44 protein-coding genes and 2 pseudogenes are annotated in these 46,596 nt (G+C 43.1%); 19 read left to right on the top strand and 27 right to left on the bottom strand.

The features are described from left to right. Positions 1 to 87 precede the first annotated feature (87 nt). The 6 genes and pseudogenes from H6G32_RS21040 to H6G32_RS21065 all read right to left on the bottom strand — a co-directional run. Positions 88 to 1,611: pseudogene (locus tag H6G32_RS21040) on the bottom strand (CHASE2 domain-containing protein); the annotation flags it as partial. 77 nt (positions 1,612 to 1,688) lie between these two features. Then, complete coding sequence (locus H6G32_RS21045; RefSeq protein WP_190461779.1) at positions 1,689 to 2,708, bottom strand: DUF1822 family protein; 1,020 nt, start codon at positions 2,706 to 2,708, stop codon at positions 1,689 to 1,691. A gap of 183 nt (positions 2,709 to 2,891) precedes the next feature. After that, a complete protein-coding gene (locus H6G32_RS21050) occupies positions 2,892 to 5,564 on the bottom strand; it encodes a CHAT domain-containing protein (RefSeq protein WP_190461781.1) in 2,673 nt (890 codons plus the stop codon). Positions 5,565 to 5,691: 127 nt separating this feature from the next. Continuing rightward, the gene (locus tag H6G32_RS21055; protein ID WP_190461783.1) at positions 5,692 to 6,333 is read right to left on the bottom strand and encodes a sigma-70 family RNA polymerase sigma factor; all 642 of its coding nucleotides are present in this window, start codon (positions 6,331 to 6,333) and stop codon (positions 5,692 to 5,694) included. 188 nt (positions 6,334 to 6,521) lie between these two features. Then, positions 6,522 to 7,898, bottom strand: coding sequence for a DUF2330 domain-containing protein (locus H6G32_RS21060; protein WP_190461785.1), 1,377 nt, complete (start codon positions 7,896 to 7,898; stop codon positions 6,522 to 6,524). A gap of 25 nt (positions 7,899 to 7,923) precedes the next feature. Next, positions 7,924 to 8,754 (bottom strand): RnfABCDGE type electron transport complex subunit D, encoded by an 831-nt coding sequence (locus tag H6G32_RS21065; protein ID WP_190461787.1) that lies wholly within the window; start codon positions 8,752 to 8,754, stop codon positions 7,924 to 7,926. Between the two features lie 198 nt (positions 8,755 to 8,952). On the opposite strand from H6G32_RS21065, the gene H6G32_RS21070 reads away from it, so the two are divergent. After that, the gene (locus tag H6G32_RS21070) at positions 8,953 to 9,636 is read left to right on the top strand and encodes a polysaccharide deacetylase family protein (RefSeq protein WP_190461789.1); all 684 of its coding nucleotides are present in this window, start codon (positions 8,953 to 8,955) and stop codon (positions 9,634 to 9,636) included. Here H6G32_RS21070 and mltA read toward each other — a convergent pair. Together mltA and H6G32_RS21080 are read right to left on the bottom strand one after the other, a co-directional pair. Further along, positions 9,623 to 10,894 (bottom strand): murein transglycosylase A, encoded by a 1,272-nt coding sequence (gene mltA, locus H6G32_RS21075; protein ID WP_190461791.1) that lies wholly within the window; start codon positions 10,892 to 10,894, stop codon positions 9,623 to 9,625. The two genes, H6G32_RS21070 and mltA, sit on opposite strands and share 14 nt — an antisense overlap. A 123-nt stretch (positions 10,895 to 11,017) precedes the next feature. Next, on the bottom strand, positions 11,018 to 12,331 hold the full coding sequence (locus H6G32_RS21080; RefSeq protein ID WP_375539813.1) for a proton extrusion protein PcxA: 1,314 nt from the start codon (positions 12,329 to 12,331) through the stop codon (positions 11,018 to 11,020). Positions 12,332 to 12,418: 87 nt separating this feature from the next. Here H6G32_RS21080 and H6G32_RS21085 point away from each other — a divergent pair, with 87 nt between their 5' ends. From H6G32_RS21085 to msrA, 4 genes are all read left to right on the top strand, one after another. Continuing rightward, positions 12,419 to 14,626, top strand: a complete 2,208-nt coding sequence (locus H6G32_RS21085; RefSeq protein WP_190461795.1) for a recombinase family protein — start codon at positions 12,419 to 12,421, stop codon at positions 14,624 to 14,626. A gap of 547 nt (positions 14,627 to 15,173) precedes the next feature. Then, positions 15,174 to 16,028: a cyanoexosortase A gene (crtA, locus tag H6G32_RS21090; protein ID WP_199328197.1), complete on the top strand. Its 855-nt coding sequence runs from the start codon at positions 15,174 to 15,176 to the stop codon at positions 16,026 to 16,028. Positions 16,029 to 16,199: 171 nt separating this feature from the next. Further along, complete coding sequence (locus tag H6G32_RS21095; protein ID WP_199328198.1) at positions 16,200 to 16,481, top strand: heavy metal-binding domain-containing protein; 282 nt, start codon at positions 16,200 to 16,202, stop codon at positions 16,479 to 16,481. Positions 16,482 to 16,587: 106 nt separating this feature from the next. After that, positions 16,588 to 17,256 (top strand): peptide-methionine (S)-S-oxide reductase MsrA, encoded by a 669-nt coding sequence (msrA, locus tag H6G32_RS21100; protein WP_190461799.1) that lies wholly within the window; start codon positions 16,588 to 16,590, stop codon positions 17,254 to 17,256. A gap of 53 nt (positions 17,257 to 17,309) precedes the next feature. Here msrA and H6G32_RS21105 read toward each other — a convergent pair whose 3' ends face one another. From H6G32_RS21105 to H6G32_RS21120, 4 genes are all read right to left on the bottom strand, one after another. Continuing rightward, positions 17,310 to 18,503: a serine/threonine protein kinase gene (locus tag H6G32_RS21105; RefSeq protein WP_190461801.1), complete on the bottom strand. Its 1,194-nt coding sequence runs from the start codon at positions 18,501 to 18,503 to the stop codon at positions 17,310 to 17,312. Positions 18,504 to 19,116: 613 nt separating this feature from the next. Further along, positions 19,117 to 20,121 (bottom strand): glycosyltransferase, encoded by a 1,005-nt coding sequence (locus H6G32_RS21110; protein ID WP_190461803.1) that lies wholly within the window; start codon positions 20,119 to 20,121, stop codon positions 19,117 to 19,119. 11 nt (positions 20,122 to 20,132) lie between these two features. Beyond that, entirely contained in the window at positions 20,133 to 20,786 is a 654-nt protein-coding gene (locus H6G32_RS21115) for a DUF6391 domain-containing protein (protein ID WP_190461804.1), read from the bottom strand. 384 nt (positions 20,787 to 21,170) lie between these two features. After that, complete coding sequence (locus tag H6G32_RS21120; protein ID WP_190461806.1) at positions 21,171 to 21,434, bottom strand: helix-turn-helix domain-containing protein; 264 nt, start codon at positions 21,432 to 21,434, stop codon at positions 21,171 to 21,173. 350 nt (positions 21,435 to 21,784) lie between these two features. Here H6G32_RS21120 and H6G32_RS21125 point away from each other — a divergent pair, with 350 nt between their 5' ends. Next, on the top strand, positions 21,785 to 22,762 hold the full coding sequence (locus H6G32_RS21125) for a carbohydrate kinase family protein (RefSeq protein ID WP_190461808.1): 978 nt from the start codon (positions 21,785 to 21,787) through the stop codon (positions 22,760 to 22,762). Here the strand turns inward: H6G32_RS21125 and H6G32_RS21130 are convergent. The 3 genes from H6G32_RS21130 to sfsA all read right to left on the bottom strand — a co-directional run bounded on the left by H6G32_RS21130 (position 22,759) and on the right by sfsA (position 24,925). Continuing rightward, a complete protein-coding gene (locus tag H6G32_RS21130) occupies positions 22,759 to 23,523 on the bottom strand; it encodes an HIRAN domain-containing protein (protein ID WP_190461810.1) in 765 nt (254 codons plus the stop codon). The genes H6G32_RS21125 and H6G32_RS21130 overlap by 4 nt on opposite strands. A 165-nt stretch (positions 23,524 to 23,688) precedes the next feature. Then, positions 23,689 to 24,171, bottom strand: a complete 483-nt coding sequence (locus tag H6G32_RS21135) for a gluconokinase (protein ID WP_190461813.1) — start codon at positions 24,169 to 24,171, stop codon at positions 23,689 to 23,691. Between the two features lie 28 nt (positions 24,172 to 24,199). Next, a complete protein-coding gene (gene sfsA, locus H6G32_RS21140) occupies positions 24,200 to 24,925 on the bottom strand; it encodes a DNA/RNA nuclease SfsA (RefSeq protein WP_190461814.1) in 726 nt (241 codons plus the stop codon). Positions 24,926 to 25,027: 102 nt separating this feature from the next. Here sfsA and H6G32_RS21145 point away from each other — a divergent pair, with 102 nt between their 5' ends. The 7 genes from H6G32_RS21145 (at position 25,028) to H6G32_RS21175 (ending at position 32,252) form a co-directional block, all read left to right on the top strand. After that, on the top strand, positions 25,028 to 26,164 hold the full coding sequence (locus H6G32_RS21145) for a sensor domain-containing diguanylate cyclase (RefSeq protein ID WP_190461817.1): 1,137 nt from the start codon (positions 25,028 to 25,030) through the stop codon (positions 26,162 to 26,164). Between the two features lie 156 nt (positions 26,165 to 26,320). After that, a complete protein-coding gene (locus H6G32_RS21150) occupies positions 26,321 to 26,989 on the top strand; it encodes a 2OG-Fe dioxygenase family protein (protein WP_190461819.1) in 669 nt (222 codons plus the stop codon). A 132-nt stretch (positions 26,990 to 27,121) separates the two neighbouring features. After that, entirely contained in the window at positions 27,122 to 28,387 is a 1,266-nt protein-coding gene (locus H6G32_RS21155; protein WP_190461821.1) for a tetratricopeptide repeat protein, read from the top strand. 69 nt (positions 28,388 to 28,456) lie between these two features. After that, positions 28,457 to 29,350 (top strand): serine/threonine protein kinase, encoded by an 894-nt coding sequence (locus H6G32_RS21160; RefSeq protein ID WP_255502593.1) that lies wholly within the window; start codon positions 28,457 to 28,459, stop codon positions 29,348 to 29,350. 372 nt (positions 29,351 to 29,722) lie between these two features. Next, complete coding sequence (locus H6G32_RS21165) at positions 29,723 to 31,390, top strand: serine/threonine protein kinase (protein WP_190461823.1); 1,668 nt, start codon at positions 29,723 to 29,725, stop codon at positions 31,388 to 31,390. A gap of 200 nt (positions 31,391 to 31,590) precedes the next feature. Next, positions 31,591 to 31,851: a DUF2281 domain-containing protein gene (locus H6G32_RS21170; RefSeq protein WP_190461826.1), complete on the top strand. Its 261-nt coding sequence runs from the start codon at positions 31,591 to 31,593 to the stop codon at positions 31,849 to 31,851. Continuing rightward, positions 31,848 to 32,252, top strand: coding sequence for a type II toxin-antitoxin system VapC family toxin (locus H6G32_RS21175; protein WP_190461827.1), 405 nt, complete (start codon positions 31,848 to 31,850; stop codon positions 32,250 to 32,252). The genes H6G32_RS21170 and H6G32_RS21175 overlap by 4 nt, the downstream gene beginning before the upstream one ends. An 8-nt stretch (positions 32,253 to 32,260) precedes the next feature. On the opposite strand, the gene mutS is transcribed toward H6G32_RS21175, so the two are convergent. The 8 genes from mutS to H6G32_RS21210 form a co-directional block, all read right to left on the bottom strand. Beyond that, entirely contained in the window at positions 32,261 to 34,879 is a 2,619-nt protein-coding gene (mutS, locus tag H6G32_RS21180; RefSeq protein WP_190461830.1) for a DNA mismatch repair protein MutS, read from the bottom strand. Positions 34,880 to 34,885: 6 nt separating this feature from the next. Further along, a complete protein-coding gene (locus H6G32_RS27160; protein ID WP_255502592.1) occupies positions 34,886 to 35,011 on the bottom strand; it encodes a hypothetical protein in 126 nt (41 codons plus the stop codon). A 40-nt stretch (positions 35,012 to 35,051) separates the two neighbouring features. Next, positions 35,052 to 35,576 (bottom strand): hypothetical protein, encoded by a 525-nt coding sequence (locus tag H6G32_RS21185; protein WP_190461831.1) that lies wholly within the window; start codon positions 35,574 to 35,576, stop codon positions 35,052 to 35,054. An 8-nt stretch (positions 35,577 to 35,584) separates the two neighbouring features. Next, positions 35,585 to 36,832, bottom strand: a complete 1,248-nt coding sequence (locus tag H6G32_RS21190) for an AAA family ATPase (RefSeq protein ID WP_190461833.1) — start codon at positions 36,830 to 36,832, stop codon at positions 35,585 to 35,587. Between the two features lie 108 nt (positions 36,833 to 36,940). Then, positions 36,941 to 37,111, bottom strand: a complete 171-nt coding sequence (locus H6G32_RS21195; RefSeq protein WP_242046670.1) for an AAA family ATPase — start codon at positions 37,109 to 37,111, stop codon at positions 36,941 to 36,943. An 87-nt stretch (positions 37,112 to 37,198) separates the two neighbouring features. Next, positions 37,199 to 38,242, bottom strand: coding sequence for an AI-2E family transporter (locus H6G32_RS21200; protein ID WP_375539814.1), 1,044 nt, complete (start codon positions 38,240 to 38,242; stop codon positions 37,199 to 37,201). A 258-nt stretch (positions 38,243 to 38,500) separates the two neighbouring features. Beyond that, a complete protein-coding gene (locus H6G32_RS21205; protein ID WP_190461838.1) occupies positions 38,501 to 38,938 on the bottom strand; it encodes an NUDIX hydrolase in 438 nt (145 codons plus the stop codon). Further along, positions 38,938 to 39,417 carry a hypothetical protein gene (locus tag H6G32_RS21210; protein ID WP_190461840.1) on the bottom strand — a complete coding sequence of 160 codons (480 nt, stop codon included), beginning with the start codon at positions 39,415 to 39,417 and terminating at the stop codon, positions 38,938 to 38,940. Before H6G32_RS21210 ends, H6G32_RS21205 begins: the two co-directional genes overlap by 1 nt. A 220-nt stretch (positions 39,418 to 39,637) precedes the next feature. On the opposite strand from H6G32_RS21210, the gene folD reads away from it, so the two are divergent. The 5 genes from folD to H6G32_RS21235 all read left to right on the top strand — a co-directional run bounded on the left by folD (position 39,638) and on the right by H6G32_RS21235 (position 42,985). Further along, positions 39,638 to 40,516 carry a bifunctional methylenetetrahydrofolate dehydrogenase/methenyltetrahydrofolate cyclohydrolase FolD gene (gene folD / locus H6G32_RS21215; RefSeq protein ID WP_190461841.1) on the top strand — a complete coding sequence of 293 codons (879 nt, stop codon included), beginning with the start codon at positions 39,638 to 39,640 and terminating at the stop codon, positions 40,514 to 40,516. Between the two features lie 129 nt (positions 40,517 to 40,645). Continuing rightward, positions 40,646 to 41,575, top strand: coding sequence for a geranylgeranyl diphosphate synthase CrtE (gene crtE / locus H6G32_RS21220; protein WP_190461844.1), 930 nt, complete (start codon positions 40,646 to 40,648; stop codon positions 41,573 to 41,575). Positions 41,576 to 41,665: 90 nt separating this feature from the next. Next, positions 41,666 to 42,121: a divergent PAP2 family protein gene (locus H6G32_RS21225; protein WP_190461846.1), complete on the top strand. Its 456-nt coding sequence runs from the start codon at positions 41,666 to 41,668 to the stop codon at positions 42,119 to 42,121. A gap of 286 nt (positions 42,122 to 42,407) precedes the next feature. Further along, positions 42,408 to 42,641 (top strand): hypothetical protein, encoded by a 234-nt coding sequence (locus H6G32_RS21230; RefSeq protein ID WP_190461848.1) that lies wholly within the window; start codon positions 42,408 to 42,410, stop codon positions 42,639 to 42,641. Beyond that, the gene (locus H6G32_RS21235; protein ID WP_190461850.1) at positions 42,638 to 42,985 is read left to right on the top strand and encodes a type II toxin-antitoxin system PemK/MazF family toxin; all 348 of its coding nucleotides are present in this window, start codon (positions 42,638 to 42,640) and stop codon (positions 42,983 to 42,985) included. Before H6G32_RS21230 ends, H6G32_RS21235 begins: the two co-directional genes overlap by 4 nt. A 45-nt stretch (positions 42,986 to 43,030) precedes the next feature. Here the strand turns inward: H6G32_RS21235 and H6G32_RS21240 are convergent, their stop codons facing one another. The 4 genes from H6G32_RS21240 to H6G32_RS21255 form a co-directional block, all read right to left on the bottom strand. After that, positions 43,031 to 43,693, bottom strand: coding sequence for a hypothetical protein (locus H6G32_RS21240; RefSeq protein WP_190461852.1), 663 nt, complete (start codon positions 43,691 to 43,693; stop codon positions 43,031 to 43,033). A gap of 148 nt (positions 43,694 to 43,841) precedes the next feature. Further along, the gene (locus tag H6G32_RS21245; protein WP_190461854.1) at positions 43,842 to 44,171 is read right to left on the bottom strand and encodes an MgPME-cyclase complex family protein; all 330 of its coding nucleotides are present in this window, start codon (positions 44,169 to 44,171) and stop codon (positions 43,842 to 43,844) included. A 66-nt stretch (positions 44,172 to 44,237) separates the two neighbouring features. Continuing rightward, positions 44,238 to 44,957, bottom strand: coding sequence for a SnoaL-like polyketide cyclase (locus tag H6G32_RS21250; RefSeq protein WP_190461856.1), 720 nt, complete (start codon positions 44,955 to 44,957; stop codon positions 44,238 to 44,240). A 113-nt stretch (positions 44,958 to 45,070) separates the two neighbouring features. Continuing rightward, positions 45,071 to 45,796 (bottom strand): pyridoxine 5'-phosphate synthase, encoded by a 726-nt coding sequence (locus H6G32_RS21255; protein WP_190461858.1) that lies wholly within the window; start codon positions 45,794 to 45,796, stop codon positions 45,071 to 45,073. Between the two features lie 145 nt (positions 45,797 to 45,941). Here H6G32_RS21255 and H6G32_RS21260 point away from each other — a divergent pair. Beyond that, a pseudogene (locus H6G32_RS21260) lies at positions 45,942 to 46,442 on the top strand (Uma2 family endonuclease); the annotation flags it as partial. Positions 46,443 to 46,596: the final 154 nt, after the last annotated feature.

The raw sequence follows: 46,596 nt of genomic DNA on the forward strand, positions 1-46,596 counted from the left end.
TCAGAAAAGCAATCCCTAATGCTTTTGCAGATGGGATACAGGGGATTGTAGTTTCCCCAGTAAAGGTAACACTTTCAAAGTAAAAGATATTTGTCTATATTTTTTACAACTATCACTTCCCTTACACACACCGATCAAGTTCTTAGTCCCCTGGAGACGAGAAATTAAATCTGGCTGTTCTGCGGAAAAGTCACGGTAGATATCCAAGCCAATTGCTCTGGGTTGGTACTCTTCAAATCTGGCTAGGAGTTTATTGAGAGATTTGTCAGACAGGGAAGTTCCTTTCAAATACTCGCCATTTTGTCGTTGATTTGCCAAGTCTTGATCGTCAATTGTCACCACCAGCAAGCGCTGATCCATCCCCTCATCAGGGCGCGATCGCATCATTTGGTCAAAGGCTTTTAGTTCTCCACTTTGTAGCAGTCCCAAAAACCTCACCCCACAGATTAAGGCAGTCATCAACAGATTAGATAGCAAAGCTGCCTTAATGGGGTAGATGCGGGGCACTAGTCGACTAAGTGGTATTACGGTTGTACACCTTAGCTCCTCCCAAGTGAGTGGTATCTGCGCCGGATTTTGGCAAATCACTGGCAGCCAAGTAGCACAAGGAAATTTATCTTCAATCCCTTGCAACCTTTCCCGCCCTTGCCGCACCGCTTGATATAAACTTTCTCCACTAGCAAAACCTTGGAGAAAATACTTTAAGAACTCCTGGGCCACTTTATCTGGCACCGGTTCACGCATGACAATAATCTGAGGGATTTGTAAGTCACCTAGTTCTCGCGCCAACCCCAACCCATCACAAGAATTGAATATTGCTAGCTGCAAGCCACGTTCAATGGCTTTTCTGAGGGCATACTTTAACTCGCTGATTGTCAGGCTATCGGTTTTATTCAGGTATATCCGCCCAATTTCCCCATTTTCCTGACTGGAACTATGTCCGGCGAAGAACAGAATATCCCAATTTTTTGCCCAGAGGTGCTCTGTCAATTCTTGGCGCTTTGGTTCTACCACAAACTTGACATCTGCGTGATTACACTGCTGTAGTAAAGCTTGGTCAGCCTCGGTGTCAATCCCCTGACTATCACCCACAATTGCTAGAATATTTACCAATGGGTTGGGAGTACGTGGCTTGGGAATGCGATCGTAGCTTGGCGAAGACAAAGCCAGTTCAGCTTTGGGGTAACGTTCCAGCAAGTCCCAGAGATGCCAAGGTAATCGTTGCAATTGGCTATTTTCTGTTTGTACTATCACCCTGACTTCTTCTGAGGGCGATAATCGTTCCAGCCATTTCTCCTTTAGGGGACGAAACGCCTCTGCTTGGAGCCAGTGGTTGATCTGTGCCCGTAAAATACCAGCAGTGTGCTCACAATTTTGTGTCGTGGACACATTCGTTACCTGGTCATTGTCAGCATGTAGGCGATAACGGTTGCCCAACTGTCGATAACTAGACTGCCAATGGCTATAGTACAAAGGCATTTCCGGTGATGGAGGTAGCTTCCCCGATATTTCTGTTGAGGGATGCTCGCGTTCTTCGCCAATCTGGAGAGTAACTGTAAACCCCTGCTCAAAACTACCCTCTCCGAATTTCAGAACCACTAACTTACCCATGACTCAGCTATTGCGTCTTCAATTTGTTAGGACTGATAATTACCCATTACTGACAGAGTTATGCAAATCTACTGGCTTTAAATCATGAAATGTTCTATCACACTATGATCGTTTAATGAAATTGTCACGCTAAATTGCTCTTTGGCTTCCCCTGTCAACTTCAACTGTATATAATCATCGGATTCTCTGGCAACAACTGTCCGAACCACAGAGCCTGATCCGTCTAGAACAGTAAATTTTAATCCCTGTGGCAGGTGTATTTGATTACCTGTAGGCCACAAATTGAGGAGAATACCAGTTTGTTGGTTAACTTCGGGACTGATTTCTACCTTTAAGATAACAGGCTGATTATAGCTTTTGAGTCCCCAATCAATCAATTTTGCCCTGTTGGGGGTATTTTTTTCAACAGTCGCGCGCCAGCGAAAGGCATAGGCTGGGATGATATCCGGCATATCCCACAAGGATTCAACAGTTTGCCAGCCCTGGTCAAATATACCAGCAAACCACTGGCTTAGATTCACCAATTGCTTCTGTTGTGTCGATTGTTTGTTTAAAGCAGCACAAGGTTGCAGTTGATTTAAATGTAGTTTTTCCGTAGCAACACTAGGCACAAAACTCAGTTGCTCTATGTGCTCGATTAAGGCTTCGAGGGGTTGCAGTTGACTTAAAGGTAGTTCTTCAGTGGCAACATTAGGAACAAAACCCATTAGTCTTGCCTCTTGGCACGATTCGTCAATTTGTACTACCACATAACCCACCCGTTCTTCCCATGTCTCTGGGGGAATGGAGCATATAGGCTGATTTACAAGCATAGGACGACACTCCAGGCGTCCAACGGAGGGTAACTCCAAGTCAGCCACATTTGCACAGAAGCGCATAAAGCGGTTCCAACTGTCACTGACTTCGAGATTAGTAGGAATGTCCATCATTTGCATATAGTCATTCACCACCCATACAGCCAGTGTATTGAGCCTGACTTGCTCTGCTTTTTCAGAATTAGGCTGTTGGTTAGCAAACTCCTGAGCAGTTTTGATAGCTCTTTGGGTAATTGGCAAGGTTAAAGCAAAATCTTCTAGCTGATGGGTGGTGTTATTCATAGTTCAATTCCGATCCGAGTCATCTATGCTGCTATATAAATATCGCTCGCATTAACTAAATTTATGCCAAAAATTGACATTTTCCCCAGGGCAAAAAAGCTGGAGGGTGGGGATTCATTAAAGTTATCCAAAATTGTTTGTTCTCAACCCCAGGGAGTAAGCCCATTCCTAGAAGGGATGGGTTTAAAGCCAATTGCCAATTAGTACATAGGCAGCCCAAAAGCCTGGTTTGTTATAGTTGGGATGTTTGAGCAGTTTGATTTGGGCAAGACGGAGAGCTTCGGCTTTGGTCATATTGCTGCCTTTGAGTTGTCGATAGAATTCACCTACAAACAAGGCTGTCGATTCATCATCAATTTGCCATAGGGATGCTACAGTACTGTGGGCCCCCGCTCTGATTGCTGCCCCTGCTAGACCAAGGGCAGCACGGTTATCTCCGGCGGCTGTTTGACAGGCACTCAAGACTAATAATTCTATTCTGGTTTGATTTTGACTGCCTAAAAGAAGCTCGAAATCTTTGACTTTGATTGGACGGTCGGCGGTTAAAATAAAAGTGTTCTCAGCACGGGAACTAAATTCACCGTGGGTTGCTAAATGCACGACGTTGAATTGAGTAGCATTAATTTGCCTCTCTAGTGCCCCACGAGTGAATTTTTCATCCACTAAACTGGTTGTGGAAACTCCTGATTGGGCAATGAGTTTGAGTTCAGATTTGATGGCAGGCAAGGGGGCAAACTTGGGAAACTCTGGTGGGGGCTGAGTTAACCCAGCGGTTAGGGCGTTTAGCAGTTGTGGTACTAGTGGTTTAGGATTGAGGAGTTGCAATCCCATGCTGAGGGCGATCGCATATTTTTCAACTAAGAATTTTTTGCCATCATAGAGGGATGCCATTGGTAAATTGCGTAATGGCCCATCTAGCACAAACACCAGAGTTTTCACCCCCCTGGCTTGCAATTCTAAGTCGATGGGTTGGAGCAGCCAGTTATAAACTTTTTGTGACTGGATTTTAATGTCATTAAGGGCAGAGGGGCTAACAAGATTTTTTCGCAGTTGTAACAGGATTTTTTCTACATCTGCTTGGGAAATTTTGGTAATGTAATTCCGCAGGGGTTTGTGGGGAATTTTGACAATTACCTGAATCTCTTGAGGAAGAATAATTGGATAAAGGATTGCAGCAGTGGGATTATCTTTGTCTACCAATTGATCGAGGGCTACCTTCTGACCTTGTAGGCAAGCTTCCCGGAAAAAATTGTCTAATTCTGCCAATTGTAGGGCTTCAATCCGCTCTCTTGCTTTCTCTAAGATGATTTCGTCCTGTTTTCCTTCTAGGGATTGCAACAGTAACTCTACGGACTCTCGATATACTGGTTCTACTGTATCCCGGAAGTTAAATTGCACCTCTGGATTAACTGCTACCAGGTCACTGCGGAGAGATTGGAGGGTTTCCACCGCTACATCATAGGCGGCGATCGCACCCGTGAAGTCTTTTTGCGCCCGCAGCAATCTACCTAACTGCCACTCTAAGCGATAGGCAATCTCTGGTGCATTGCTGAACTGAGCCAGGGTTAATCCTTGCCGGGTGAGATTTTGGGCGTATGTAATCTGTCCAGTTTTCTCGTACAAGCCCCCCAGACTTTCCAGAGTATAAGCCTCTGCCTGCTTGTCACCCAAACTCTGGGCTTGCTGGTTGGCTCTGGCAAGTAATAAGGCTAAGTCTTTAGTAGTCAATACTGAGTGAGAACCTTTATTTCCCATTTTCGACTCAGCAGCGATCGCTTTCATCACACTTTCGGCAAAGTTGATGTGAGCATAAATAGTGCTACGGCTGGGGGGGAGTTGATCGAGTTGGGAACGAATTAAGGGAAATAAAGTTTGAGCATCTACCAATTGTTGAGTCTGAATCAGTAGGCTGAGGTGATTTAGTTGTGCTTGAACCTTTGTTAATCGTGAAGGAGATACTGCGACTGCTTGTTGATAGTATTTGATTGCCTGATCTGTTTGTTGTAAAGTCCGGGTGTGGTTTCCTAAGCTGAAAAGACTGGCTCCAATATCTACCGGGGATGACAAGCGTTGAGCAATTGCTAGACTTTCCTCTAATGCCTTAATGGACTCTTCTGGCTTGCCCACTAACAAGAGCATATCACCGAGAGCTCGGCACCCTATGGCCTTTTCTAGAGAATCTGGTTGAGATTGTAATGTCTGATTTACAAGTTTTAGTTTTTCTAGAGCCCGATTGTAAAATCCCTGCGATCGCCAGGCCTGAGCTTGATTGATCTGAACTCGCACCACACCGCTTTTATTTTTTGCTTGTTTATAAATCTCTTCTGTCTGCTTCCAAGTTGCTAAAGCTACTTCTGGCTGTCCCATTGTCAGTTGCAGACGACCTTGGATATCGAGTGATTGGGCCAATACTGGCAAATTTTGGCTTTTATCCTGTCCTTTGAGCAACTTTAAGCTATTTTCAATTGCTTGCTTTGCCTCAGTCCACGCACCGAGTTGCTGGTAAGCCAAGGAAAGATTGCTCAGACTGGTAGCAAGTCTGAGGATATCGCCCTGCTGTTGATATTCCTCAACTGCCTGCTTTAACACTTGTACTGCTTGAGCAAACCTTCCAGATTGATATAACACTTTACCCTGTTGCAGTAAAGAGGCAGGAGCAGACTCTGGAATGGAGGAATTAATATTGTTGATTGCCAGTTGGTATGAGGTATTGATTCTAGGAACGCTTGCTAGTACGGGTGAACTAAGGATGCACAGCAAAGCCGTTATAAAGTATAAAAACAAACGTATTGCTTTTTGCCTTTTAACTTTGACAAAATTGGAGACAGAAAGCCTAGTTACTGTATTTATGAGCATGGCAAGAAGTACCTGACCAGGAGATTTTACCCAATTGGGGACTGGGGACTCTTTACTGGGTAAGAGTTTGACTAATGACCAATGACCTGTTTGACCAATGACTAATGACCTGTTTGACCAATAATCTTCATAAATAGCCCTCAGCTTCAGCAAATTTACGCAAGCGTGGGAGACATTGGCGCTGATAAAAACTGCTTAATGTGGGAATTGGCAGATTGAATTCCGCAGACAATTCTTTCCAGCTAACTTCCGGGGGTAGACGCTTCAAAATTAACACCTGACAATTTACGTCAGGATGCCCTTTAATATAAGTAGCGCGCAGTTCTCCATCCGGGTCTGTGCTTGCCCAAATTTCCAAGTTTTCCAGTATGGGAGGTGCTTGGGGAGGAGCCACTAAATTGTCTTCAGGGTGAATGATGTCATTTTTATCACCTTGACGGATTTTGATAGAGACTGTTGTGGCCTGTTCATGGTGCTGGGCAATGTAAAAGTCTTGCAATCTACGTTTGAGATAAGCATTCAGCCAGGTAATGATAGTGCCATAAGCGGGGTCATAGGTTTGACCTGTCAGACCGTCACAAACATTGCGGCAAAAATACAACCAAGTTTGTTGGACGGCGTCTTGATAATAGGGAGTACTTTCCCTCCAGAGCCTATTGGCAGTCAAGCGAATAATTTGCGTGAGCAGCTTTTGACGCTGAGGGCTTCCTGGTGGGTATCCACAGGCTTGGGTAACTAAACAGCGTAGCTGTTCATCGAATTCAAGCATAACAATCTTGGCGAAAAAGGCAAGAATATCTTAAGTATTACGGATAAAAATGTTCTAGAGAATTTTCCTTGATGATTACTTTGTTTATTTTAGAAATTTTTTCCATGAGAAAATTTTTATACATCTATGGGGAAAGCACAACGATGAGTGGAGACTTGCTCCGGGTATAAATGTGCTTCCCCACCTATCTACAGTCCCAGCCAAGAGATCAGGTTTTCCCACCAGGAATTAGCCTGATAAGGAGTGGTTAACTTCATTTTTTGGCGAATGTCTTGAATTTTCCAGTTGGTTAACTTGGCCAGGGTTTGGGCCTCTTGTTCAAAGCGTTGGGGCAAAGACCGCTTGTATTCTCTGCCTGCTTGACACTTAAGTGTGCCTGTAAACGGATGTTGTAAGATGTAACGTCCTTGGAAAGATTCGCGGTTGGCTGTTTCTTGGAACATCGGGTCTTCAGGGAATTTGTCACGGGTATAGCGGACGTGTAGACGGGTGATGAAGACATTGCTTGTTGGCAAGGGACGAGGAAAGCCAGGAGGTGCTGAACTATCCCATGTAGGATTATTATCCTGCCAAAATACACCGGCTTGTTTGAGTTCCTCTGGAGTCAGGGGTTCGGCAGAACAGGGATCGCAACTACTCATATCCCAGGCATATTCGACAAAACCAACTTTCCGGTCTTCTTTAACGTAGGAGTTTTGGAACAGGGATTTATAAAATTCGCCAAATTCATTTTTGACAAATATGGGAATATTGGCGTTGGAGGGAATTTTGACTGTTCGGTAGTTGGTGATTTCTGAGAATCCCTTGGGGGATAAAATGTAGACAATCAGGTCTTGCTCAGTGGTGGCGTTAATCATCCCCAAACGAATGGGCAGCATGAACTTGGGTGATTTGTAGGAAATTTGCAGTGGACGCAAGAGTTGATAGCCGGATGCCTCGAATTTATCTAAGTTGACTTTGGCAACAAAGAATTTCATTGAGGAACGAATGTAGGGTTTCAGTAACTGTTTCGCTCCTTTGGGAATTTTGTAGCCATTGCGGTTGAGCCAAGTTTCTAGTCCACCAGATTCTTTGGCGCTGAGAATCAAAATATCGTATTCACCAACGTTGAAACGGGCCTCAATTGTGACGCCTAAACTGCGATCGCCTCTCTGCTTGGTCTCAGATAAACGGCTTGCTCCTAAGTTAGGTGCTGCTGAGGGCATTACATTTTCGTAAGCTGTGGCACAGGGGTCAGAGTCGAAATATTCTACCAATCGGGGGGCGCTAAAAGCATCCAGACGCTCGATAATCTTGGGTTCGGCAACACGAACTTGCTCTTTTTGCAACACTGTTGGCACTGGTATGACGATCGCAAAATCTTTGGCTGGGCCTTGAAAGTCGTTGGCCATGGTGAGCACGGTGCGATCGCCTGATCGCGCCATCACCACCTGAGAAGTCTTGTTATATAGCTTGGCATCGGCTTTGGCCACATAAAATCCACAAAATGCCCAAGCTGCGGGGGCAAAGCACAGAACTGCTACAAATACCACCAGTAATGAGGCTAAAAATCGAAAATGTTTCATTTTTTTATTTTTCGATGATATTGAGTTAAGACTCAGGAGTTATCAAAACTTCTCCCATTACCTGATTACTTTCTTCCTTTATCCAAGAAAATCGTGGACTTAGCCAGAGAGTATCTAGGAGAATGGTTAAGGGAGCTAGGGCAAACAGCGCCCAGAAAACTGCGGTAGAGAGAAAAAAATAATTCCGCAAAATAAAAGTCAATATGGCGATAGATACTGCCCAAGTGATCCGCCCAATTCGGGCATTGGGAATTGACCGGGGATCAGTCACCATAAATAGGGCAAATAGCAGCAAAGACCCACTCATCAAGCGATGCCAGTATACATCCCAAGTCCACCCTAGCCAGAGATTACGCACCGCTTCCAGCAAGGAGTAAGCGCCTAAAAAAGCTGCTGTGGTGTCCCAACGACCAACCCGTTGCAAAATCAGTCCGCCAGTTCCAGCAAATAGCAGCCCATACCACCATTGTTCACCCCACTGTCCTGGGGAAACCCAAGCATCGTTTGTGAGTACTAAGGCGGAAATGATGCCAAAATTGGCAGGATTAAAGAAATGCTTTTCACCAACTTGGAAAATAAATTTGCTGGCGATCGCCATTACTGCGGCTATTGCCATTGTCGTCCAGTGGTCTGCCCGCAATAATAAGCTGAGTCCCAGAGAGGTAATTAAGGGACTGCGAATATTGAGCTTTGGTTCTTTGGTGACTAATGACAATAGCCATTGGGTGATTAGACAAGTGGCGATCGCCACCCCAATCAATTCTGGTCTCAGTGTCCAGTCTCTTGTACCAATCCCCAAAACCAAAAACAAACTGAGAAAAAGAATTTGATAGTCTCGTATATCTTTAAGCAACACTACCCCTTAAGTCGGGGATTCCCCCTAGACGTCTCATCAATTTAAATGAGTGGGAGTTCAAATCATGTTGCTGTTACAAATTTTGTTACAAACTGAGAGTTTGGCTAATCAAAAACTGTCTTAAAATTGGTTATCCTATCCTTAAGTCTGCTGTCTACACTCATGGCAGCAGGATTAAAAGCTAGGCCCAGATAAAAGATGCAACTAGCACCCCTGTTCCCGATTATTTACCGTCTTCTCCAACCGAGTTTTCCTAACTGCCTTTGGGGTGGGGATGGGAATAAAAAAGCGATCGCTTTAACCTTTGATGATGGCCCCCATCCGCAATACACACCGCAGGTTTTGGCAGTTTTAGACCGTTACCAGATTCCCGCTAGTTTCTTTTGGTTGGGTGCTTGTGTCAACCGTTCTCCAGAAATTGCTGCCTCTGTTTGCGATCGCGGACACTGGATTGGCTTGCATGGTTATGATCATCGTTCTTTTCCCATGCTTTCCCCCACTGACCTAAAAGACAGTTTAGAAAAAACCCAAGCCGCTATTTATCACGCTTGCAACATCCAACCTGAACAAGTGCGCGATGTTCGACCCCCCAATGGTTTATTCACTCCCGCTACTTTAAAATTATTGCTTCAGTGGAATTACAGAGCAGTAATGTGGAGCGTTGTACCGGAAGATTGGGTGCGTCCAGGGGTGACAACTGTAGTCCAGCGAGTACTTCAGCAGGTGAAAAACGGCTCCTTAATTGTCTTGCATGATGGTGTTTGCGGTGGAGAGGATGTTGCCGCTACTATCGAAATACTCATTCCTCAACTATTGCGACAAGGCTATCATTTTGTGACGGTTGATGCTTTGTGGACACAAATTCCAATTAATTTGGTTTGAGTAGTAGATAAAATAATTGCCCGTTACTAACTGTTACCCCTGCGCGATCGCCTGCTAATGTGCCAGTACCTAAAAAGTAATCTACTCTACCTGCACCTTTAATTGCACCCCCCGCATCTTGGTCAAGAACAAAACGGCTAATGGTGCGATGTTCTATTTTATTGGCATTATTGGCAAAGGGAATAGCAGCGCGAATTAAGGCTAAAGCACCAGGAGGCATGAGGGATTTATCTGTAGCAATTGAACGTTCTGCTGTTAAGGGTACGTTGATTGAACCTGTTGCTGGTGTACCGTGGTTTTCTTGAAAAAATACAAAACTGCGATCGCGGGGGATATAAATATTTAAGTCTTGAGGATGTTTGTGGAAATAGTCGAGAATCATGGGCATAGTCACACCTGTTGAGGGTAATTTGCCATCATTTATCAGTTCTCGACCAATGCTTTTATAATCATAAGCGATATTACCCGCATAACCGATGGTTGTTTGAGTGCCATCAGTTAGCTGAAGTCGCGCTGAACCTTGAATTTGCGCTTGATATGGTTCTAGGCGATCGCGAAACCAAAACAATTCTAGCCCCCGCAGTTTACCTTTTGCACCTTGCAAACCATCTGCACCTTCTAACTCTAAACGCGGGGGATGAGGCTTAGTCCAGGAATTTAAATCAGGGGGTAATCGATAAACAGGATAACGATACTCTGCTGTAGGAGTCCGACTTGCAGCATACATCGGTTCATAGTAAGCGGTAAATAAAACAGTTCCTTGACTATCCTTACCAACTGACTGATAAAAGACAAATTCTTTTTCTATCGCTGCGTGAAGTGCTGCTGAGGAATTAGTTGTGAGTAGTAGTTCGCGAAATCTTTGTAAACTTTTGAAAACGCGATCGCGAGTAATTCCCACCACGGGATACCTTTGATAAACAGCCACAGCGCCAGATGTTTGCAAGTATCCCAAACTGCGATCTATAGCCGTCAACAATGCCTTTTTGTCGGCAATTTGACTATTTTCACCCTCATAAATTACCTGATCCAAACAAGAGGGATCATCTTGACAACAAGTAACTGATGCTCTTTGTAAAAGTACTGGACGTAAAGATGTTTTTTGCTGTTGTGTGGTAAAGTCAACTGGTAAATTCCACTTCTTTAGCTGACATTCTGGCAGACTGAGTTGCGGTTTTCCCATTGGTTGAATCCGCACCAGAAAAATCAACAAAACTATCGGTAGGCTGATAGTGATGGCAATGAATATCTTTTTCATCCAAAAAATCAAAATTTTCAATCAATTTTAAATTCAACAATTAAAACCTTCTCCCCAACTACCAATGACCAATGACCAATGACCAATGACCAATGACCAATGACCAATGACCAATGACCCATTCTATTCATTCATATTACGGTAAGTAGCGACTGCTGAAGGCGATATCCGATTCAAGTAACGGAAAATCCAGTATTTAAAAATTGTATCTAAAATCACGGGAAATGTCGCAATAAACAAGAAGATAAAATCTCTATTTGCTGGTAATCCCCAATGATGCGATATCCCTTCAAGAACTACTTCCCAGCCATGAGGGGAGTGAAAACCAACAAAGACATCAGTAAACAAAATGATAATAAATGCTTTGGCACTATCACTCAAACCATAAACAATATGATCAAAGAAATCTTTTAGCACCACAATAGAAGAATTGCTAATTAGCAAAAGCCAGATGAACGCCCCAACAGAAAAAATATCTGCAAACACATTTTTAATAGCATTGGCGCTTTCTTTGCTAAATTCTTCAGCCACCTCCCGCGCTTTCTCTTTCATCTTGGTTTCTGCTTCTTCATTAGAAAGAGGTGGTGCATTGCTAATGAGGTTTTCAAACTTGATTCTCTCTTCAAACCTTTGCAGTTGTTCAAGTGCTTCTTCTTCCATCTCAAAATTGAGAAATACTTGCACTGTCTCTGAACTTCTCAAACGATCAACTAGCGGACCTACCACCAAAAATTTTGATAGCTGATGAGTTAGCAGTGGTACTATAATTAGTAGGAGAATAAATCTGATAGATATAATTGTTCTTTTTTGGTTCTGACGAAAACTTTTAACAACATCTTGCTCAGAGTTGGGATCTAATTCTACTTGTAGACGATTGATGGTACTTAAAATCGAACGGGGTAATATACCAGTTGTATCAGCTTTTCTCTGTGGTTTTTTATCAAGATTTTGAGCGGGTAAGTTGGGGGATATTGGTTGAGCAATTGCTGAATCAATGGATGTAGTAGAAGCTTGATTAACTAAACTTGAAGAAGTTGTTTCCAGATTAAAGGTAGTATATTTTGATATAACTTGATCAATGAATTTTAGCTTTTCTAAAATTGAGGAACGACTGGGATATTCGATATCTGCTTTATCAGCAGCTTTTTGATGACTTTCATCTGAAAACCAACGACTAGCTTTAAACTCTGTCAGCCGCATTCTGGCATTTTTTATCAGTTTTTTGAGGTCTGACTCAAAATAATCCATCACACTACTGCTATAGATAGCAGATTCACAGTCTATTGGATTACCGTTAAAATGCTTATTTTCGATTTCCTTAATTTTTAATGCCGCTTGGTAAGCTTCATCTAAAGCACGTTCTGGTGTCCTTAAATACCATCGGTAAGCAGCCAGTAAGAATGGGTAAATTTTTTGGCTAAATACAGAGTTTTTCATCGTAAACAATCATCCAGCATTTTTTGGTGATTCTTAAACTTAAGTTAGCGCACGAGGTATACTAACAAATCTACAAGGAGACTGTTTGTGGTTTCTCATTCTGTTTGGATTATTGGCACTAGTCGCACTGGTAAGACCACTTGCTTGGTAGAGCAGTTTTGTCGCTGGGTGCAAGGTGATAGCCAAGATATCGAATCATTTTATACTAAAAATCAAGGGCAAAAGAAAACAGATAGCACTCCAAAACCTTTGTATCTTCGACAAACAGAACCAGGAGTTTTAGTCTTAGCGGCTAATGATGATAATCGCCGAGAATTCAGTGATGCGATTGTTACAAAAACTGTAGGTAAATATCCAATTCGTGCCAAAACACCACTAGGTTTTTTTCAGGATGAGGTGATTTTATTTTGGCCGTTGCTGATTCAGTCATTGCAGCTAAAAGGACAATTTCCGGTAAGATTACGCCCAGAAACTGAGCAGGAATTGGCGACAAAACTCTGGCGTTCTCAGTTAGACGAAGAAACTTTGCGTCGTGCGGGAGTGAATGAGTACCGCTTGGTGCGTCGCATCTTGGACTTATGGCAATTAGCGGCTTACAGTGGTACACCATCTGAAGATATTGCCCAGATTTTGCAAAGTGGCTTACAGGAGAATGCCATAAATTTAGAACCAGAATTTTTGGTGTCTTTGTTGCTAGATTGGCGTAACTGGTGTTTAGAGAGGGGGTTACTGACTTATGGAATGATTACCGAACTCTACAGCCAGCACTTATTAACTAATTGCCAATATCAGCAGCGTCTAGTGCAACGTTATCAGGCGGTGCTAGCGGATGATGTTGATGATTATCCTGCTATAGCCTATCACTTGTTTAAGTTTTTGTTAGATCAAGGTGCTGTAGGAGCGTTTAGTTATAATCCCGATGGTGCAGTACGTTTGGGATTGGGAGCAGATCCCAATTATTTGCAAGGGTTAGCAGGGCTTTGTCAGGTAGAAAATTTAACTGGGCCGCCGCTAGATAGTTTGGCTGTTCAACTTGTAACACCAATACTTGAATTAATTATACAACCGATAGAAATATTGAGTTTGCCAGAGTCTGTGCAGTTAATTCAAACTACCTCTCGCGCTCAATTATTGCGGGATACAGCAGAGGTAATCATTAATGCCATCAAGTCTGGGCAAGCAGAGCCGGAGGAAGTAGCGATTATTGCCCCTGGGTTAGATGCGATCGCACGTTATACCCTCATAGAAATCCTGACCAAGCAAAATATTCAGGTAGAACCGCTTAATGACCAACGTCCCCTAATTAGTGTACCCGTAGTTCGCGCTTTACTCACCTTGATCTCCCTAGTTTATCCTGGCTTGGGGCGGTTAGTAGATCGGGATGCTGTAGCTGAGATGTTAGTTGTCTTGAGTCGGAGACAACAACCACCAGAAAACTCCTCAGAACTGAAAACGAGGCAACCAGCATGGACTACAGATATTGATCCTGTACGCGCTGGGTTAATTGCCGATTACTGCTTTGTACCCCATCCCGATCACCCTAACTTGTTACCAGTCAAAGCCTTTGAGCGCTGGGATAGGATCGGCTATGCTGCCACCACAGCCTATCATCGGATATTGCAGTGGTTAGAAAAACAGCGATTTACTGAAAGCAACCCTACAGAAACGCGCCTCCCCAGCCCGATTTACCTGTTATACCTGGCAATTGTGCACTTTCTGTGTAGCGAACGTCATCCTGCCTACGACCAACTGGCAGTACTGCGGGAATTACTAGAAACCGCCCAACACTACTGGGAAATTGATACCAGACTCAGACAAATTGATCTAGTAGAGACAACAGATCATGCCACCATTGCCGAATTTATTCAACTGCTGCGGCGTGGTACTATCACCGCTAACCCTTATCCCCTGCGTTCCATCGGCCCAGCCTCTAAGGCTGTCACCTTAGCCACAATCTTTCAATATCGCTCTAGTAGACGATTTCACCGTTGGCATTTCTGGCTTGATGCTGGTTCACCTCTGTGGGCAAAAGGTGGTGCGGCTACTCTGTTTGGTGCCAACTTGTTTCTGCAAGAAAGGCTAGGAGAGCCTTGGACAGCAGAAGATGAAGCATTAGCCGAACAACAACGATTGCGGAGGATTTTAGCCGATTTACTTGCCCGTGTATCCCAGAAAGTTTATTTGTGTCACAGCGATTTAGCCGTGAATGGACAAGAACAACTAGGGCCGCTTTTACCCTTGGTAAGTGCCTGTGTTGCAGATATTCCGGTGGCTAGTGTTAGTAGCTGTAAGTAAGTATGCCAAAAGGAATCAAACTATATTAAGTAAAGTAACAAATGTTGAAATTAGCTCCTAGGGAGGGCTAAAGCCCTCCCTATCTCCTGTACTCGCCCTAGGCGGTAAGCGCAGCTATGCCCCCTTCTCTTGACAAAGTAGGGCACAGAGCCGCTTACTACAAACCTTTAATTATTTACATTGCTCTACTTAGGCTGAAAATTTGCGTTTTTGTTTTTTTACCAAAAATTTACATAAGATTAATTTTTTTGGTCTGTATTAATTACATTATCTAAGTATAATAATGAAAGTTTTCAGCAGTTTACATTTGAAGAAACTACATTGTACAGAGGTTGCACAAACAGCCTCTAGATATGTTTAAATTTTCCCACTATAGTTCCTTCTACTTAAATGTGCTGTAACTTAAAACATCTGAGAATCAAGGCAAACATTGGGTAAGTTATGTATGTAACTAATACTTAATGACGAGTTAATTGTACCAAAGCTCTTTTTAACTAAGTAGATATCTCTGCGGCTCACTTCTAGATGCTTTTTGAGCAAAATCAACATGAATAACCTCAGCTCACTGAAATTCTTCAAACATGAGCCGTTCTGGCTTTTGAGCATTGCTGCTGCCTTAGAGGCAATTTGCATCACTTTAGTTTGGCGTGCTGATGATTCTGGTCATTTGGCGATGAATATTCTGTTTTTGTGCGCCACAGGTAGCCTGCTGTGGGACAAACGCCATAAACTGACTTTTGAGACGGGAGTCTTGCCCAGCATTGTGGGTATAGTACTGATTGGTTGGGTGCTATGGCAAAGTGCTACTTTGAATGTGGATCATACTCTTCGTCTACTATCATTCACTTCTGCCCTTGGCGTCAGCTTGCTGGCTTCTGGTTTTAAAGGATTAAAGCAATATTGGGAGGAACTGATAATCCTGTTTTTCCTGGGCGTACCAAGTGTAGTGGCTAAACTCTTGTTTGATCTTTCGCCCTTGACTGCCAGATTTTCAGGTTTGATTTTGTGGTATTTGGGTTTTGATGTTTCCGTGACTGGCATCAGCGTCCATCTGCCAAAAGGAAGCATCAAGGTTGTTTATGAATGTTCTGGCATCGATATTATTACTTATATCTTGGGAATAGCCGTAATTGCCCTGGTGATGTTTCCTATTGCCCGCAGCAAGCGACTTCTGGTGGCGATTTTCGGCATTATCCTGGGATTTTTTATCAATGCGGTTCGAGTTGCCATGTTGGCACTAATGGCAGGAGCAAATCATGCTGCCTTTGATGACTGGCATGGGGGAAAGGCTTCCTATTCATTTGCTCTCATAGCTATCCTAATTTTTGGGGCTGTTTATATGTTTCTGCTATGGCAAGAAGAACAGCAAGCCAAGAATATTCAGAAGCCTGAAGAAGTTTAGGTGCCATCTGTGTTGAGTTGACTGAAGAGGCAGGGGACAGGGAGCTTTCTAGCAGGGGGAGAGTTTTCAGATTTTTGCACAGAAGCAGAAATCATAACTAATCAGCCGGACATGATATTAAGATATCCCTGGTTGGGGCAGTGGTTTAGAACTCTTGGTAAAAATACTGAAATGACCAACTTCACCGAAGGGCTTTATGATGCCCGTGAACTGTCAATGGAACGGATGCAGGTTGAAGCTGCCCAACTCCAAGCCGAAGGAATCATTGGTGCAAATATTCATGAGCATCAATACTCTTGGAGTTCTCATGTAATTGAGTTCTTTGCTTTGGGAACAGCAGTTACACCCACCCGCACAGATCACCATATACCTACGCCGCACTTAACCCTCTCTTTGAATGACCCACCACCGGTAATCAATACAGTGTTGGCTCCTCCAAGTGCAGACCACTAAAAAAGCATCAAACCCATGGCAGAGCAGGGGACATTGCATCATGGCCAAACTCTTTAAAATATATAAGTAAGGCAAAATCTCACATGACAAATCAGAGTTAGAATCAATGGCGTTATTTGGATTTGGTAAAAAGCTGGCTATCCCTACTCCTGAGCAAGCTTTGCCAGGAAGAGCAGAGTCTATATCTGTACCTGCTAAACACTATGTCAATGGCAATCGGCTGAAATCTCCTTTTCCCGATGGATTGGAAACAGCCATGTTTGGACTAGGCTGTTTTTGGGGTGCAGAACGCAAATTCTGGCAACTTGACGGAGTTTACACCACAGCAGTGGGTTACGCCGCAGGCACTACGCCTAATCCCACCTATGAAGAGGTGTGTACTGGCATGACTGGTCACAATGAAGTAGTATTGGTGGTATTTGACCCAAAAGTAATTAGTTATTCCCAACTACTGAAAGTTTTTTGGGAAAGCCATAACCCCACCCAAGGGATGCGCCAAGGTAATGATACTGGCACTCAATATCGTTCAGGAATTTACGTCTATTCTCCAAGTCAAAAGCAGCTGGCAGAAGCATCGCGGCAAGCTTATCAGCCAGCCCTCAGCAGTGCTGGTTATGGGCAAATTAGCACAGAAATCTTGGATGCTCCTGAGTTCTACTATGCAGAAGCCTACCATCAGCAGTACTTGGCCAAAAACCCTAGAGGTTATTGTGGCTTAGGAGGTACTAATGTAGCTTGTCCTGTAGGAATCAATGAAGCCCAAGTGACTGGCTAAATGCTAACTACCGTACCTTTATGGGTGCGGTGGTTAGCTTTGGCTGAAATTTTTCACAGTAAGGATTTCAGTGCGATGAATGCCCCAACCCACAAGATAATGCTCAGAGGTGCGCCAATGAGAACACCGGCGATTGCCCAACCTCTTTGATGGGCTTTGAATTGTTCAATACTATTCCACCGTCTACTTTTCCAAGCCCATTCATTACCTTTTGCTCCCAAGGCGATGGACATTACCCAGCCAACCTGGGGTACAAAAGAAAACAATCCAATCCAGACTTGATTAGTCCACACCCACAACCAAGGTAGGAGAAAGGCTCCCCAGTTCCAGCCGAGAATTTCTTCAGGGACTGTTTCTGTTTGATTATTGATACCGCAGCCAGAATTATTGATTATTTCTTTTGGCAATAAAGGCCGATTCTGGCTTGAGGATTTGACAGCTAGACCAGATTTGAGAGCTTCTATTGCTTGGCGGGAACTAGCAAATCGTTGTTCTGGTGCGGGTTCTATTAACTTTTGCAGCCAGCTAACAAAACTGGGACTGAGGTTAACTCGGTCAGCAAATTGCAGCCGCAAATCCTGCTGGGGTAAATCAGCTGGAGGTGTGCCAGTTAATAAATGTATTAAACTTGCTCCCAAGGCATAGAGGTCTGATGCCGCAATCGCCCGACCGCCAAATTGTTCCATTGGGGCATAACCATAAGTACCCACAACGGTAAAAGTAACGCCTTCTTTGGCAGCTTTATCTTGAACTGCACCGAAATCAACTAAATAAATCTGATTATCTTCACCCCAGATTAAATTACTCGGTTTAATATCCCGATGCAATACGCCAGGGTTTAATTCATGCAGATATATGAGAATTTTTAAGACCTCAAAGGCAATTTTCCGAGTTTGCTTTTCGCTAAATCTTTTACCACTAACAAGTTTTTCCTTGAGAGACTCGCCAGGGATATATTCTTGGACTAAGCCAAACCAGAGATTGCGGTCATCGATACAAAAATAATCGATATATCGGGGAATGCGGGGATGATTTAGCTGTTTGAGAATTTGCGCTTCTCGCTCAAAGAGTTTCAGGTCATCCCATTGTACAGTACCGCCAAAGGCTAGGAGTTTAACCACAACTAGCGCCTTTTTCTCATCAGAGGCTCGTAAGTCCAATGCTTGCCAAGTTTGACGAATTCCATTGTTGCCGAGTTGGCGCTGAATTTGATAACGGTCTTGTAAAATTTGTTCTGTTTGCAGCATCTGACACCTGCTGGCAATTTACTCTAGACTTATTCCCCTACTATTTAAAGATAGTGGTATTTTTTGAAAATGGCAGGTGAGTTAGTCCTAGGCTGACAATTTTCTAGACAAAGCTATACATATATTGACAAAAGTCAATATATTTTATAGCGATTAAGAGTTACGTGAGGTACAGATAATATTTTGAAACGCAAAGGGACGCAAAGTAAAGCGCAGAGGTACGCAGAGATTTGTACCTCAGCAGACTAGGAAATGCTATAGTTGAAAAAATCAAATACTTGATGATTCTGTCTCCTAGCTACAAGCCCCATCCCCTTGTCGGTGGGGCATTTGACCTTTTTTGAATTCAAAATTCAAAATAGAGCCTACGGCTCCCGTAAGGGATACAAAATTCTGTTAGGAAGAAGAATTAAGATTTTGAATTGATTAATTTTGGGTACAAGCCCCCGCCATAATCTTTGATTATGGCGGTCTTCAATTAGTGGGAGCTTGAAGGAGCCACTAATTGTCTTTAATTTTCAATTGATAATTTTGAATTGAATTGACGTATTTTCTGTCCAGCTGATAAGTAAAATGCCGAAAACCCCGAAGTGAATCCTTCAAAACTTTTTAGTTACTGCATTCCCTGAAAATATTTCTTTTTCAGTTTACCAAGTATCCTTTGTGTGAATAATTTGGCTGCCCGCCTTCTTGTAAAATTCTTGATATTAGATGAATGCTGGTTTTGATGATCAAAAAAATCATTTAATTCAGCTAAAATAACTGTGAACCGTTGAATAATATTTTCGGTTCGATGCTCTGCTAAAAGCTGATCAGATAAAGCTAAGGATGTTGACGATTCCAGGGTTTTGAGAATACGCTGAACATCATATTCTTGAGAATATCCAGCAATTTTATAACAATTAAATCCCGGATCTAAATAATCAGCAAGTCCACCATTGACACTAGAAAAGACTTGACAGCCACAGGCGAGGGCTTCCATCGGTTGCAAGCCAAATCCTTCGCTCACTCCCTGTTGTGCCCAGTATTCAGCGGAGTCATAGAGGTAAATTTTAGCCCGATTGAATAGTCCAGGTAAATCCTTAACATAAGCATCAACAACAAAGACTTTACACCGTTGCTGCAATGCTGGAATCAATTGTTTGATTAAATATTCTGAAGATTTACGCGACTGAACTAAAACATCAATATCTCGCTGAAGATGCAAATTTACAAATTCATCAGCGATTTGATTGGGTAAATAATAAATTAAAGAATTAGGTGATTTTTGCCCCCAATATCCCATGGTACTGCGGCTGACAGTGATGATAGGAATACTTGCTGGTAAATTGAATTTGTAACCCGCACTGTGGGCATGGTAAACGACATTGTATTGCTTGAGTTTAGGGGCGAGTTGGGCTATGTCAAATCCCCAGCTAATGATAAAAATGGCATCATCTAAATTTTTCTCCTTGAGCAGGTCATCAATGAAAAGTTGCCCTTTTTCCCGCTGACGGTAAGTTACAACATCAGCACTACAGACTTGCTGGGCAAAAGTAACTGTTTTTAACTCTACCCAAAGACCACCACAGGCAAATTTGCCATCTGTCCCAGGTACTAAGAAATAAAGCTTTCTCATTTTTTCTCTAATTAATCTTGCCAGCCTACCTGAACTAAATGCCCTTGTCTTCCCCAAACATCCCGTGCGATCGCAATATTTTCAATTGCTAGATTAAAGGGGATGGCGGTTGTCAGGTAACGCTGTGCCATAAAACCTACATCAGGTGCAATTTCCGCTGCTGTCGTCGCTGCTAACCCTAAACCTATAAGTTGTTCAATTGGTCGGAATGGTAGCAACAAATGCACACTCACCGCTAGTCCAGCGGTTAACAGCATTGCTACTGATAAATTTGTGCCGCAACGGGGATGTACGGCTAAATCCCATTCTCCACTGATCAAGCGTTGTCGGGCAAGGGTTACTGCACGTCGCAAATCGCTAATATTTACCTCACCATAGAGGTAAAATCCCTTTTCGGTAGATAAACCGCCTAATCGCTCATTATCAACTTGAACTTTAGTCGGTTCCCCTGTGGGAGAATAAACGCTTTTGGATTCGCTGAGTACCCAAACTGTAGCGTGTTCTAGAGCATGAACCTGCCGCACCATGAGAATTTCTTTCAGCCCAGGAATAAATGATAGCTGTTTGAGTAAATCAGCATCTTGGGTGGGATGCGGTGCTGTCAAGTCAAAGCTAAAAAAATCAAAGGGAGACGAGTTACCTTGAAAAGAAGCAGAAGTATTCATCGGAACACTGCTCTCCAAGCCGAGGGAGCAATATAGATTTCTTTTAAATGTAGCGCTTGCACCCCTTGATTGTTGCTAATTTTTGTTGTTGATTAGCCGTGTTAATCATCTGGGGCGGTGTTGATCAAGTTGCTTACTGAATCAGCCACACCGTTTCAACCGTTCTTAAATACTACTGCCATCCTGAAACGGTGGTGACTGAATGACCAGAATTTTGAGTAGCAGATGCACCTCCTGCTACTCAACAAGCGCTGAAAGGGTAATAGAGTCTGAGGTGGTAGAGGTTCACACTGAAATAAAGGAGTGAGGAGGAAAACAATCGGTAAACCTCAAAATTTACTTGGAGCATCCCAGAGTGGCGATCGCACTCTACTGGCAAATAGTTTAATCGTTCTCGCTAGGCAAAATACAACAATTCACATCATTCAAACAGACTTTTCCCCACTGCAAAGCCCAGCGGACTAGTGCTACTCGGTTTTCCGTTTGGGTCTTGGTGAGAACGTTGCTAATATGGTTATCAACTGTACGTTTACTAATTTCCAGTTTTCCTGCAATCTCTTGGTTAGTTAAGCCAGCGGCCACTAAGTCGATAATTTGCAGTTCTCTGTCTGACAGACTAACAGGGGTCTGAGACTCACTAGTAGCCATGACTTATCCGTTTCTCCCTTGGTATATGTACTCAATCGCTCATTCTAATTCTAGAAGATTCTTTTAAAGGTAGGAGTTTTAATTGTTAGTAGTAATTCGATTATCAATATTTTCTTTGGATTTGGGCTTGGCAGTAATTCAAGTTCTAGATATATAAGTAACAAATATTACAATTATCTCAAAAAATATTTTGACTACGGAGGTAAAAAAGTAGGCTAAAAATCAGATACATCCTTTATAAGTAGCAAAAATTGCTATTTTATTCTGTCAATGACTGGCGACAGATGAGTAAAGATTGTTGTAGATTTTATACTGGAACGCCTAATCCCAAATCGAAAATCTAAAATGAGATGAGCAATCCCCGTGTTTTGTGCCTTGGTGAAATTTTGTTCGATTGTTTAGCTGATCAATTGGGGCTAGAGATGGAAGCCGTAAAATCCTGGACTCCCTACCCAGGGGGGGCACCAGCTAACGTAGCCTGTGCTTTGGTAAAACTGGGAACCCCGGCGGGTTTTATTGGATGTGTTGGTGAGGATGAACCAGGAAATACACTGGTTAAACTATTACAAGAAGTCGGTGTAGAGACAACAGGGGTGCAACGCCATACCACAGCACCAACGCGGCAAGTTTATGTGGTGCGGGATATGCTAGGCGATCGCACTTTTGCCGGCTTTGGCAAGTATGATACCGCTGAGTTTGCCGATACCCGCCTACAAGCCAAGCAATTACCACCATCGCTGTTTGAAGAAGCGGATTTCTTGATTTTGGGTACTTTGGAATTAGCCTATCCTGAAAGTAAGCAGGCAATTCACCGCGCCCTGGATTTGGCTGAACAATATGACCTGAAAATAGTCCTGGATGTCAACTGGCGTCCTGTATTTTGGCAAGATGCCGACATGGCACGGCAAAAAATTCAGGAATTATTAAAGCGAGTGGATTTCCTCAAACTTACCAAAGAAGAAGCCCAATGGCTTTTTGATACCACTGATGCAGGAGCCATTACTTATCGCTTAAATTCAGTTGATGGGGTGCTGGTGACAGATGGGGAACATGGTTCCACCTATTGTCTGGGTGAAAACGAAGGCAAATTAAGCGCATTTTCTATCCCCGTTGTTGATACCACCGGTGCGGGAGATAGTTTTTTGGCTGGGTTTATCCATCAGTTGAGTCAGCAAGGTATCCACAGCTTGAGTGATCCAGAAATAGCAAAAGGTATCGTTACCTATGCTAGTGCTGTGGGGGCGCTAACTACAATTAAACCTGGTGCGATCGCTTCTCAACCTACCGCTGCTGAGGTTGAAGCTTTTCTCGCCTCCCATCAACTTTAAGTAGTAGCACAACCAACTGGGATATCAGCTAAAATCGGCTGATACTCCCAGCTTGAAAATGGGCGAAATTCTTCATCCCATTCTGCCGTCATATTACACAACAAACGTAGCTGTAGTGGTGCTGGTACTGGGTTGATGCGTTCAACTTGTACTTTTACAAGTTCTGGATTTTTGTTCTTGAGTTTAAAAATATCATCCACGATATACCGAGGACAATAACCAACAATGTGATGATCCTTAGTACATAACAGCAAAGCACAAGGGTCATAGGGATTTTGAAATTCGTTAGCTAGATACAACAATTCGCTTGTTTGTAATTGACTAATCCTTTCAATTGCAGATGGAGGAAGGTGTCGCAGTCCATGTGCAAAAAAATGGATACAATATAAACCATTTTCATCTGGTTCTGGACAGGGAAAAACCTCATAATTATCAGTTACCTTTTGCCCACCACTACGAGAAAGGATGGTAATTGGTTCATCCTCATGTTCAGGAATATTTAGCCATTCAATATAACTTTTATAGTCAGGGCGAGAGGGTCGCATTAATCTATTAGAAAATAAGGGAAAAAGTTCAACAGATGTATATACTCTGTTCAATTCTGGAAAAGAGAGCAATGCTTGAAACCCAAATTTAGTTTGAGCTTCTGTGGCTCCTTGAGTATACACAAACTGGTATTGTGTCCCATCATAAGTTAAGCGACCGATGGGAAACCAAGACCGACTTTTGGGATCTTGCCAAGCTAAAAAAAGTGTTTTCATAGTAGGGTGTCTCGTAGCTTCAGTAGTCTATTTTGATTTAATTCCAATATCTTCTGTGCAAATTCAATTGCAGTTTTTGATATTCGAGGCATCTGGTGGAACTTCAATTATAGGAAATGGCTCTAACATGATTTATTTTCAAAGCCAACATAATATATAGCAATCTTAAACCGCTAAAGCTGCTCTCAGGTTTTTCACAATCACCTCTGGTGGTTCTGAAACATCCATGTAAATAGCATTATCTGGCTCTTCAAGGGCATCAAACTGACTTTTGAGAAGTTTTTCGCTCATGAAATGATTTTGCCGCTCTTGCAGGCGTTTTTGGAGGATTTCAAAAGAACCTTTGAGGTAAACTAGCTGGATGCGGTTATCAAATAAGAGAAATTGCCGATAACTAGCTTTTAATGCAGAACACGCCAGCACAACATTTTTATTTTCTTTTAACCACTGTTGGATAGCTGTTTGCAAATCTTGTAACCAAGGCATTCTATCGGCATCACTGAGGGGGATACCATGCTGCATTTTCTCGATATTCGCTGGTGAGTGGAAGGTGTCAGCGTCGCTAAATTCCCAGTTTAATGATTCTGCTAGGAGTTGGCTGATGGTGGTTTTGCCGGCACCGGAGACACCCATTACTAAAATAATCATTTGAAAATAATAGGTTTGATATTCGTGATCAAATTTTTAGTTTTGCTAGACCTAAGTAACGGATGCCTTCGGGGGAAACTTGAAATCGGCAGGGTAGGACTTCTAAACCGAGTGCGATCGCATCCCGCAATAATTTACTATATACAGGATCTGTGGTGTCACCAGGGGCAAACTGTTCACAATCACCCCGATTGATAAAGTAAAGCATTACCGCACGAGTTTGGGGTAAAAGTGCCATTAGTTCCCGCAAATGCTTTTGTCCTCTTGTCGTCTCTGTGTCGGGAAATAAGGCCAAAGTTCCTTGGGCCCAAGTTGTGTTTTTCACTTCTACATAAATCGGCGGTTGCTGATCACTTCCTGTCAAGAAAAAATCTACCCGACTTTTTTTATCATGTCCATAAACCACCTCACCCTTGATTTGGGTATATTCCCCCAATTCTGAAAACAGGTATTTTGCCAAAGCTAGTTTCACCACCCGATTTGGTAAAGCTGTATTCACGCCTACCCAAGTCGGCCCGTTATCATTTACTTGAATCAATTCTAAGGTGTAAGCTAATTTGCGGTTGGGATTATCGCTTTTGGAAAGCTGTACCGCACTCCCAATAGTTGAAACTCCAGTCATTGGCCCTGTATTGGGACAGTGTGCTGTCACAACTTCGCCAGAATCTAGTTGAATATCAGCAAAAAATCGCTTGTAGCGTTTGAGCAAAATACCGGGATATAAGGTTGGGTATTGGTAAAGCCAATCAATCATTGTCAGAGTGAGCAGATTATGCAATTTATTACATTACTTAAAGTAGCTCTATAGTCCTAATTTTTAAAGGGAATATTAAATATATTGCTTTAGGGGGATGATATGAGCAAAGGAATCGACTCACCACTTTATTGCAAGCTGCTGGTGGATTCGCAAGATATTGGCATTCAGCACTATCTACAGGAAATGGAACGTCTGTTGCTAGCGCTTCAAGATTTGTCTTTAGCCCGCAGTTTGGAACGAATTATGGAAATTGTGCGGGTGGTGGCGCGGGAATTAACTGGGTCAGATGGTGCTAGTTTTGTACTGCGGGACAATGGTTATTGCTATTATGCCGATGAGAATGCGATCGCACCTTTGTGGAAAGGTCAACGATTTCCCATGGATATCTGCATCGGTGGCTGGGCAATGCTCAACCGTCAACCTGCCATTATTGATGATGTATTTGTTGATGAGCGGGTTCCCTATGCTGCCTACAAGCCCACCTTCGTTAACAGCATGGTGATGGTGCCCATCCGCACCCTAGACCCAATTGGCGCTATCGGCACTTATTGGGCAAAGCACCATCAACCGACAATGGAAGAAGTGAAGCTGTTGCAAGCGCTGGCTGATACCACAGCGGTGGCGATGGAGAATGTGCAGGTGTATTCTGAATTAGAGCAGAGAGTGTGCGATCGCACCGCTGCCTTAAACGCCGCCAACTTCCACCTAAAACAAGAAATTCACGAACGGGAAGCCGCCGAAGCCGAAGTCCGTCGTCTTTCCCTCACCGACGAACTGACCGGACTGCACAATCGGCGTGGCTTTTTCCTATTAGCTGACCAGCAGCTAAAGTTAGCCTATCGATCATATACCCTCACCAATCTGCTGTTTATCGACCTGGATGGACTCAAGACTATCAACGACACTCTAGGGCACGAAATCGGAGATGCAGCCATTGTTGCTGCTGCAAACTTGCTCAAGGAAACTTTCCGTAATTCTGACACCATGGCCCGACTGGGGGGTGATGAATTTGTAGTGCTGATGCAGGGTAATGACCCCAATTCTGAGGCAATACAGGAGCGACTGCAAGCCGCTATCGACCAATTTAACCAGACTCAGCAGCAGCCATTTCAGATGTCCATGAGTATTGGTGTTCAGTCCTATGACCCGAAAGAGCCGATTTCACTAGATGATTTGATTACTCTGGCTGATATCCAGATGTATCAACAAAAGCGAGCCAAGAGAGCCAACCGATAACTTTGTGATCTTATTTCCTTTTCTTCCTATATCATAGTTTGGTAACTTTTGCAGTTAAATAAGCGACATTTTTATAAAAATAGCTTATATTAGCTTTTATCAGCCTCCCTTAAAGAAAAATTTGGGAGGATTTCAAAATGCTAGGGGGTAAACTCTATGCAAAAAGTATCAGTTGCCACAGAATTAGAATATGCTTTTCTCTTCACCTTGAGAAAGGTAAATTCAATCAATTCCGCAGGATTTAAGCCATTTTTTAATGATTTGCCGATTGATCCTTATGTCAAAGGTAAATATCGCTTTAGAAGATTATCTCGGTTTATGGTGTCTGGAGATAATTTGATTAAATTACCTCATGGCTATCTTTTTCAAAGCAAAGACTATAATCCATTAGTGGGTGATATAAAACGAGAGTTTGCCGAATTAGATGATGCCATCATACAACTGGATATTTTTAAACATCTTGTTTTGGCATTTAGTGATTCTTGTAAACTTCACCCTGAAGCAGAAATCGGAGTTCACCAAATCAGAACTACCTGTTCACTAACTAATTTAGGAAATCCTGCACCTGAAGGCATTCACCAAGATGGTACTGATTTTATCGGGATTTTCTCTGTTGATAGAGATAATATTCAAGGTGGAGAAACACACTTATATAATGCCAAAAAAGAAAAGCCAGTTTTTAACAAAATCCTCCATCCGGGAGAACTGCTTTTAGTGAATGACCATGATTTTTTCCATTTTACCACTCCCATTAAACCGCAGACTGACGGACAGGGAATTAGAGATGTATTTGTTTTGACTTCTCCTAGCCTACTTTCAGATTAAGAATTTATAAGATATTCCTCACAAGATACCCGACTTCTCTAAGAAGTCGGGTATCTGACTCACTTTATGTTCACAAATCAAATAGGATTGCTATATATACCTTGTTTATAACTCATTTAGTAGGATGGCTATATGAATGACGAATTTTACAATCAGGGATTGGAAAAAGCTAAACAAAAAGATTATGCTGGGGCAATTGAGGACTTTAACCAGGCTTTACGGGTAAATCCTTACTTGGGCGCAGCTTATCTACAAAGAGGTTTGGCTTATTATAATTCAGGGGTAATTCTTCAGGCTGTTTCTGATTATACCGAAGCTTTAAAGCTGGATTCCCAAAATGTGGAAGCTTATTATTGTCGCGCTTTAGCAAGGGTGGGGCTGAAAAATCTGCCGGGGGCGCTGGAAGATGTGGATAAAGCCATTAAGCTAAATCTTAATTATGCAGCTGCTTATAGTTTGCGGGGCATAGTGCGGCGGAAAGAGGGATATATTCAAGATGCGATCGCTAATTTTAAAAAAGCCGCAGAATTATATCTAGAACAAAAGGATAAAGAAAATTGTCGCCTGTGTTTGGAAAATATTAAACAGCTACAACCACCAGAGAAAACAGCACCAACGCCAACAACAGCTACACCTGGAACTATTGGAACCACAGGGGATTATTTCACGCAATTATTAGACAAGGCTGAAAAGGGTGATACACGAGAAGCGATCGCTGATTTAAACTGGGTATTGCAAGCTGATCCCCAAGATGCCCAAGCTTATTGCTGTCGCGGGGTGGTGCGTTGCAAAATGGGGAATTATCGGGAGGCGATCGCCGATTTTAACCAAGCACTACAATTAAATTTTATCGATGGGATTGTCTATCGTAACCGCGGAAAAGCTCGTTCGCAGTTAGGTGATCATTTTGGGGCGATCGCAGATTTGAATCAAGCCATCCAGATTCAACCCCAAGATACCTTAGTCTATGTTGCCAGAGGGAACGTCTATCGGGCAATGGGGGACTATCTCCGGGCGATTCAAGACTACTCTCAAGCATTGCAAATTAAGGTTGATGATGCCCAAGCTTACTACAATCGCGGCATTGCCTATACTTTTTTAGAAGAACTGCAAAAGGCGATCGCTGATTTTCAAAAGGCAGCAAGTATATTTTGTCAACAAGAAGATTGGGATAATTACCAACAAGTATTAAATAGCCTCAACAAAATTCAGTCATCTAGCCCAGAGTCCACCAAAGCAACGTATAACACCCTACGTCAGCGATTATTGAGCATGGTGGGGGGACACTGGGAAATTGCCCAAAGACTAATTCAGCAGCAGCGGGAATTTAATCCGGGAATGTCTGAGGAGTGGTATGTGCAAAAAGTGATTTATGATTTACAGCGCGATCGCGGTTGATAGTTAGATTTTGTTCAAAATCTAGCTAATTCTGAATATGCTCCCCTAACACCACAAGAACGGGACAGACTGGAGTCGATGTTTTTGCAAGAAGCCGTGAAACTGGCTCGGTTTCGACATCCTCATATAGTGTCCGTCGAAGCACCATTTAAGCAAGATTCCCACTGGTGTCTAGCAATGGAATATATTGATGGCATCAGTTTAGGCGATCGCAATAAACAAGTGTTGTCTGAGTCACAAGCGCTGACATATATTCAGCAAATCGGTGAAGCGCTGATTCTGGTTCACGAAAATCAATTGATTCATCGAGATATCAGACCAGAAAATATTATGCTTAGAGTGCGGGATGGTAAGCCAGAAGCGGTTTTGATTGATTTTAGTTTAGCGCTGGATTTTGACCATACCCTCACCACAGCACGCACCAGAGAAACTTCTGAGGGATTTACCCCCCTAGAGTTATATTCCCAACAAGGTCAACCCACAGGAGCTTATACTGATATCTATTCCTTAGCGGCTACCCTCTACGTTTTGCTGACTGGAAAAATTCCTGTGAGTGCCATTAAGCGCAAACTAGATAAAAAACCTTTTGTAAATCCTAAAAAACTGAATTCGCAAATTAGCGATCGCACAAATCGCCAAATTCTTGAAGGAATGAAATTAGACGCGAAAAAACGTCCCCAATCTGTGCGCGAATGGCTAGATGCATTGGGATTAACCAGTGCAAATGCAGCACCAGATACTTCTCCCGCGAAATCAGAGCCAAAAATCAATTGGTCAGTAATTTGGACAGCCGCAGGGGTAATAGTTACACTTTTGGTAGGTATACCAGCCTGGATTGGTATATTCAAACCGTCTCCTGATAATCCCCCAGCGATAACACCTAGTCCAGCAGTTACCCAAAAACCGTCTCCTGATAATCCCCCAGCGATTACACCCAGTCCAGCAGTTACCCAAAAACCATAGTTAAAAGGGCGGTTAGAAACCGCGTCTACACAGGCAAAACCCACCTTCGTGGGTTTCAAACCCGCAATTTTTCCTTAGTTAAAAGGGCGGTTAGAAACCGCGTCTACACAGGCAAAACCCACCTTCGTGGGTTTCAAACCCGCAATTTTTCCTTAGTTAAAAGGGCGGTTGGAAACCGCATCTACACAGGCAAAACCCACCTCCGTGGGTTTCAAACCCTTAATTTTTCCTTAGTCCACGTTCGCGTAGCGTGCCGTAGGCATAGGTGGACTTCGTTTGTGTAGCCGCGAATTCCATTCGCCTTGGCTTAGGTTATTTAGGGTATGATTATAGCTACATCACCCTCATCAGTAAAATCACCAGAAAACATACATGGTCTGGGCAGCAGGGCAACAACTACAAAATGGTAAATATCGGATTGAGGAGGTCTTGGGACAGGGTTGTTTTGGCATTACCTACAAAGCGCTGCACCTCCGGCTATGGCAACAGGTAGTAATTAAAACCCCTAACGAATTTCTCAGCCGAGATCCAGATTATGACAAATATGTAGAGCGTTTTATCAATGAAGGACAGATATTAGCACGTCTGTCTCAAGACCCCCATCCCCATATTGTCGGAGTGATTGACCTGTTTCAGGAAGGTGAAATTCACTGTTTGGTGATGGATTACATCGCCGGGGAAAACTTATTTGGTATAGTCAAGCGCCAGGGAGCATTGCCAGAAGCAGAAGTTTTGGAATGTTTTCGCCAAATTGGGGAAGCATTGACAGTGGTACATCAAGCAGGGTTGGTGCATCGAGATGCTCACCCTGGAAATATTATGTTGCGGCCTAATGGCAAAGCAATATTAATTGATTTTGGGATTGCGGGTGAGTTGGTTCCTACTACAGTTAGCTCAATGAATCCTGGAAACCAGAGATTTGCGCCTTATGAGCAGATGAGTGGCGATCGCAATCCTACAGTTGATGTCTACTGTCTAACTGCTACTCTCTATTTTGCTGTCACTGGTCAAAAACCGCCTACTTCCTTAGACCGGAAGTTATATGCTGTTCGTCTAATTCCACCGAAGGAAATTTTTCCCAGCATCAGCGATAAGTTGAATCAAGCAATTCTCAAGGGGATGGCGTTGGAAGCGAAAAACCGTCCGCAGACTATGGAAGCGTTGCTGAAGTTGTTGGAGGTGTCGCAGGTAGTTAAGCCACCAATTCTGAAGCAAGCATGGCTCAAGCTACTGAAAGCTTTGCAGCCTGTCAAATCGCAGGTAGTTAAGCCACCGATTCCTTGGTTAGCGTTGACAGGATATATTCTGCTTTATGCTGGGATAGGTTTTTTGTTAGCAATGCCCAATAAACCGCCCGAACCACCAGCCATAGGTGGGGCTTTAGCTGTGATGATATCTTTCTCTCTAATTTGGTTTTTAACTAAGGAAACCTGGGCTGAAAAGGTGGCTGTATCAGTGAGTATGATTGTGGCTATCCTTGTTACAGTAGCTGTCGCTGTAGGTATGACAATGGCTGGTGATTGGGCTGGAGCCATATCTATCACTTCGGTTTTGTTTGGGGCTTGGGCTTGGGCTTGGGCTTGGGCTTGGTTTGGGGCTGGGGCTGGGGCTTGGGCTGGGACTTGGGCTGGGGCTGGGGCTGTGGGTGCGACTGTAGCGATGACTTGGGTTGGGGATGGGAATTGGGCTATAGCTATGGTTTTAGTAGGGGTTTTGAGTGTTGCTCTATTTTTGATACTTAACTCACAAGATGACAGAGTATTTAATAATTTATTTATTACTGGGGTTTTATTTGCGGGAGGTGCTTTGGTTGGGGCTGGAGGAGGGGCTTTGGTTGGTTCTAGAGGTGGGGCTTTGATTGGTTCTGGGGCTGGAGCTTCGGCTACGTCTATCATGTTTGTCGGATCTTTTACTATCACTGAAGTTGGAAAGAGATTGGATAAGCATTTCAGCAAGTTCAACACATTTATTACAATGGCTATAACTTCGGGAATCGGTTTAGTTTTAGGCTGGTTAGGACATTGGGTATTTTGGCGGTGACGCGCAATTCTCTACCAGCAACTACAGAAAATTTTCAATAGCCACTCCACGCTTCCACCTCAGAACCCGAAACTACTAGCTCAGAACTTGAAATTCCGAGCCTAAAGCTGGAAACTACTAGCCGAAGGGTGGAAATTACTAGTTCACAGGTAGACAATAGAGAAAGCTATTAATAAAATAATTGAGTCGGTAAAATAGTGATGAGCGCAGAAAATGAGTTGTTAGAAAAGTGGCGGGAATTACCAAAAGACAAACAGCAGGAAGTTATAGATTTTGTAGAATTTCTCCACTTTAAGACCATAGATCATCCACTAACCCAAAAAACGAAAACTCCGCTGGGAGAACGTTTGCGGCAACTTCGTACTAAAATAGTTGCTTCTGGTGCGCCTTTGCTAACTCAAGATGATATTGAAAAAGAAATTACTAGCCGTCGAGGTGGGTTACAGGAATTTACGGAATGAAGATAACCTTTATTGATGCTGGCGTACTAGTTACAGCGGCGCGTGGTGTAGGGGAAATGTCAGAAAAAGCATTATCTATTTTAGAAGATTCTGAACGTGAGTTTGCTGCCAGCGATTTTGTTAAATTAGAAGTGCTTCCCAAGGCCATTTATAACCGACAAACCACCGAAGCCGAATTTTACGAAGCTTTTTTTAGTGCTGTCACTTACTGGGCTAATGATTTAGAACAGATTGTGGAAGATGCCTATAAAATTGGTTGTCAGTATGGTTTAGCGGCAATGGACGCCCTGCATCTGGCGGCTGCATTGTCAGTTGGTGCAGAGGAATTTGTGACAACTGAGAAACAAACAAAACCTATGCACCGAGTTACAGGTATTCGAGTTATTTCAATTTTCAAATAATCAATTGACTATTCCAAATTTTGCAAACCCATGGCAATTTTACTGTGTTGTTCAATTTGTCCCATCACCTGTTTTGCCCGTTTAATTACCACCGCAGGTAAACCCGCCAACCTTCCCGCCTCAATACCGTAAGACTTATCAGCACCTCCTGGTTGAACTTGGTGCAAAAAGATAATTTGGTCAGGTAACTCCTTCACCGTCACTTGATAATTAGCCACATTTGGCAAAATACTCGCTAACTCATTTAACTCATGATAGTGCGTAGCAAAAATTGTCCGCGACCGAATATCAACCGCCAAATATTCTGCCACCGCCCAAGCGATAGACAAACCATCAAAAGTTGCCGTCCCCCGACCAATTTCATCTAACAACACCAACGACCGAGAAGTGGCATGATTAAGAATATTTGCCGTTTCATTCATTTCCACCATAAAAGTAGATTGACCAGTGGCTAAGTCATCTACCGCCCCCACACGAGTAAAAATGCGATCGCACACTCCCAAATTCGCCAACCGTGCCGGCACAAAACTACCAATTTGCGCCATCAACTGAATCAACCCCACCTGCCTTAAATAACAACTCTTACCACTCGCATTCGGCCCCGTCAAAATCACCAAATCAGGCTTCTCTTCCTCCTCCTTGGCGTCCTTGGCGTCTTCTCTTCGAGACGCTTCGCGAACGCGGTTCGTTTCTCCACCCAACCCCGTAGAATTCGGCACAAAAAACCCAGCAGGTAAAGACTGTTCCACCACCGGATGACGCCCATCAAAAATTGCAACCTCCCGCCCCACAACCATCTCCGGACGACAGTAACCTTGATGCACCGCCAACTCAGCCAAACCGCACAACACATCCGCCGCAGCCACCGCGCGAGAAAGATTGCGAATTATCTCTGCTTCCTGTGCCACCTCAGCCCGCAAAGTGGCAAAAATCTCATATTCCAACTCATTTAAATCATCCCGCGCCGAGAGAATTCGCGCTTCCCGTTCCTTCAAATCTGGGGTGATGAAACGTTCCTCATTAGTCAGAGTTTGCTTGCGAATGTAATTAGTCGGTACAGAGTCAGACTTACTCCGGTTAATACTAATGTAATAACCAAAAGTTTTATTAAATCCCACCTTCAAATTAGGAATTCCCGTTCTCGTTCTTTCATCAACTTCTAAATTAGCAATCCATTGCTGATCCCCTTCCACAGTCGCCTTTCTCTCATCCAACTGCGGATTGATTCCTGCACGAATTAACCCCCCTTCCTTGAGGTGTATGGGTGGTGATTCTACGATGTGGAGGTGTAACTTTTGTGCCAATTCTTCTAATACCGTTGGCACCTTCTGCAAAGCTTTCAAAAAAGGGGAATGGGCATCAGCGACTAAGCGGGATAGTTGCGGTAAACGGGCGAGAGAATCAGCTAAAGCTACCAAATCTCGTGCATTTGCAGTACCAGAACCCGCCCTTCCCGTTAACCGTTCCAAGTCGTAAATTTGCCGTAACAACTGGCGCAAATCTTGACGTAGGGGGGTATTTTCTATCAATTCCTGGATGGTATCTTGGCGGGAACGAATGCCTTTAATATCCAGGAGGGGTTGCAATAACCATCGCCGTAGAGCACGTCCACCCATGGCTGTGCTGGTTCTATCTAAAGCCCACAACAGAGAACCGTGAAAAGTGCTATCGCGGACGGTTTGGGTGATTTCTAGGTTACGGCGGGTTTGCTGGTCAACAATGAGAAAATCGGTAATGGTGTAGGTGCGTAAGGTTTGCAGAACAACTGTGTTTTCTTTTTGGGTGTCTTCCAGGTATTCTAGAAGACCTCCGGCGGCGCGAACAGCGAGGGGGAGATGTTCACAACCGAGTCCTTCTAGCGATCGCACTTTGAATTTTTGTAATAATCTAGGTCTAGCTTCTGCTTGGGAAAAAGGAATTTGCGATCGCAAGCTATAACAAAATGAAGGTGGTAAACATTGGGGAAGAGATGGCGAAGTTTCCCCCGGACGCAGTAAACTACCTAAATCCGGGGCGTTGGTGGGAAACAGCACCTCTGAAGGCTGCAACCGCATTAATTCCTGAGTCAGATGTTCTAAATCACTACCTTGACAGGTGAGATATTCCCCCGTGGAGATATCTGCATAGGCTAAACCCCAATGATTTGCGGCAATTACCACCGCCGCCAGGTAATTATTGCGACTTGCTTTCAGCATTCCCTCTTCTAGCAAAGTCCCTGGGGTGAGGATGCGCGTTACCTCACGCTTGACCAAACCGATAGCATCAGCGGAGTCTTCCACTTGGTCGCAAATCACCACAGCATAGCCTTTTTCCACCAACAGGGTTGTGTAGCGTTCCCATGCGTGGTGGGGTACACCTGTCATGGCGACGCGTCCAATTTCGCCGCCGTGTTTGCTGGTGAGAACCAGTTCTAGTTCTCTGGAGATAATTACAGCGTCTTGGAAAAATGTTTCAAAAAAGTCACCCACCCGATACAGCAGCAAATAATTAGGATATTTATCCTTCATTTCTACATAGTGCTGGTACATCTTACTCAGCTTGCTGCGGTCTACCATTTGGGTGTTGGTGTGAGGCGCACTAGGGTTATTGGGTTCCGTTGGTTGGGTTGCAGATGGGGAGGCGGTCATAGATGCTTAGGATGTTACACACGGAGAAACCACAATATCCTGATGATAGCGTTTTGTGGGTTCGTGGATGCGATCGCTCAAAGTTTTTTTTTCTGCGATCGCTGCGACGGGTGTAAAATTAGGAGGTGTCACGCTCCAGACGCTGAGGCGCAAAGAAAGAGAAGGAGAGAGATTATGTTTTTCTGCGACTACTGCGGCGAGTGAGTGGGGTTGGTTGGGGTGGTTCTTGAGATTTTAAGCCCTTATCATCAGTCAGAAATTCTACATGATAGCCTTTTTGGTGATAATGCCAACCTAATATCACAATACTGGCATCACCCATAGAAGTTTTTTCTACAGCTTGATTGGGAAATTTATCTGCTAATTTTTTCAATCCTTCTGCTTCCCAAAGTACAATTTGTTCACGAAAAGCAGCCCAAGGACTTTTTTCATCAGCAGCATAAATCATAATTTCGGCAAATCTTTCCGATGTTGTCCTTTTACTATCTGAATTTGTGGTTTTAGCTTGTGCAATATGATTACCTGTTTCAATAACTGTTGCTAATGGAAGTACTAAAGTTGTTCCTTTCTCAATTTCTGTGATAATTTTCTCATTAACAAGCTCAAAATCCCATTTATTATTACCAGCAGTTTCTTTACCTGGAACTTTTAACCAGACACACAATAAAGATGTATCTATTAATAAAACTTTTCTCATGTTTTAAATTACTCCCCATGAGAAAGGCTGCGTTCAATTGCGCCTTTAGTTGTCATCTCACCGACGGAATAAGATGCAAACAACTTGGGAAAATTATCAATATCTTCTAAAAGGGTAAGTTTACTTTCTCCGGTTTCTGAGTTGCGGTGTGCGACAACTACAAAGGGGACTATTTCGGGGCCTAATGCATCAAGCAAAGCTGGGTTATGGGTAGTTAGTAAAATATCAATTTTTCTTTTTGTGCCAATTTCTTTTAAAATTTTCACTAATAAAGCTGCACGGGAAGGATGTAAACCATTATCTATTTCTTCAATTACAATTTGACTACCTTCTGGGCGGGTGAGTAATGCGGTGAGTATTCCTAGAAATCGCAGGGTTCCATCTGACATAGTTCTAGCATCAATTTCTGTGATGTGTCCTGGTTCCCATTCTTCCTGACAATATAGCATGGCATCAGTACCAAATCTGCCTACTTTTTCCGCCCATACTTTTTTAATATCACCTTCTGGTAAATCTTTGATATATTCAGATAGAGTTGTTTCGGCTTCGGCTTTCTGTTCGTCGGGTAATGCTGCTAGTACACCTGCAATATTTGAAGCATCGCTTTCTAGGGTGTCAGAGAGACGTGAATAATCGCGCATTTTAGATGGGACTGGATTTAGAATTAAAATATTTTGAATTGTTGGCACTATTACATTATTAATTATATTTAGGCAATTTTCCTTAATTATTTTTGTTTGATACAATTCTTTCTCAGTCATCTTCTCAAAAAGATCCCAATTTCCCAAAAAATCCAGAGAAATTCCATTAAGAGTACTGCGATTAATCAAGCAACTTTTTAGAGACAATTTATTAGTTGACAACCCAAATTTAATAGGATAATATTCATTGTCTTTATTGTTGTATATAGTTATTTTTTCTGTTAAATTATTAATAGCTGGTTTTGTTTGTAATGTAATGTTGTAAAGGTAGTCTGTTTGATCATCTTCTCCTGAAACCAGTACCTTTATTGTAAACTCATTTTCACCCATTCTTGCAGCCCATTCTACGCCACCGCGAATAGGTGTAAGCATTTTATCTCCTGCTAAAGCTACTTCAATACTTTCTCCTCTAGCGAATCTTTGCAAAAATTCCAAGGCTTCAACTACATTAGACTTACCACTTGCATTAGTCCCAATGAGAACCGTTAACGGGTCTAGGGGAAGTTCTGCATAACGGAAGCTTTTCCAATTTTCTAGAATGAGTTGCTTAAGCATGACCAACTCCAAAATTTACTTTCACTAAATACACTTAATTAATATCAGGCGATTAGAAATCGCGGCTACACAAACAAAGTCCGCCTTCGCGGACTCAATAGATATAATTTATCTTGGTAATTCTCGTAAAATTGCAATTGCTTCAATTAAATTAGATTTACCAGATGTGTTAGCACCAATTAACACATTTAGCGGCTGCAATTCAATTTCTTCTCCCTCACTTCCATAAGAAAGAAAATTTTGTAATTTAATTTTCTGAATAAATCTTTTACCTTCCATCTTCTCCCCCTATTTAGCTACTCATCTAAATTTGACTAAACTCTTTAACCTCATCCAAAAAAACCTCCGCGTACCTCTGCGCTTACCTTAGCGAACCTCTGCGTTTAAACTTAAACCTTCAACCTCACTCACCACCTCAATAGATGCCGACTCCTGATTAAATTCCCCCGCCCGCAAAGTATCAGTTATATCCTTAATAAAACTGGCAATAGGAATAGCAATTAACAAACCTAAAACCCCGCCCAACTTCGCACCAATCAATAAAGAAATCACCACCCAAACAGGATTTAGACCAGTTAAATTACCCAGAAGACGCGGGGCAATAATATTAGAATTAACTTGGTCAATGGCTACTGCTACACCTAAAACTTCTACCCCTAGCCAAAAGTTTTGCAACGCTACCAACAGACTCACAATGGCAATTCCTATCCCCGTACCGAAGGGGAAAAGCGAGAATAAGCCAATCCCAATCCCAAAAAGCAGTGCTAAAGGAACTTGTAGCGCCAAAAACGCCAGTATAACCGTCACTCCCAACACAGCGCCCAATGTTGCCTGACCGATAAAATAATTATGAAAATCTTCTCGCAGTAATTCCCGGACTTTTGTGCCAATATGGGTAGGAAACCATTGATAAATGCCATCCCACAAGCGATCGCCATTTAATACCAGATAAATAGTCAGAACCACCGCCAGTAGCAGGTTGACAACAACACCGATGGTATCGAAAGCGAAACTGAGTATTTTACCAGTAAAAGACTGAAATTGACTAGATAATCGGTCTAAAAGTTGAGTAACTAAACCACTTAAATTCACAGGAAGCTGTTGTGTTGCTGCCCAATTTTGAAAAGCATCGAGTTGTTGGGAGCCAGATTCAATCCAACTCGGTAAAATATTAGCTAGCTCGTTAAGCTGCTCTATAATCAGGGGAACCAAGGTAATGCCTACAGCCGCTAAAATTACCACAGCCGACAGCAAAACTCCCCCAATAGCCAAATCACGCTGCACCCCACGTTGTTGAAGAAAGTGGATGGGATAGTTCAAGACAAAAGCGAGGAGGATGGCTGCGGCACAAATGCTTACCTGGGGTTGAAAGTACTGCACAACCTGGAGTAGTAGCCAACCGTTGAGAATGGCTACGGGAAATGCTAATCCGATACTTAACCATCGTGGTAGTTTGTTTGCTGATTGCATGATGGTGACTCCACTATAGTTATTAGTTGATTGCGACTTCTAGATACTGGATTAATGCAAACCCAGCATCAGCGATCAAAATAATTGTAGGTTGGGTTGAGGGATGGCGAAACGCCCCCTGGGAAGCAATAAGACAAAACCCCAGAAATGCTAAACACCGATTTTCAGCCCAACCTCTTTTTGCTACTAACCCAGCAATTAGGATTGATGGTGTTTCTCGATGAAATCCAGCATAATTTCCTGATGTATTACCCCCAATGGTCGCACTTCACCAGCCTTTGGCGAATAACAACTACCCCGGTGAATATCTTCTGGTGTCAATAAACCCATATCCCAGCCTTCATTGAGCACCAGTTGGTTTACTTCCACCAATAGGGGTGCTTGAAAAACATGGCGGAAAATATTGTTATCGGAATAACAGCCGAATTCAGAAAACGACGGTAAGTCGTAGCCTATTTCTTCGATAAGTTCCCGCTTGAGTGCCACATTTGGACTTTCACCCTTTTCGATGTGACCACCAAACAGTCCCCAGCAACCTGGGTAGGCAATACCAGGGACGTTGTCTCGCAGTTGCATGAGAAATTTGTTGTCTTGGTAGAGAATTGCGATCGCTACATACACCAGTTGATTATTCATTACTCTTCTTCTAGGTAAACTTCCCCAAATTCTTTGCCAGCTAAGGGGATACTTCTATAACGCACTTTACCTTTAAATACCACTTGCTGCCCCTCTTGGAGATTAGTTTGCTTGGTAACCACCCAAATTTTGCCAGTTGTGTCATCGATTTGATACAACTGTTCCTTGATTAGAGGAGCTTGCTTAGACACCTTACCTTGGATGTAGACTGTAGACTGATTGTCTTGTGGTGGTTTAATTGCCCGAATAGGCGTGACGTTAGTGCCAATTCCCAGTTTGCCACCACTTAAGCCAGAGTTACCACAACTACAAAGTCCCACCACCAGCAAAAAGGTCAATCCCAGGCGGTTCTTAACAAACTTCGACATCCAAAAGAACACTAGGGAAGAATTTATCGCTTGCTGCATAAAAGCTACAGGTTGAGCAAATTTTCGCATCATTGCTTGCCTTGTCGCCAGTTTTCTCAAGTCAGTTCCCATCCATACTATGTTGTGCTGGCCAAAAAAAAGTTTTGTCTTGATCCTTTATCCTTCAGTTGACGCAGCTAATCTGAGAAGATAAACAATATGGTCTTGCTGTTTAAGAAGCGCTACGGCAACAAAAGGCCAGGCGATCGCAGTCAACTCTCAAGGGTCAAGAGTTAATATATTCACTCTCAACTGCCGAAACGACTCAAGGCGAATATAGCTGGAAATTCTCATGGAAACACAAACTGCCAAACTACTTGATGGCAAAGCCTTAGCCGAAAAAATCTATCATCAACTTACTGTAGCCATTACAGAATCACAAGCCAAAATTGGCCGACCCCCAGGTTTAGCAGTGCTGATGGTTGGTGACAACCCAGCCTCAGCCGCTTATGTACGCAATAAAGAAAAAGCCTGCGCTAAAGTGGGTATTGCCTCTTTTGGCAAGCATTTTCCCACCAATACCAGCCTGGGGGAACTGGAAGAAGTGATTGCGGCACTCAACCACGACCCACGGGTAGATGGCATTTTGGTACAGTTACCCTTGCCTAAACACTTAGACGCTGTCACCCTCTTACATCAAATTCACCCCGACAAAGACGCCGATGGACTGCACCCGGTTAACTTGGGGCGATTAGTCCGGGGAGAAGCAGGTTTACGCAGTTGCACCCCCGCTGGTGTGATGCAGCTGTTGGCAGAATATAAAATTCCTCTGGTAGGAAAACAAGCAGTGGTGGTGGGACGCAGTATCTTGGTAGGTAAACCAATGGCGTTGATGTTATTGGCAGCTGATGCTACTGTTACCATTGCTCACTCGCGATCGCACAATTTAAAAGCCATCACCCAGAATGCTGATATTCTAATTGCAGCAGCAGGTCTTCCAGGATTGATTACTGCTGACATGGTGAAACCGGGTGCTGTTGTGGTAGATGTGGGAATGAATCGCGTCACCGATGCCAGTGGTAAAAGTCGTTTAGTCGGCGATGTCCACTTGGAAGCAATTGCTGATGTGGCAGCATTTCTCACCCCAGTTCCTGGCGGAGTTGGCCCCATGACTGTGGCCATGTTGTTGCAAAATACAGTTTCTAGCTATTTGCGAGCAGCAAGAGAATAAATTGCCATCGAACCTTCTTCCTTATTGATCATTGATGATTACTCACTCTTGGGTGAGAGTTTTTGAGCCACAGCGCCGTAAAATTGTGACTTATATGCAAAAAAAACCAAAAATTTCAGGAATTTTAGCATGGTAGCAACGGATAACCTTCAAAAGACGCCAGAGCAAGCCGGGTTAAACCTCGCTGCCTATCTCAAAGAGCGACAAAAGCTTTGTGATACTGCTTTGGAACAATCGATTCCCGTCGTTTATCCAGAAAAGATTTATGAAGCCATGCGCTACTCGCTATTAGCGGGAGGTAAGCGTATACGCCCTATTCTCTGCCTTGCTACCTGTGAAATGATGGGCGGCACCATCGACATGGCCATGCCAACAGCCTGTGCCTTGGAGATGATTCACACCATGTCTTTGATTCACGACGACCTGCCAGCGATGGATAACGACGATTACCGTCGCGGTAAGTTGACAAATCACAAGGTTTATGGTGAAGATATTGCAATTTTGGCTGGGGATGGCTTGTTGGCTTTCGCTTTTGAGTTTGTGGCTTTGGAAACGCCCCAAAATGTACCTAGAGAGCAAGTCTTGCAGGTAGTTGTCCGCCTCGGTAGAGCCTTGGGGGCTGCTGGCTTGGTCGGTGGTCAAGTGGTGGATTTAGAATCGGAAGGTAAGTCAGATATTTCCCTAGAAACCCTGAATTTCATTCATAACCACAAAACAGCCGCCTTATTAGAAGCTTGCGTGGTTTGTGGCGGAATTTTAGCCGGAGCATCATCTGAAGATATCCAACGGCTGACTCGTTACGCTCAAAATATTGGGCTGGCATTTCAAATTGTTGATGATATCCTGGATATCACTGCTACCCAAGAGCAATTAGGCAAAACCGCTGGTAAAGACTTAACAGCCAAGAAAGTAACCTATCCCAGCCTTTGGGGAATTGAGGAATCACGCTCTAGGGCTACACAGCTAGTTGAGGCAGCTTGTGCGGAATTAGCACCATTTGCAGAAAAAGCGGTTCCTCTCCAGGCGATCGCTCACTTTATCATCAATCGCAATCATTAGTCCAATTTTGAATTTTGGACTTTGGGTTGCATCTAAAATGGTTCCTCAAACAACACCGTCGCTAATATTTATTAACCTAACCAAAATACCATGCAGGACATAGGCGACATCCTAGAGAACCGGGTACTGCTGGTTGCTCTGGTAGCTTGTTTCATTGCTCAAGGATTGAAACTCGTAATTGAAATAGTCAAAAATCGCAAACTGAATGTACGTGTTTTAGTCACCACCGGCGGGATGCCTAGCGCCCACTCAGCCCTGGTGACAGCCCTTGCAGCTGGTGTGGGGCAAACTATTGGTTGGGCCTCTCCTGACTTTGCTCTGGCTACGGTTTTTGCCATCATCGTCATGTACGATGCCGCTGGTGTTCGTCAAGCCGCCGGAAAACAAGCTCGTATCCTCAACCAAATGATTGATGAATTGTTTGATGAAAAGCATGAATTTAGCCAAGACCGCCTCAAGGAATTGCTCGGACATACACCAGTTCAAGTAATAGCTGGGTCGGCTTTGGGTGTAACTATTTATTGGTTAGCTAGGTCGGCTTATTAGTCATTCTTTGTCTGTTTTGACTAAACACCTTGATTGAAATTCTACGAACTTAGTTAAGCATCGCGCACATTGCCTCAGATGCTTTATTTCGCATTTCAGAATTGGGTTGAATTCTGTGCCACATAGACCATTCGTAGGGACACAGCAATGCTGTGTCCCTAATGCGTATTACATCCAAGGGAGAACCGCTAACGTTATCGCAATTTGTCGCCGCTTACCACAGGTATCGCACCAAAAGACAACAGTACAATAGTTAACAAGTCTTATTCACAGCAGAATCACAGCTATGACTCAGTTACTTGAACAAGCGATCGCACGAGTAAAGCAACTTACGGGACTTGAGCAAGATAGAATTGCTACTTTAATTCTACAAGAACTAGAAAATCCTTTAGTCCAGCAAAACCTATCTATCATTGACGAAAGTGATAGCTGGACGGAACAAGACCAACTTGAACTAGCTTCCTTATCCTTACAGTATGCTGCTGACCTATTTCCAGAAAGTGAGGAAATAACAGAGTGACATTTAATCCTGGTGATGTTGTGACAGTTGATTTTCCGGGTGTCGCTGGTATTAAACGCCGTCCGGCTGTAGTTTTGTCATCCGCTATTTATCACGCAAACCGTCCTGATGTGATAATTGGATTAATTACAACTCAAACAACAGCATTAGGACTTACTGACTACATACTTCAAGATTGGTCAGCAGCCGGTTTGCGAATTGCGTCTGTTTTCCGCAGTTTTATTGTTACCCTTCCACCTTCAGCCAATGCGGTTTTGATTGGTCATTTATCAGAACGTGATTGGCTGGGCGCTTGTGCCTGTGTCAAAATATCTCTTGCTGAGTTAGATAAACCTCAGCCATAGCGAATAGGGAAAGGCAAAAAGTGCTATTTAGTAGAGATGACAAAACTACTTTAAAGACACAGTTGAACGCAGCAACATCACTTTACGACTATCTACTAAAAGGGCAAAAAAACCGCGCTCATTCAGCTTTTGCAATGTGTTGTATGCTTCTTTTTGGTTAGTTGTATAAACTGCCAACAAGTAAGGGCGTTGTCCATAGGAAGCAAAACCCACATTACCTTCCACCACCTGTTGCACAGTATTTGCCAGTTCTGGACGGTTGAAATAGTCCACCAGCACTGCATAACCCTCTCCTAAAGCTTGGGGACGATAGCTAATTGTCTGAGATGTTGTTGTTGGTGCTATTGCTGTTACTGGCGCTGTTGGTTTAGTGGTAATAATCGCCGACAACCCAACAATATTGTTAACATACCTCGCCCAACGATTGGCATCATCAATTTTTTTAAATCCGCCGATGCGCGTCACAGTTTCGTTGAGATATTTGCAGTTTATAGGTTTAAGTTCAGGTGGTAAGGCGCTACGCAACTGCTTTTGATTATCTGCTGTGGGGCTGACAACCAATAAAACATACTCCCCAGGGGTTGGAGGTTGACAACTGGGAATAGCTTGTTGGGCAAAGACAGGACTGATGCCACCAATCAAAGGGGCGATTGCTAACGCTAAAGTACTTGGTAAAGTTGGAAATCTTTGCACAAACGTTATACACATAAATTCTATTTTTTTAAGAGATTCATAAAAATATCTTTTGTTCCCCTCATCATAGATGGGGAGTTGGGGAAAATTTAAACTATATTTTTCTCTACTTCCCCATCCCTCAACTCTACTTTGTGGGCGATACTTAGAACCTAATAGTATATTAGGAAACGGTAGCTAGAGATGCCAAGGCATCAGGGATTGTTTCCGAGGGAGCCTGAAATTCCCCAGTGATTACATATTCTAGTCGCAGTTTTAGCCAAGTAATAAATTGGGAATTGGTGGAAATAATTGCCACAGAGTGTTTTGGAGACTTGGCCTTTACCTCTGCCAACTGGGGAGCTTCCAAAAAGGCTGGTTGCTTAACCAACCAAAAATCAATCTGTTTTTCTTGTTCGTGGTAGTGACGAGTGCGTTCCTTTAGCACTTCCTGAATTGGTTCTTCATGGAGGAGAAATTGTTGACTAGCCAAAACGTAATAGTATGTTTGCATCTTCGTCCTGTGGTTGGTTAATGAATAATTTATAGGGTACAGTACTGCATCCTGTACCCCGAAGAACTAACTTTTCTTGAATCCCTTGAACCAAGAACTGAAGGGACAAGCATTACTTTGGTGTTCACCCAATACCTGTTTACCACCTGCCGTCAGCTTATCTAAGAACAGGGTGTTATCAAAGTAGTGTTCCAAGGAAACAATCTTTAAGTCGTCGGTAACGCGGGCAATACTCATACCAATAATTTCCACTGTTTCTCCAGTCGGTGCATGGTCTTTGTATGCACCCTGAAAATGTCCCCAGTGCCGCCATTTGAATGTTACATTGGGTGGGCCTGAATAAACTTCTAGCACTTCCCAAGGAAATCCTTGAGGAAATGTGGACTGAAAGATTTTTGCTGATGATTCAAAGTTTTCTTCAGAAGCTTTGTAATGTTCTGAGTCAGCCATGAATAAATTGTAAGTACCTTGGGCTGATACATCTGCTGCTGTATATTCTACTCCACCGTTGGTACTAACACGAAATTTGTCATTGACAACTGACAACCACTGCTGCGGGTTGGTTTTGAAGGACACCTCCATCTCGAAGGTTCTCACCAAGTTTTGGACGATCGCCTCTAGTGTACCTTCTAGGTGATTCTGTGTGCTTTCTTGGGCGAGATTTTCTTTAGAGCGGGTATAATCTGGGGGTGTCTGATAGCGCCATTGGGCATCACTACTTTCTGCAATCACCTGATCCCGATCCTGTACCCAAAGGGGAAGGTTGTTAGACTGTGTTGAGGTCATAGAAGGAGTTTTAGATTCAAGATGTAACTCTAAGTTTTGAGGATTTCGCAGCTAATACCCCCCTAGGATCAATTAAAAATTAAAAATGAAGCAAAATTTTTAATTCTTAATTTTTAATGGGAGCGAAGCAACATGGCTTGTTTCATCTCTCGGACTGCTCGTTCTATACCTACTAATGCTGCTCGACTGATGATGGTATGGCCGATATTTAGTTCTTCCATGCCTGGAAGTGCAGCCACAGGATAAACATTCCAATAGGTGAGTCCATGACCAGCATTGACGCGCAATCCAGCTTTTATGGCTTGTGTACAGCCTTCAGCTAATATCGCTAATTCTTGCTGGCGTTTTGTTTCATTTTTAGCTTCTGCATATTGCCCAGTGTGCAGTTCGATAAATTTCGCCTGGACATTGACAGATGCTTGAATTTGTGCTGGTTCGGCGTCGATAAATAGACTCACAGGAATGCCAGCGCTCTGCAATTTATCGACTATCTCCCCTATTCTAGCAATTTGCCCGACGATATCTAAACCGCCTTCTGTGGTGACTTCTTGCCGTTTTTCGGGTACTAAAGTTACATAATCGGGTTTGATGTCGAGTGCGATCGCTAACATTTCATCTGTAGCCGCCATTTCTAGATTGAGATGCGATCGCACCGTTTCCCGTAAAATACGTACATCCCTGTCTTGAATATGTCTTCTATCTTCCCGTAAATGTACTGTAATTCCATCTGCACCCCCTAATTCTGCCAGCACCGCCGCCGCTATAGGGTCAGGTTCCACCGTCTGCCGCGCTTGCCGGATGGTAGCGATATGGTCAATATTTACACCTAATGTAGGCACGCCTGGTTTCTCCAAATCCACAGTCCTTAGACCTTAATTTTACCGGAAATACGGGTTAGGAGGTGTGTGTAAATTCGATTTTAAGTTTTGGTCATATTATTAAAGAAAGAGAATAATAATTGCCAAACCAAATTTCTGAGGCGATATGCTTTTAGAACTGCAACAAATTATCGTCAAACCAGGTCAACAAATGTTACTTAAAGATATTAGTTGGCAGCAGTTAGAAAATATTCTAGAAGAAATGGGAGAAAAGCGTGCAGCGCGTATTTCTTATAGTCACGGCTGGTTAGAGATTATGGTTCCCCTACCCGAACACGAAAAAGATAAAGAGTTTCTTGGTGATTTAGTTAAAATTTTATTAGACCAACTCCAAATTGATTTTGAACCTTTAGGTTCTACAACTTTAAAAAATGAACGAATGAGGCAAGCAGTAGAACCAGATGCTTGTTTTTATATTCAAAATCAAGCCGTTGTAATTGGCAAAAATCATATTTACTTAAATATAGACCCACCACCAGATTTAGCTATCGAAATTGATATTACCTCCCGTACTCAATTTGATAACTATCAGCTTTTGGGAGTTCCTGAACTTTGGCGATATAAACAAAAAGGTTTAGAAATTTTCTTGCTACAACAGGGAAAATATAGGAATAATATTTGATTTTTGAAAAAAAATAAGAGATAATACGGAGAGAGCATACAAGTCTAAAACAGAACAATGATAAAGCAGTATTTAGAACAAGAGATACCTGCGGTGGGTGGAGTCATCGGCGAACTACAGGAATTTATAGCTCAAAATC

Source organism: Cylindrospermum sp. FACHB-282 (genome assembly GCF_014697195.1).
Classification (GTDB): Bacteria; Cyanobacteriota; Cyanobacteriia; order Cyanobacteriales; family Nostocaceae; genus Cylindrospermum.

Excerpts from the sequence above, each read along its gene's own strand:
- H6G32_RS21120 (WP_190461806.1), bottom strand. The coding sequence starts at position 21,434 with ATGGCTACTAGTGAGTCTCAGACCCCTGTTAGTCTGTCAGACAGAGAA.
- H6G32_RS21105 (WP_190461801.1), bottom strand. The coding sequence starts at position 18,503 with ATGCTGCAAACAGAACAAATTTTACAAGACCGTTATCAAATTCAGCGC.
- H6G32_RS21230 (WP_190461848.1), top strand. The coding sequence starts at position 42,408 with ATGACTCAGTTACTTGAACAAGCGATCGCACGAGTAAAGCAACTTACG.
- H6G32_RS21070 (WP_190461789.1), top strand. The coding sequence starts at position 8,953 with ATGCAACTAGCACCCCTGTTCCCGATTATTTACCGTCTTCTCCAACCG.
- crtA (WP_199328197.1), top strand. The coding sequence starts at position 15,174 with ATGAATAACCTCAGCTCACTGAAATTCTTCAAACATGAGCCGTTCTGG.
- H6G32_RS21045 (WP_190461779.1), bottom strand. The coding sequence starts at position 2,708 with ATGAATAACACCACCCATCAGCTAGAAGATTTTGCTTTAACCTTGCCA.
- H6G32_RS21055 (WP_190461783.1), bottom strand. The coding sequence starts at position 6,333 with ATGCTTGAATTCGATGAACAGCTACGCTGTTTAGTTACCCAAGCCTGT.
- H6G32_RS21150 (WP_190461819.1), top strand. The coding sequence starts at position 26,321 with ATGCAAAAAGTATCAGTTGCCACAGAATTAGAATATGCTTTTCTCTTC.
- crtE (WP_190461844.1), top strand. The coding sequence starts at position 40,646 with ATGGTAGCAACGGATAACCTTCAAAAGACGCCAGAGCAAGCCGGGTTA.
- H6G32_RS21080 (WP_375539813.1), bottom strand. The coding sequence starts at position 12,331 with ATGAAAAACTCTGTATTTAGCCAAAAAATTTACCCATTCTTACTGGCT.
- H6G32_RS21050 (WP_190461781.1), bottom strand. The coding sequence starts at position 5,564 with ATGCTCATAAATACAGTAACTAGGCTTTCTGTCTCCAATTTTGTCAAA.
- H6G32_RS21155 (WP_190461821.1), top strand. The coding sequence starts at position 27,122 with ATGAATGACGAATTTTACAATCAGGGATTGGAAAAAGCTAAACAAAAA.
- H6G32_RS21205 (WP_190461838.1), bottom strand. The coding sequence starts at position 38,938 with ATGAATAATCAACTGGTGTATGTAGCGATCGCAATTCTCTACCAAGAC.
- H6G32_RS21130 (WP_190461810.1), bottom strand. The coding sequence starts at position 23,523 with ATGAAAACACTTTTTTTAGCTTGGCAAGATCCCAAAAGTCGGTCTTGG.
- H6G32_RS21240 (WP_190461852.1), bottom strand. The coding sequence starts at position 43,693 with ATGTGTATAACGTTTGTGCAAAGATTTCCAACTTTACCAAGTACTTTA.
- H6G32_RS21245 (WP_190461854.1), bottom strand. The coding sequence starts at position 44,171 with ATGCAAACATACTATTACGTTTTGGCTAGTCAACAATTTCTCCTCCAT.
- H6G32_RS21095 (WP_199328198.1), top strand. The coding sequence starts at position 16,200 with ATGACCAACTTCACCGAAGGGCTTTATGATGCCCGTGAACTGTCAATG.
- H6G32_RS21060 (WP_190461785.1), bottom strand. The coding sequence starts at position 7,898 with ATGAAACATTTTCGATTTTTAGCCTCATTACTGGTGGTATTTGTAGCA.
- H6G32_RS21190 (WP_190461833.1), bottom strand. The coding sequence starts at position 36,832 with ATGCTTAAGCAACTCATTCTAGAAAATTGGAAAAGCTTCCGTTATGCA.
- H6G32_RS21125 (WP_190461808.1), top strand. The coding sequence starts at position 21,785 with ATGAGCAATCCCCGTGTTTTGTGCCTTGGTGAAATTTTGTTCGATTGT.
- H6G32_RS21225 (WP_190461846.1), top strand. The coding sequence starts at position 41,666 with ATGCAGGACATAGGCGACATCCTAGAGAACCGGGTACTGCTGGTTGCT.
- H6G32_RS21115 (WP_190461804.1), bottom strand. The coding sequence starts at position 20,786 with ATGAATACTTCTGCTTCTTTTCAAGGTAACTCGTCTCCCTTTGATTTT.
- folD (WP_190461841.1), top strand. The coding sequence starts at position 39,638 with ATGGAAACACAAACTGCCAAACTACTTGATGGCAAAGCCTTAGCCGAA.
- H6G32_RS21135 (WP_190461813.1), bottom strand. The coding sequence starts at position 24,171 with ATGATTATTTTAGTAATGGGTGTCTCCGGTGCCGGCAAAACCACCATC.
- H6G32_RS21195 (WP_242046670.1), bottom strand. The coding sequence starts at position 37,111 with ATGGAAGGTAAAAGATTTATTCAGAAAATTAAATTACAAAATTTTCTT.
- H6G32_RS21175 (WP_190461827.1), top strand. The coding sequence starts at position 31,848 with ATGAAGATAACCTTTATTGATGCTGGCGTACTAGTTACAGCGGCGCGT.
- H6G32_RS21165 (WP_190461823.1), top strand. The coding sequence starts at position 29,723 with ATGGTCTGGGCAGCAGGGCAACAACTACAAAATGGTAAATATCGGATT.
- H6G32_RS21185 (WP_190461831.1), bottom strand. The coding sequence starts at position 35,576 with ATGAGAAAAGTTTTATTAATAGATACATCTTTATTGTGTGTCTGGTTA.
- msrA (WP_190461799.1), top strand. The coding sequence starts at position 16,588 with ATGGCGTTATTTGGATTTGGTAAAAAGCTGGCTATCCCTACTCCTGAG.
- H6G32_RS21210 (WP_190461840.1), bottom strand. The coding sequence starts at position 39,417 with ATGGGAACTGACTTGAGAAAACTGGCGACAAGGCAAGCAATGATGCGA.
- H6G32_RS21145 (WP_190461817.1), top strand. The coding sequence starts at position 25,028 with ATGAGCAAAGGAATCGACTCACCACTTTATTGCAAGCTGCTGGTGGAT.
- H6G32_RS21250 (WP_190461856.1), bottom strand. The coding sequence starts at position 44,957 with ATGACCTCAACACAGTCTAACAACCTTCCCCTTTGGGTACAGGATCGG.
- H6G32_RS21170 (WP_190461826.1), top strand. The coding sequence starts at position 31,591 with ATGAGCGCAGAAAATGAGTTGTTAGAAAAGTGGCGGGAATTACCAAAA.
- mutS (WP_190461830.1), bottom strand. The coding sequence starts at position 34,879 with ATGACCGCCTCCCCATCTGCAACCCAACCAACGGAACCCAATAACCCT.
- sfsA (WP_190461814.1), bottom strand. The coding sequence starts at position 24,925 with ATGATTGATTGGCTTTACCAATACCCAACCTTATATCCCGGTATTTTG.
- mltA (WP_190461791.1), bottom strand. The coding sequence starts at position 10,894 with ATGAAAAAGATATTCATTGCCATCACTATCAGCCTACCGATAGTTTTG.
- H6G32_RS21110 (WP_190461803.1), bottom strand. The coding sequence starts at position 20,121 with ATGAGAAAGCTTTATTTCTTAGTACCTGGGACAGATGGCAAATTTGCC.